The 57,671-nt window shown below is 47.7% G+C and carries 48 protein-coding genes and 1 pseudogene (1 of these 49 running past the window's edge); 19 read left to right on the top strand and 30 right to left on the bottom strand.

Going from position 1 to position 57,671, the window contains the following annotated elements:
• Positions 1-124 precede the first annotated feature (124 nt).
• From QGP82_RS14105 to QGP82_RS14170, 14 genes and pseudogenes are all read right to left on the bottom strand, one after another.
• The gene (locus QGP82_RS14105; protein ID WP_163666201.1) at positions 125-412 is read right to left on the bottom strand and encodes an immunity protein CdiI family protein; all 288 of its coding nucleotides are present in this window, start codon (positions 410-412) and stop codon (positions 125-127) included.
• 7 nt (positions 413-419) lie between these two features.
• Entirely contained in the window at positions 420-755 is a 336-nt protein-coding gene (locus tag QGP82_RS14110; RefSeq protein WP_163666203.1) for a hypothetical protein, read from the bottom strand.
• A 14-nt stretch (positions 756-769) separates the two neighbouring features.
• Entirely contained in the window at positions 770-949 is a 180-nt protein-coding gene (locus QGP82_RS14115) for a hypothetical protein (protein WP_163666205.1), read from the bottom strand.
• Between the two features lie 303 nt (positions 950-1,252).
• Positions 1,253-1,309 (bottom strand): annotated as a pseudogene (locus QGP82_RS14120) (hypothetical protein); the annotation flags it as partial.
• 79 nt (positions 1,310-1,388) lie between these two features.
• Positions 1,389-2,111 carry a hypothetical protein gene (locus QGP82_RS14125; RefSeq protein WP_499059751.1) on the bottom strand — a complete coding sequence of 241 codons (723 nt, stop codon included), beginning with the start codon at positions 2,109-2,111 and terminating at the stop codon, positions 1,389-1,391.
• Positions 2,072-2,893, bottom strand: coding sequence for an RHS repeat-associated core domain-containing protein (locus QGP82_RS14130; protein ID WP_499059881.1), 822 nt, complete (start codon positions 2,891-2,893; stop codon positions 2,072-2,074). Before QGP82_RS14130 ends, QGP82_RS14125 begins: the two co-directional genes overlap by 40 nt.
• Before the next feature lie 714 nt (positions 2,894-3,607).
• Positions 3,608-4,036, bottom strand: a complete 429-nt coding sequence (locus QGP82_RS14135; RefSeq protein ID WP_163697944.1) for a hypothetical protein — start codon at positions 4,034-4,036, stop codon at positions 3,608-3,610.
• The gene (locus QGP82_RS14140) at positions 4,036-5,610 is read right to left on the bottom strand and encodes an RHS repeat domain-containing protein (RefSeq protein WP_499059753.1); all 1,575 of its coding nucleotides are present in this window, start codon (positions 5,608-5,610) and stop codon (positions 4,036-4,038) included. The genes QGP82_RS14135 and QGP82_RS14140 overlap by 1 nt, the downstream gene beginning before the upstream one ends.
• 108 nt (positions 5,611-5,718) lie before the next feature.
• Positions 5,719-5,985, bottom strand: a complete 267-nt coding sequence (locus tag QGP82_RS14145; protein ID WP_499059755.1) for a hypothetical protein — start codon at positions 5,983-5,985, stop codon at positions 5,719-5,721.
• A gap of 106 nt (positions 5,986-6,091) precedes the next feature.
• A complete protein-coding gene (locus QGP82_RS14150; RefSeq protein WP_163696768.1) occupies positions 6,092-6,499 on the bottom strand; it encodes a hypothetical protein in 408 nt (135 codons plus the stop codon).
• A complete protein-coding gene (locus tag QGP82_RS14155) occupies positions 6,496-7,368 on the bottom strand; it encodes an RHS repeat-associated core domain-containing protein (protein WP_499059757.1) in 873 nt (290 codons plus the stop codon). The genes QGP82_RS14150 and QGP82_RS14155 overlap by 4 nt, the downstream gene beginning before the upstream one ends.
• Before the next feature lie 73 nt (positions 7,369-7,441).
• The gene (locus QGP82_RS14160) at positions 7,442-7,774 is read right to left on the bottom strand and encodes a DUF6572 domain-containing protein (RefSeq protein ID WP_499059759.1); all 333 of its coding nucleotides are present in this window, start codon (positions 7,772-7,774) and stop codon (positions 7,442-7,444) included.
• Between the two features lie 25 nt (positions 7,775-7,799).
• A complete protein-coding gene (locus QGP82_RS14165; RefSeq protein WP_499059760.1) occupies positions 7,800-8,426 on the bottom strand; it encodes a hypothetical protein in 627 nt (208 codons plus the stop codon).
• A 115-nt stretch (positions 8,427-8,541) separates the two neighbouring features.
• Positions 8,542-9,558, bottom strand: a complete 1,017-nt coding sequence (locus QGP82_RS14170) for an RHS repeat-associated core domain-containing protein (protein WP_499059762.1) — start codon at positions 9,556-9,558, stop codon at positions 8,542-8,544.
• A 383-nt stretch (positions 9,559-9,941) separates the two neighbouring features.
• Between QGP82_RS14170 and QGP82_RS14175 the strand changes: the two genes are divergently transcribed.
• Positions 9,942-10,262: a hypothetical protein gene (locus tag QGP82_RS14175; RefSeq protein WP_499059764.1), complete on the top strand. Its 321-nt coding sequence runs from the start codon at positions 9,942-9,944 to the stop codon at positions 10,260-10,262.
• A gap of 277 nt (positions 10,263-10,539) precedes the next feature.
• On the opposite strand, the gene QGP82_RS14180 is transcribed toward QGP82_RS14175, so the two are convergent.
• The 3 genes from QGP82_RS14180 to QGP82_RS14190 all read right to left on the bottom strand — a co-directional run bounded on the left by QGP82_RS14180 (position 10,540) and on the right by QGP82_RS14190 (position 18,310).
• Positions 10,540-11,004 carry a hypothetical protein gene (locus tag QGP82_RS14180; protein ID WP_499059766.1) on the bottom strand — a complete coding sequence of 155 codons (465 nt, stop codon included), beginning with the start codon at positions 11,002-11,004 and terminating at the stop codon, positions 10,540-10,542.
• A gap of 3 nt (positions 11,005-11,007) precedes the next feature.
• A complete protein-coding gene (locus QGP82_RS14185) occupies positions 11,008-16,848 on the bottom strand; it encodes an RHS repeat-associated core domain-containing protein (RefSeq protein WP_499059767.1) in 5,841 nt (1,946 codons plus the stop codon).
• Between the two features lie 694 nt (positions 16,849-17,542).
• Positions 17,543-18,310, bottom strand: coding sequence for a proteasome-type protease (locus tag QGP82_RS14190; RefSeq protein ID WP_163671718.1), 768 nt, complete (start codon positions 18,308-18,310; stop codon positions 17,543-17,545).
• Between the two features lie 469 nt (positions 18,311-18,779).
• Here QGP82_RS14190 and QGP82_RS14195 point away from each other — a divergent pair, with 469 nt between their 5' ends.
• Positions 18,780-19,871: a DICT sensory domain-containing protein gene (locus QGP82_RS14195; RefSeq protein WP_163666219.1), complete on the top strand. Its 1,092-nt coding sequence runs from the start codon at positions 18,780-18,782 to the stop codon at positions 19,869-19,871.
• Positions 19,872-19,950: 79 nt separating this feature from the next.
• Here QGP82_RS14195 and QGP82_RS14200 read toward each other — a convergent pair whose 3' ends face one another.
• Positions 19,951-21,045, bottom strand: coding sequence for an aromatic ring-hydroxylating dioxygenase subunit alpha (locus QGP82_RS14200; protein ID WP_250565704.1), 1,095 nt, complete (start codon positions 21,043-21,045; stop codon positions 19,951-19,953).
• An 18-nt stretch (positions 21,046-21,063) separates the two neighbouring features.
• A complete protein-coding gene (locus QGP82_RS14205) occupies positions 21,064-23,022 on the bottom strand; it encodes an FAD-dependent oxidoreductase (protein ID WP_499059769.1) in 1,959 nt (652 codons plus the stop codon).
• 395 nt (positions 23,023-23,417) lie between these two features.
• On the opposite strand from QGP82_RS14205, the gene QGP82_RS14210 reads away from it, so the two are divergent.
• Positions 23,418-24,203: an ABC transporter permease gene (locus tag QGP82_RS14210; protein ID WP_163666224.1), complete on the top strand. Its 786-nt coding sequence runs from the start codon at positions 23,418-23,420 to the stop codon at positions 24,201-24,203.
• Between the two features lie 124 nt (positions 24,204-24,327).
• Here QGP82_RS14210 and QGP82_RS14215 read toward each other — a convergent pair whose 3' ends face one another.
• From QGP82_RS14215 to QGP82_RS14235, 5 genes are all read right to left on the bottom strand, one after another.
• On the bottom strand, positions 24,328-25,050 hold the full coding sequence (locus QGP82_RS14215) for a DUF8692 domain-containing protein (RefSeq protein ID WP_499059771.1): 723 nt from the start codon (positions 25,048-25,050) through the stop codon (positions 24,328-24,330).
• A gap of 213 nt (positions 25,051-25,263) precedes the next feature.
• Positions 25,264-26,172, bottom strand: a complete 909-nt coding sequence (locus QGP82_RS14220) for an ABC transporter substrate-binding protein (protein ID WP_499059772.1) — start codon at positions 26,170-26,172, stop codon at positions 25,264-25,266.
• Between the two features lie 79 nt (positions 26,173-26,251).
• Positions 26,252-28,459 (bottom strand): TonB-dependent hemoglobin/transferrin/lactoferrin family receptor, encoded by a 2,208-nt coding sequence (locus tag QGP82_RS14225; protein WP_499059774.1) that lies wholly within the window; start codon positions 28,457-28,459, stop codon positions 26,252-26,254.
• A 256-nt stretch (positions 28,460-28,715) separates the two neighbouring features.
• Positions 28,716-29,543, bottom strand: coding sequence for an ABC transporter ATP-binding protein (locus QGP82_RS14230; protein ID WP_499059775.1), 828 nt, complete (start codon positions 29,541-29,543; stop codon positions 28,716-28,718).
• 2 nt (positions 29,544-29,545) lie between these two features.
• Positions 29,546-30,592 carry a FecCD family ABC transporter permease gene (locus QGP82_RS14235; protein ID WP_499059777.1) on the bottom strand — a complete coding sequence of 349 codons (1,047 nt, stop codon included), beginning with the start codon at positions 30,590-30,592 and terminating at the stop codon, positions 29,546-29,548.
• Positions 30,593-31,369: 777 nt separating this feature from the next.
• On the opposite strand from QGP82_RS14235, the gene QGP82_RS14240 reads away from it, so the two are divergent.
• The 7 genes from QGP82_RS14240 (at position 31,370) to QGP82_RS14270 (ending at position 40,127) form a co-directional block, all read left to right on the top strand.
• Positions 31,370-31,609, top strand: coding sequence for a hypothetical protein (locus QGP82_RS14240; RefSeq protein ID WP_006514548.1), 240 nt, complete (start codon positions 31,370-31,372; stop codon positions 31,607-31,609).
• A 412-nt stretch (positions 31,610-32,021) separates the two neighbouring features.
• Positions 32,022-32,261, top strand: a complete 240-nt coding sequence (locus tag QGP82_RS14245; protein WP_163696493.1) for a hypothetical protein — start codon at positions 32,022-32,024, stop codon at positions 32,259-32,261.
• A gap of 535 nt (positions 32,262-32,796) precedes the next feature.
• On the top strand, positions 32,797-33,468 hold the full coding sequence (locus QGP82_RS14250) for a FeoA family protein (RefSeq protein ID WP_163696495.1): 672 nt from the start codon (positions 32,797-32,799) through the stop codon (positions 33,466-33,468).
• Positions 33,461-35,779 (top strand): Fe(2+) transporter permease subunit FeoB, encoded by a 2,319-nt coding sequence (gene feoB / locus QGP82_RS14255; protein ID WP_499059780.1) that lies wholly within the window; start codon positions 33,461-33,463, stop codon positions 35,777-35,779. Before QGP82_RS14250 ends, feoB begins: the two co-directional genes overlap by 8 nt.
• Positions 35,780-35,865: 86 nt before the next feature.
• Positions 35,866-36,141, top strand: coding sequence for a FeoC-like transcriptional regulator (locus QGP82_RS14260; RefSeq protein ID WP_163667118.1), 276 nt, complete (start codon positions 35,866-35,868; stop codon positions 36,139-36,141).
• A 96-nt stretch (positions 36,142-36,237) separates the two neighbouring features.
• The gene (locus tag QGP82_RS14265; RefSeq protein ID WP_499059782.1) at positions 36,238-38,571 is read left to right on the top strand and encodes an alpha/beta fold hydrolase; all 2,334 of its coding nucleotides are present in this window, start codon (positions 36,238-36,240) and stop codon (positions 38,569-38,571) included.
• A 179-nt stretch (positions 38,572-38,750) separates the two neighbouring features.
• Positions 38,751-40,127: a fatty acid desaturase gene (locus QGP82_RS14270; RefSeq protein WP_499059784.1), complete on the top strand. Its 1,377-nt coding sequence runs from the start codon at positions 38,751-38,753 to the stop codon at positions 40,125-40,127.
• A gap of 159 nt (positions 40,128-40,286) precedes the next feature.
• Here the strand turns inward: QGP82_RS14270 and QGP82_RS14275 are convergent, their stop codons facing one another.
• Entirely contained in the window at positions 40,287-41,642 is a 1,356-nt protein-coding gene (locus QGP82_RS14275) for an ATP-binding cassette domain-containing protein (protein ID WP_499059786.1), read from the bottom strand.
• A 294-nt stretch (positions 41,643-41,936) separates the two neighbouring features.
• Here QGP82_RS14275 and QGP82_RS14280 point away from each other — a divergent pair, with 294 nt between their 5' ends.
• Both QGP82_RS14280 and devC read left to right on the top strand, forming a co-directional pair.
• Positions 41,937-43,280 (top strand): HlyD family secretion protein, encoded by a 1,344-nt coding sequence (locus QGP82_RS14280; protein WP_499059788.1) that lies wholly within the window; start codon positions 41,937-41,939, stop codon positions 43,278-43,280.
• A gap of 113 nt (positions 43,281-43,393) precedes the next feature.
• Positions 43,394-44,569, top strand: a complete 1,176-nt coding sequence (gene devC / locus QGP82_RS14285; RefSeq protein ID WP_499059790.1) for an ABC transporter permease DevC — start codon at positions 43,394-43,396, stop codon at positions 44,567-44,569.
• Between the two features lie 78 nt (positions 44,570-44,647).
• Here devC and QGP82_RS14290 read toward each other — a convergent pair whose 3' ends face one another.
• The 3 genes from QGP82_RS14290 to acsF all read right to left on the bottom strand — a co-directional run bounded on the left by QGP82_RS14290 (position 44,648) and on the right by acsF (position 47,322).
• Complete coding sequence (locus QGP82_RS14290) at positions 44,648-45,226, bottom strand: TetR/AcrR family transcriptional regulator (protein WP_163667136.1); 579 nt, start codon at positions 45,224-45,226, stop codon at positions 44,648-44,650.
• Between the two features lie 186 nt (positions 45,227-45,412).
• The gene (locus QGP82_RS14295; RefSeq protein ID WP_163696512.1) at positions 45,413-46,228 is read right to left on the bottom strand and encodes a radical SAM protein; all 816 of its coding nucleotides are present in this window, start codon (positions 46,226-46,228) and stop codon (positions 45,413-45,415) included.
• A gap of 23 nt (positions 46,229-46,251) precedes the next feature.
• The gene (gene acsF / locus QGP82_RS14300; RefSeq protein ID WP_163667141.1) at positions 46,252-47,322 is read right to left on the bottom strand and encodes a magnesium-protoporphyrin IX monomethyl ester (oxidative) cyclase; all 1,071 of its coding nucleotides are present in this window, start codon (positions 47,320-47,322) and stop codon (positions 46,252-46,254) included.
• A gap of 288 nt (positions 47,323-47,610) precedes the next feature.
• On the opposite strand from acsF, the gene hemF reads away from it, so the two are divergent.
• The 4 genes from hemF to psbA all read left to right on the top strand — a co-directional run bounded on the left by hemF (position 47,611) and on the right by psbA (position 52,465).
• On the top strand, positions 47,611-48,663 hold the full coding sequence (hemF, locus tag QGP82_RS14305) for an oxygen-dependent coproporphyrinogen oxidase (RefSeq protein ID WP_250565071.1): 1,053 nt from the start codon (positions 47,611-47,613) through the stop codon (positions 48,661-48,663).
• A 191-nt stretch (positions 48,664-48,854) separates the two neighbouring features.
• The gene (locus tag QGP82_RS14310; protein ID WP_163667144.1) at positions 48,855-49,598 is read left to right on the top strand and encodes a biliverdin-producing heme oxygenase; all 744 of its coding nucleotides are present in this window, start codon (positions 48,855-48,857) and stop codon (positions 49,596-49,598) included.
• Positions 49,599-49,696: 98 nt separating this feature from the next.
• Complete coding sequence (gene hemN / locus QGP82_RS14315) at positions 49,697-51,121, top strand: oxygen-independent coproporphyrinogen III oxidase (protein ID WP_163667148.1); 1,425 nt, start codon at positions 49,697-49,699, stop codon at positions 51,119-51,121.
• A gap of 264 nt (positions 51,122-51,385) precedes the next feature.
• On the top strand, positions 51,386-52,465 hold the full coding sequence (gene psbA / locus QGP82_RS14320) for a photosystem II q(b) protein (RefSeq protein WP_499059883.1): 1,080 nt from the start codon (positions 51,386-51,388) through the stop codon (positions 52,463-52,465).
• Between the two features lie 270 nt (positions 52,466-52,735).
• On the opposite strand, the gene QGP82_RS14325 is transcribed toward psbA, so the two are convergent.
• Positions 52,736-53,671 carry a phosphodiester glycosidase family protein gene (locus tag QGP82_RS14325; RefSeq protein ID WP_499059794.1) on the bottom strand — a complete coding sequence of 312 codons (936 nt, stop codon included), beginning with the start codon at positions 53,669-53,671 and terminating at the stop codon, positions 52,736-52,738.
• 576 nt (positions 53,672-54,247) lie between these two features.
• Here QGP82_RS14325 and QGP82_RS14330 point away from each other — a divergent pair.
• From QGP82_RS14330 to QGP82_RS14340, 3 genes are all read left to right on the top strand, one after another.
• The gene (locus QGP82_RS14330) at positions 54,248-54,841 is read left to right on the top strand and encodes a hypothetical protein (RefSeq protein WP_499059796.1); all 594 of its coding nucleotides are present in this window, start codon (positions 54,248-54,250) and stop codon (positions 54,839-54,841) included.
• Positions 54,842-55,245: 404 nt separating this feature from the next.
• Entirely contained in the window at positions 55,246-56,526 is a 1,281-nt protein-coding gene (locus tag QGP82_RS14335; RefSeq protein WP_499059798.1) for a S8 family peptidase, read from the top strand.
• Between the two features lie 84 nt (positions 56,527-56,610).
• Positions 56,611-56,973, top strand: coding sequence for a hypothetical protein (locus QGP82_RS14340; protein ID WP_250565072.1), 363 nt, complete (start codon positions 56,611-56,613; stop codon positions 56,971-56,973).
• Here QGP82_RS14340 and QGP82_RS14345 read toward each other — a convergent pair.
• On the bottom strand, positions 56,967-57,671 hold the 3' end of the coding sequence (locus tag QGP82_RS14345) for a dynamin family protein (RefSeq protein ID WP_499059800.1). Its footprint extends 942 nt past the window's final position; 705 of the gene's 1,647 nt are visible here — the last part of the coding sequence; the start codon falls outside the window, past its right edge; the stop codon is at positions 56,967-56,969. The genes QGP82_RS14340 and QGP82_RS14345 overlap by 7 nt on opposite strands.

Raw genomic sequence — 57,671 nt, forward strand, 5'->3', positions numbered from 1 at the left:
CAGGGGTACTTAATTGAAATTCTAATCAATGCAGCGGATTCTCTGGTCAGACCTTGGATACGGGGGCTGGAAACCCTTCTCTCCTCAGAGCAAGTCGCCATTAATTTGGGCAAAACTTAGGTAATTAAGATCTAATTATTCTAAATTCTCTTCCTAATTCTTTTTTCAGAAATTTGAACAAAGCTTCGCCTTCTTGTTCAAATTTCTGCTCATCTATTTCAGATTCAAAACCCGAATTTATTGGATCATCATAGTTCAAAGTCGCATTATATTTATCACTCCATATTTTCAAGGAATTTCTTAATTTGTTAGATAAAGGCAAGTCGGAGGGATCGATATTCTTTAGATCATTATCTAATATTTCCCATAATGGGAAGCAATCGTAGTCGGCCATTAACTTTAAAGTGCGCATTTTTCTCCTATTGAGCAGGATTCGCTCCAACAATAAATCCATTATTGCCAACCGTTACAGCTATTCTCTGTTTTACTCCATTGATAACCGTTTCGTATATCGGCCTACTCCCTTGATTACCAACAAGTTTACCCTCTGTTACTGCGGTAATTACTACATCTGGTATTTGTTCTTCAGATATCCCTTTTCTTGCAAAGTCTTCCCCATATTTTTTCACAATGTGCTCGAGGCCGGCCCTAGAGTTTCCTTTTTCCAAAAAGACCGTTTCCCCTGTTGGTGTTTGCCTTATTCTGACAATATCTTCAGGAGTATGTTTTATGCCTTGCTCAGCTAGACCTTTCACTAATTTACTATCTGCTAGCCTGTTTGGCCCTGGATTACCTTGAGATCGTAGCGGAGCCGCAGGATTAAGGTCATCGACTGCTCCGGTCGGCAGCCTGCCTCCACCTGGTAGTGCCGGAACAAGATCATCCCCGGAGCCCGCCAAGGCTCTGCCGATGTCATTACCGATACTGCCTGCCCCTCTGGCAACGTCATCAAGAAATTGTGGCAACTGTTGGGTAATTGATCGACCCAAGCCTTGTGCTAGACCTGGTGCAGCACCCACAGCTAGCCCGGCACCCAGTCGTTGCCAGAAATATTCATCGTCATAAAAATCATCACAGTCTGTGGGTGCCTGGACTGGCGGGGGCGGTACGAGCACATTGACGACGGCCCCAATGGCAATGACACCCACAACCACAGGCACAACTGCGAATTCACCGCTGGGGTCGGTGTAGTTGGGGGACTGTTGAAGACATAGCGATAGAGGTTGGCATCGCCTGCGTCAAAGCCCAGCGGGTCTTCCGAGATAAAGCGTCCCACCGCCGGGTCGTAGTAGCGCGCCCGATAGTACATCAACCCTGTCGCGTCATCCGCTCTCTACCGGTGTAGCCAAAGTGGAGAAATGTGGGTGGGCATTGCTGGGTGCCTGCTTCTATAGAAGACTTTTACAGAAACGAATAGCATCATCATCCTTTGAGGTTTTTGCTAACTGAACTATTTTTTGCGGTTCGAGTCTTTTCCGGATAGCTACTACAATAGTCACTTTTTTCTGAATTGGGCTTCCATCTTTCACGTACTCTTCAAGAAGTTGAAACGAAACAGATTCATGAAGACTATCTCTTAGAAGCTGAAGTTCAGAATACATCACAGTATGTTCTCTATCTACTGATTCCATCCAAGAAAGACCTGATGATATCTGTGTGGCATCTAACTTACACAAGATATCCATCGCTCGCCACCTAACAAAAGACGCTTCATCTTCTAAAAGAAACAGTACTTTCCCTATAGAGTCGCCATCACTTTCCGTAGCACACATCAAAATACAATCCAGATAATGGAAACGCACCTTTGGATCTGATGAGTCAATGAGTAGCTTCGTGCTTTGAAAAACCTCACATGCCTTGACACCCAATTCGGATAAAATCCAAGACCCTGCTCTTACGGATTCTTCATTCTGACTTTCAACTAGCTGAAGGACGTTCCTTACCGGAAACCCTTCTTGAAATGATTCTAAGAGGTTGTTAAGCAAGTTTCCGCCAGAATCATAATTCCAGGAATCTTGCTTAATTGTCTCAAGAATAGTCTGTGGTTCCTTTTTCATACTGCTTAATTCATTTACAACTCTTTCAATCGTTTTTCTAGTTGCCGCTGCCAATTCTCTTCCCGACGCAGACGTTCACGATGACCACTATCTTCGCCTAGCTGATCCATAAGCCTTTTCCTCTCCTTGATACTAGATTCTACTCCTTCAATAGCATCTTTAACTTCTCCTATTTTCCAATCTTTTGGAACAAAGTTAGGAATGGGATCATGAATTCTTCCAGTGCCATCAGGAAAGGGAATCTCAGAACCTGGATTGACTTGAAAATAAGGTACTCCGAGGTCATCGGAGATGTTTGGCATCGGGATGAAACCCTCAATCTCTGGTTGAGAATCTTCACCAAAGCCACCAGGGTACAGATCTTCGAGATTGACGGGGGGCGTCTGTAAGACTTCACCCCAATCGACTTGCGGCAGCGGAAGATTGTCCCAGATGGGTCGGTTGGGGTCGAAGTCGGGATTGTAGCCACTGGTGACAGTTTCCAGACACCACTGAGCGAAGTCTTCAAGGGCCTCACGGGTCTCTTCTGATTGCAGTTGGTTATTGAGATTGACTGCCCCTAGCGCGATTGCAGCGCCACCTACGGCTTTAATGGCTTTGACGCCGCCTACGGCTGCTAGAGTAACAAGGGTAGCTTCCCCGCTGGGGTCGGTGTAGTTGGTGGGACTATTGAAGACATAACGATAAAGGTTGGCATCGCCTGCGTCAAAGCCCAGCGGGTCTTCTGAGATAAAGCGTCCCACCGCCGGGTCGTAATAGCGCGCCCGGTAGTATATCAACCCAGTCGCGTCATCTCGCTCTCTGCCGGTGTAGCCGGAGCGGAAGAATATAGGCAGGTAAGGCCTATACTACCTGCTGCTTGAAATTTGCTACCTTCTCCTGAAAAGAGATAGTAAAACTCTCAGTAGAGAGGGAAAGAACTGGATTTCGTCCAATGCCTTCATAAAACCGCCTGCAGCGAATATTCCTGATGATACACTAAGAACATACCACCTGTGCTCGGGGGTTGTATCACCAAAGAAAAGAAGGATACATATTGCTCCAAGTCCAAACCCACCCAGGCCTGAGAGTATCACGTATACGACAAGTATATATAGATTTACCATAAGCACATCTGTTTAGCTAATTGAGTCGAGCATAGTTGACTATCGTCCGTTTGATCAGTCTTCGTTGAACAGTGGAAGATTCAGAACTGGACTGCTATTGGAGACTAAACTGCCTACAACTGGAGCAACTGGCAACAATGCAGGAGAGTATCTTGGAGTAATGTTGGCACTGGTTGGATAGAAAACAGACTCAGGAGAACGAGGAAAGCTTTCAGGTATGTCCAGCCCATGATATGGAAGGCGATAATCTGATCTGGGAGTCAGCTTTCTGCCTCTAGATTGTATGGCTCGTGCTCTAATGTTAGCACCAACCACAGATATACTGTTTGGGTTGTTGAGTTGAGCACACTCAACCCAACTTACTTGTTGTTGATGGACATGGTGATGGAGTCCCCTTGGAAAGGGTTCGTTAGCCACGCACCCTGCCTGCTTGCTGATGCTTCGCTAACATTGAATTTCATTTATGAAGGTCATTACTCCTCCATGGTGAAATATCCACATACAACTATCTTTGGTACTTGTAATTAACACATCACCATTAAAAAAACACTCACTGTAAGCATTAAGGTGTTCGGTTATAAAACACTCAAGATCAGCTGCATGCACTTTGAATGGTCCAAGTTCTTTCTTGTAAGATGCTTCAGTGACAACATATATATCACCACTAATTTTTTCGTGTTCTGGAAGCTCTTTGAATATATCAATATCCTCAAGCTCCTCCCAGTTCTTTAACTGCTTCCAACTAATACTATTCCCCCTGCTTGATAGTTGATTCAGAGTTTCTTCAAGTGTTAAATATTCAAATCCAAAACAGAATTTAAAGCTGGATTTAAAGCTTTTCCACGAAATGACTACCGATTTAAAGTCGATCATTAGAAAGTTTCCTGCCCTTCGATAAATATCTTTTCAGTTACACTGTGTCGTCTTCCATTAAAGTCACGTACGGTTACATGAGGACCTTCATTAGTATTGGCATGCCCATCGGGGTTCCACTCAATTCTTCGTTTACCATCAGGACTCTCCCACCAATTTGGCTTGTAATTAATATAGTTATCTAAGGATCCACCAGCAGCATTTTCGGCGGCTTCTAGTAATTTATCCTGATCTGGAACGAACGTTCTGATAACTGGTTGGCCAGCCGAGTTGGTTACTGTTTCATTTTCACCATTAGCATCAAAAAACGGTTTTTCAAGCTCTGGATTAGGAGATCTTGGATCAGCATCAAAGTCATCAACCTCCGACTGCGACTCTTCACCAAAGCCCCCAGGGTAAAGATCTTCGAGATTGACGGGTGGCGTCTGCAAGATTTCACCCCAATCGACTTGCGGCAGAGGCAGATTGTCCCAAATGGGTCGGTTGGGGTCGAAGTCAGGATTGTAGCCGCCGGTGACGGTTTCTAGACACCTCTGAGCAAAGTCTTCAAGGGCCTCGCGGGTCTCTTCTGATTGCAGTTGGTTATTGAGATAGACTGCCCCTAGCGCGAGTACAGCGCCTACGGCTTTAATAGCTTTGACGCCGCCTACGAATATTAGAGGAGCAAAGGCGGCTTCCCCGCTGGGGTCGGTGTAGTTGGTCGGACTATTGAAGACATAACGATAAAGGTTGGCATCGCCCGCGTCAAAGCCCAGCGGGTCTTCCGAGAGGAACTGTCCCACCGTCGGGTCGTAGTACCGCGCCCGATAGTACATCAACCCCGTTGCTTCATCCCGCTCTCTGCCGGTGTAGCCAAAGCGGAAGTCAAAATCGGGATTCGTCTCACTCGTCACCTGCCCAAAACTGTCATAGACAATGCGATTGAGAATGTTGCCGCTGTTGTCGATCACATCGCGAACACTGCCTTGATGGTCAGTTAACGCCCAATGAACCGCTCCATCCGCCGTCTCCTCTGCTAAGATCTGGTCCACATTAGGCCCATGCAAATACCGATGGGTTTGATTGCCCGCTTCATCAAAGACCAGGGCAATGTGGTCGCCATCATAGATAACGTGCTCCGTCGTCGCAGCGGCAGGGCCATCGCCATCCGAGTCAACCGACTGACTGATGCGACGGTCCCAGGCATCGTAGGTGTAGGTGACGCGCTGAGTCACCGTAGCACCATCCCCCTCGCTCACCGCCACTAGCCGCTGACGATGGTCCCACTCATAGGTGGTCACCGTGCCATCACTAATGCGAGTCCGCCGAATGCGATTACCCTCATTGTCATATTCGTAATTAAAGATGCCATCAGTGGTGAGCTGATTATTGGTCCCCGTCTGATAGCCCGCATTGGTGCGGTTGCCGTTGGCATCATAGGTATAAGCTTCATTGTCCTGGGCCGTATAGTCCGCCCCGGTTAACTGGTCGCGGTCATCATAGGTGTAGGTGGCCGTCCCGTCTGGCGAGATGAAGGTGGTAAGGCGATTGGCGGCGTCATAGCTGAGCAAGTAGGGGTAGGAACATTGATGCAAAAGTTTATCAGAGTCATTTATGGGGTCCTCAAATCTGGAAAACCCTTTGACCCTGATCAACTTTTGCCAACTACTTGACAATTAGGGGACAGAACAGTAGCTACCTGGCTAACTTACTAGATGGCAGCGCATAGCCTCTTGCTTATCTCCATCAAAGTCTTGCCGGAGGTGAATATGAAATCCATCCGAGTACTCACCAAGAGCCATCTTTACAAAGATCTTTGCTAGAGCCATGTAAGCCTGTTTATTAGCATATAAAACTGGCATGCCATTTTCAATTACGACCTTTAACTCTTCATCTACCTCTTCGTCATAATCAAATTGGATTCTGTTCTGCAAAGACAGATCTTCAAATTCAAACTCGATTTTTTTCATTAAACTTCTCTAAATCATGTCTACTTTCACAAAAAGGGGACGGCCCTCCTATTTTCAAGATTTTTCACTTCTCACCGAATAGCTCTATCAAGGCTTCTTGATAGTTTTACAGAATAGTCGCCCACCATATATCGCTAGCTGACAACTCATCAGAATTTAGCCCTCCTGTATCAGATCTTCCCTGAGACCACTGATTAAAAATAGCAGTCTCAAGAGCAAACTCCGAAGTATCATGATCTGAGAATAGAATAACAACTAAACCATCAAGAGAGTCCTGAATACTTTGATATTCATATTGAATAAAGAGCAAAGGGAAATCTCTATTGACATAAGCCAAAACGTTTCCTTCTATGAGGATAATTCCCCATTTCTCTCCCGCATATTCATCCCAATTTTTTCGTGATCCTGGAATCAGAGTTTCAAGAGTAGTCAGACACTTCATGAACTCCTTTCTATCCCAATAACTAGCTTTTGAGAATGCCCATTGAATTTGGCTCGTAATATCTCGAATCATTGTGGACTACCTGGCGAACCATGAACAAATCCATTTCTATTTCTGTATACATTTATTGTATCGGTAAGCTCTCCTGTTCTTCCATGTACACCTACAGGCCCATTGCTAACTGGTACAGTTGCTTTAGGACCATTCCACAGCCCATGCTGATCCGCATAAGCAGCAGCATCTAAAACTGCCCTATCTGCATCAACGCCTGATAGAAACTGGCTCTTCCCATCAGCAAAAGAACCAGTTGTGTGTGGCGTCATTCCAGATTGATCAAGTGTATAAGTACCATTAGTGAGTTGGCCATGCCTATTCCTTGTAATTTGTGGGGGTACAAAATTATCGCCAGTATTGCCAATATCAAAGAAAGGTACTCCGAGGTCGTCGTTCGTGTTAGGGAAGGGTGGAACAAAGTCATCAATCTCTGGCTGTGGCCCTTCCCCAAAGCCACCAGGGTACAGATCTTCCGGATTGACGGGTGGCGTCTGTAAGATTTCACCCCAATCGACTTGTGGCAGAGGCAGATTGTCCCAGATGGGGCGGTTGGGGTCGAAGTCGGGGTTGTAGCCGCCGGTGACAGTTTCCAGACACCGCTGAGCAAAGTCTTCAAGGGCCTCGCGGGTCTCTTCTGATTGCAGTTGGTTATTGAGAAAGACACCTCCTGCCCCTACCGCGAGTACAGCGCCTACGGCTTTAATAGCTTTGACGCCGCCTACGGCTGCTAGAGTAACAAGGGCGGCTTCCCCGCTGGGGTCGGTGTAGTTGGTGGGACTATTGAAGACATAACGATAAAAATTCGCATCACCCGCATCAAAGCCCAGCGGGTCTTCTGAGATAAAGCGTCCCACCGTCGGGTCGTAGTAGCGCGCCCGGTAGTACATCAATCCCGTCGCGTCATCACGCTCTCTGCCGCTTGGGCTACACTGTACCGGCTCTTATGGCTTTGCAGATACCTTATTCACGCACCAAAGCCATTTTGAACTCAAAGTCATAACCGACCTCATCCAAAAAAATCTTTAATTTTTCCATAAACTCTCGACCTTCTTTAGGCAGGCTGTATTGTGCAAGTACTTGTATTACAGGGCGAAAGCTACTTGCCTCAGGATAGGACTCATATATCTGGCCACTTTCAATAAATCCCAAATATGCATTAACTTTATCTTGCAAGATTAGGAGATGAGATTTTACATCGTTCCAATCTAAGTCATCAATGATTGCCAACTCGACCCTTCCTATCGCTTTATTGACACCTATTAAGTCTACCTCGTCCAAGTTTTGAATAGACACTATAAACTCCCAGAATACAGATTCATCAGCAACTCAGAAGATTGACGATACAATCAAACGAACTTAAGTAAAAACCTTTATCCTGATTTGACATTCTCTCACGATATATCTGAACCAACTTTTCGTAGTTATGTCGGTTACAAAGCTTTGCAGCAATTATACCTCGTGAGCATCGTGCAAAATCCATTATCTGATGAATACACTCTCCAGAAGGATCGTTATTGAGTTCTGAGTCTACCTGAGACAAGGTTGCATAACTCTCATAGTATTTCAGCGCATCTTCCCAAAAATCATGAACAATCTGAATAGCTATATCTTGAACATTATCTTCTGATTTTAATATGTATTGATAAGAGGTTTCAGTCTTTTTCCATCGCCAAATTTCAGAAACGAGTGTAAGTGTATATTTCTTGTATTTTTCATCAAAGCCAGCGCATTGATGAAAAATGTCTTCTATATTATTGAACCTGACTCCAGTTGTTGGAGTAATCCTGATATTCCCTTGATCCTTATAAGATACTATCCAAAAAACAAAAGAAACATTTTGGTTTTGCTTTCTTATGAACCAATTCCGTGTCTTAACAAGATTAAAGCCAGCTTGCCCTAGTTCCGGTTTCATCTTTTCAAAAAGTAGCGTTTTAATTTTGCTCATTTGAGTCGACCACTTGAAATAACTGGAATATTTATTTTATGAGATATTCCAGTTATTTCAAAGTTTGAAAGAGTTCCCTCTAACATCCTATCCCATTCATTTGTTTGAATTTTCTTTAAGGGCGTATAATTTGAACTGTCGTAGGAGGGATTTGGGTGCCACTAGGAAAACCAGGTTTACCTTGCCCAACTACTACCCCCCCAGACTTTGCTATTTCAGGAAAAGCTTTCTTCTGATTTCTGGTTAGAGGTGCTGTTTGGGAGCTTTTAGCCTCTCCGAGAGTAATATTCCCGGTCTTTGTATCGCGGCCAATGAGATCAACCCTTGTTCTAGTTCCACTCGGGGCTTTAATTGTAACTTGCGTTTGAACTCCTACATTTGTTTTCTGGAACTCTTGTTTTGCCAGCGTTTCGAAAGCATTTCCTTGAGCTTTATTCTTGTTTAGTTGATTTAACTTGCTTTGCTTGTTCGCACTACTTGCACCTCCACTACCTGGATTACCTTGAGATCGTAGCGGAGCCGCCGGATTAAGGTCATCGACTGCCCTGGTTGGAAGTCTGCCTCCACCTGGTAGTGCTGGGACTAGCTCATCCCCAGAACCTGCTAAAGCTCTGCCGATGTCATCACCGATACTGCCTGCCCCTCTGGCAACGTCATCAAGAAATTGTGGCAACTGTTGGGTAATTGATCGACCCAAGCCTTGTGCTAGACCTGGTGCAGCACCCACAGCTAGCCCCGCACCCAGTCGTTGCCAGAAATATTCATCGTCATAAAAATCATCACAGTCTGTGGGTGCCTGGACCGGCGGGGGCGGTACAAGCAAATTGACGACGGCCCCAATGGCAATGACACCCACAACCACAGGCACAACTGCGATTTCCCCGCTGGGGTCGGTGTAGTTGGTCGGACTATTGAAGACATAGCGATAAAGGTTGGCATCGCCTGCGTCAAAGCCCAGCGGGTCTTCCGAGATAAAGCGTCCCACCGCCGGGTCGTAGTACCGCGCCCGAAAGTACATCAACCCCGTTGCATCATCCCGCTCCCTGCCGGTGTAGCCAAAGCGGACGTCGAAATCGGGATTAGTCTCACTGGTGACCTGACTACAGCTGTCATAGGTGATGTGATCGAGCACTATGGAGTTATGCTCACCTGTGACAACTTAATCTGATTTTCTCTCTTATCTTAGGTCTATCGAAATGAATATGATGAGATCACATCCCAAATCCGAATTCAGCCGTAACCCTACTCAAAAATGGACACCCTGATAGAGATTTCCCTACCAGGGTGTCCTTCGATATCGGGAGTAGCTAGCCAAATTCTCTTGTAAAACAGCAGGAGAAGCTCGATGAATTACAACTTTAATAGTTGAGAATAAAACGGGGCTGAAGCTTATAAAAGTGTTGCTGGATAATGCCTGCTGAGGCTAGAAGAGAGTATTGTGGGTATGGGATGGAAAGGGTTGGTGCGATATCATCGCACCCTACCTGATTAACTACATCAACTCAGTTGCGGTGTTTGTGGTCAGGTTACCCGAGCGACTTTACCGCTAGGGGTATCCCCTTAAGCTATGGCGAACGCTTGAGTGCAATCGTGACTCTGTTGAGTGGCCCGTATCGTCACAGCTATCGTCAGGTGTGTGCGCTCATGGCAGATTTGTTTAGCGTTCGTCTCTCCCGTGGGAGTGTCGGTCGCTTGCGTAATGAAATGAGCGATGCCCTCTGGGGTGTGTTGATCTCATCTCAAGCGAGACTTAACAATAATGGTAGAGCGTATGGGTTTTTCTCACGAGATTGGGAAGCGGAAAACCAGTTTTGGTTCTCAATCTCAATGCGGTAGTCAGTTTGTTGCATGCTTGCTAACCGTTACCGCCTCGCTCAAGGCTCAGGGCAGAGATATTCTGAATTTCCTCGCTCATGCTTGCTTGGCTGTACGAACTGGAAAAGAACCTCCTTCGTTTATTCCACAAGATCAATACTAGGGATGGTTACCTCAAATCAGATTTAGAAATAGTCAACTTCTTTGAACATTGTAGAATGATTTATTGGTTGGAGTACTCTAACTTCGCATTGTCCAGTGAAGTAAAGTATCTGAAACAGTTGCTTCTTTGTAAGAATTATTTGTTTTTCTCTAATTGCAATAGGCTTTCAGCTTTCCCATCCACTATAGCTTGATTCAGCTGATTAAGTTGATTTCCAGTGTCGTAAGCCTGATCTATTTTCTTGAAAAGGTAATCAACAACTCCTTTACACAAAGGTAGAGTTTTAATTAATTCATCATAAATTTCGTGATTGTTCTGAATTGCCAATTGTTTAATTTGCTGTTCGGACAAGGGTGGATATTTTCTCCTGTTAATGCAAATCTCAAGATCTCTACTCAGATTTTTCACTTGCAACAAATTGGCTTCTTTGTCTGGAATTCCAGTTTGATATCTCCATAAGCCTTTTTCAGAATCATTCATTAATATCATTGGATCTTCACAACTTAGGATAAATAATCCTAAAAATGTTAAGGGCATGAGTTTAGCTGAATTTCTTATAGAAAAATAGATGCTTTTTCGGTGAGGCTCCATATCTTTCATTTGTTAGGGATGTAAGGTTGAAAGTTTGATAACTGAATCTGATGAGTTTGTAGCTTGATCTAATGCATTTGCGATATTAGCTGGAGAAAGTATGGCTGTTGGAGTTGGTATCGAAGGACTTGTCGTGTAGGGAACATTAAAGAGATAGTTTTGCAAAATGCCCCGAATTTCCCCATCGGGTAATGAATCTAATGTAATGGAAACACAATTATTATCTAACAAATGATATCTATCGATTTTAACCCCTGCATAATTAGTGTTGTTTAGTTCAACTGAAGTAACTGCTGTGCCTGCATGAAAAAGTTCTCTAAAAAATGACTTAATCTGCTCCTCTTCCTGCTCTGTATATTCCAAACTCCACCTTTCAATAGAAACATCTTCATTTCTGAATGTATTATTTGGTATCAAGTACTGCTCTCTTGGGATCATGTACAAAAGTCCGTCTCCAATGATTCCACGCGACTCAAGGCTAGGCTGCGGTCTATATCGCCCATATGTAAAAACGGTTCCATCAACATCAATGGCAAGATGCCCTGGAAAACTTTTATGGTGATAAATCAAAGTCTCAAGACCACTTGGATCAGTAAAGTTCGTCGGACTATTGAAGACATAACGATAAAAATTCGCATCGCCTGCATCAAAGCCCAGCGGGTCTTCCGAGATAAAGCGTCCCACCGTCGGGTCGTAGTAGCGCGCCCGATAGTACATCAACCCGGTTGCTTCATCCCGTTCCCTGCCGGTGTAGCCAAAGCGGAAGTCAAAATCGGGATTCGTCTCACTCGTCACCTGCCCAAAACTGTCATAGACAATGCGATTGAGACTGTTGCCACTGTTGTCGATCACATCGCGGACACTGCCCTGATGGTCAGTTAACGCCCAATGAACCGCTCCATCTGCCGTCTCTTCCGCCAGGATCTGGTCCACATTAGGCCCATGCAAATAACGATGGGTTTGATTGCCCGTCTCATCAAAGACCAGGGCAATGTGGTCGCCATCATAGATAAAGTGCTCTGTGGTCGCAGCAGCGGGGCCATCCCCATCCGAGTCAACGCTCTGGCTGAGGCGACGGTCCCAGGCATCGTAGGTATAAGTGACCCGCTGAGTCACCGTAGCACCATCACCCTCGCTTACCGCCACTAGCCGCTGACGATGATCCCACTCATAGGTGGTTACCGTGCCATCACTAATGCGAGTCCGCCGAATGCGATTACCCTCATTGTCATACTCGTAATTAAAGATGCCATCAGTGGTGAGCTGATTATTGGTCCCCGTCTGATACCCCGCATTGGTGCGGTTACCGTTGGCATCATAGGTATAAGCTTCATTGTCCTGGGCCGTATAGTCTGCCCCGGTCAACTGGTCCCGGTCATCATAGGTGTAGGTGGCCGTCCCGTCTGGCGAGATCAGGGTGGTCAGGCGATTGGCGGCGTCATAGCTGAGCTGATAGTCGGCAATGGTGGCAGCATCTGTGGCATGGGTGAGCTGACTCAGCCGTCCGCTACCGTCATAGCTGTAGTTAGTGCTGGCAACGGGGGTATTGCCATCGGCCCCTGCAAACCGCGCCAGGGAAGTCAACTCACTGGCAACGTTGTAGCCCATCTCGACCCGCTTAGACTGCACCGCTGTGCCCCCCTGCTGCACCTGGGTCATGCGGTCCAGGGCATCGTAGGTATAATCCGTTGTACCGCTGAGGGTACCGGCAATTGTATCGGTGGTCTGGGTCAGGTTATCGACCGCATCATAGGTGTAGCCAAATACCACCTGGGGCACTGTCGGTGCCGTGGTGATGCTTTCTGAGGTGAGCCGGTCGAGCGCGTCAAAGCTATAGGTGTTACTGCTCAACACCGTGTCGGTAAGCGCATCGGTATCTTGCACCTGGGTCAGTCGCCCTAGCTCGTCAAAGCCGTAGTCAAAGGTACGCTGCACGGCATCTGTCGCACTCAGCCATTGCTCACTGGTGCGACGGTCGAGGTTGTCGTAGGTAAACTGTCGCGTTTGCCCGTTGCGATCGCTCATCTGAGTCAGGTTATCCATCGCGTCATAGCCATAGCTGCGGCTAAAGCCTAGAGCGTTAGTATCCTGGATCAGCCGGTTCAGCCCGTCATAGGCATAGGTCGTCTGGTTGGTCAGCGGATCCGTCACCGACACCAGATTATCCACCGCATCGTAGCCATACTGTGTGGCCTGCCCCAACGGGTCAATGATGGCAATCTGGCGATTGAGCGCATCGTACTGATACTGCGTCGTTTGGCCCAGGGCATCGCTGGTGGCGGTCAAGTTGCTCACCGCGTCATAGCTGTAGCGGGTCAGCGGCGCGATTTGTGCCCCCGCGCCATCGGGGTCAGGGTTCGTGGTTTGAATCAGGCGATTACGCCCATCGTACTGAAACGTGGTAGTGCGCCCCAGGGGATCGATGAACGCCGTTTGGTTATTGGCCGCGTCGTAGGTATAGCCAGTAACCGGAGCAGCCAACGGCCCAGCCCCATCGGGATCAGGAGCGGTGATCTGGGTCAGCCGGTTGCGAGCGTCGTACCCAAAATTGGTCACCCGCCCCAGGGCATCAGTCATCTGGGTCTGGTTGCCCAGTAGGTCGTAGCCAAACTGGGTCACCGGTGCCGTCAGTGCCCCGGCCCCATCGGGATCTGGCTCCGTCACCTCCACCAGGCGGTTTAGTTCGTCATACTGGTAGGCCGTTGTCCGGCTGCCAGGGCGGGTCAGCTGGGTTAGCAAATCGACCGCATTGTATTGGTAGTCGGTCACCAGGGCGGGCAGCGCTCCAGCCCCGTCGGGGTCGGCGGAGGTGGTGCGAATCAGGCGATCGCGGGCGTCGTACTCAAACTGGGTCGTCACACCCCGTGCGTTGGTCAGTGCGGTCAGGTTGTTGTCCAGGTCATAGGCGTACTGCGTCACGGGTGCAGTCAGCGGCCCGGTGCCGTCGGGGTCGGCCTCGGTCACCTGTGTCTGGCGATTGCGGGCATCGTAGGCATAGGTGGTGACATTGCCCCGTGCGTCGGTGAGCGTTGTCAGATTGCCGTCGGCATCGTAACCAAAGTTGGTAATCGGTGATGTCAGCGGCCCGGCCCCATCGGGGTCGGCCTCGGTGATGCGCTCCAGGCGATTCATCGTGTCATAGGCATAGAGCGTTTCATGGCCCCGCCCATCTACCCGCCGCACCCGGTTGCCAGCGGCATCGTAGAAGTACTGGGTACTCGTGGTGGTCAACGGTCCATCGCCATCGGGGTCAGCCTCCACCATTTCAATCAGGCGATTGCGCCCGTCGTACTCAAAGGTGGTGCGATTGCCCCGCGCATCGATAAAGGCGCTCTGGTTGCCAGCACTGTCATACTCATAGCGCTCAACCGCCTCGTCTGCGGTGCCCTGGGCCGTGGTAATCGTGGTGACCAGACCGCGTGCGTCATAGTCAAAATTGGTAATCCGCCCCAGGGCGTCCGTCACCGTATCCACCAGCCCGTCACCCAGGTAGGTCAGACTGGTGACCCGGTCGTCCGCGCCGCCCACTTCGCCCACCACCTGACGAATTTCGATAATATTGCCCGTGGCATCCAGCTCATGCAGGGTCTGGCGGCCCAGTTCATCGGTGGCTTGAATCAGCTGATTAAACTGGGAATCAAAGACCTGCTGGCGGCCAGCGGCCCCAGAAAGACTATCGACAATCTGGTTAGGGTTGCCCTGGTCATCGTAGGTAATGGTGGTGCGATCGCCCGTGCCATCCACCATGGCAGATACCCGGCCACAGCTACAGTCACGCTCAAGGGTGAGCACGTTACCCACCGCGTCGGTCTGATTCAGCAGATTACCGGCCTTGTTTAGGGTAAAGACCTCCACATTTCCCCGACCATCCGTCTGGGTAGCGGTGGGCGTAATAATTTCTGTGGCCGTGGGGGTAAATGCCAGCGGCGCGGTGGTGGGATCGATCGTTTGACTGGGTAGATACAGCCCCTTCACCTGAATTGGGTCAATGTCGATGACGCTGCCGTCCCGGCGTATCGAGCGGTCAACACGACCAAAGCCATCGTACTCGGTTGTTTCTCGATGGCCCCGCTGATCGACCTCTGCGGTCATGCGGAAGTTGTTGTCATACTCCCAGGTACGAACGGCGGCATCGGGGTCGGTGATGCTTTGCAGGTTGCCAGCGGGGTCGTAGGCTAGCTGGGTTTGTCGACCGGCGGGGTCGGTAATGGTCGTGACCCGACCCTCGGTATAGGTAAATGTTGTTTCTAGCCCCACCGCATCGCGCATGGTGGTGAGCTTGCCCTCGGTGTCATAGAGGTAGGTGAGGGTATTGCCATTGCGATCTTGCACGGTCGCCAGCTGATTGCGCGCGTTAAAGGTTGTCACCGTTTGATCTTTTAGGGTGCGACGAAACGTACCATCAGCAAGCCGCTCCAGCCGTGAATAGTCGCCCGCAGGAGACCCGTAGACGCCCCCGACCTCAGTCGGGGCCTGAAAAATCTGGTGGGTACCGTCTCCATCAATTAGCAGCACTGAATTGTCGGCATTGACCACAATTTCCTGCCAATCCCCCAGGCTCCAGCCATTGCCGAAAGGACTGCCCGCTCGGTTCACCACCGTAAAGGTGCCTGTGGTGGTGTGCCGCAGAGGGTCAAAGGTGCCCGCCGGGTCAAAGGTTTGAATGTCTCGCTCAACCTGATAGGTGTAGACCCCCGAAGCCTGATTTCGCAAATCGGCCTGGAGAGCTCCCTGAACCACCGCATTGTCTTGATCTGGCACACTCCAAAAGTTCTCTCCACCGGTTAAGCCAAACTGATCGCCCGTGTACCCTGGCAGAGCGATGGTTGTATCTCCGGCCTGGATACTCATTTTTGCAATCATCAACTGTGTCCCCGGCGCATCTTGCACGTTCTCATAGGCAAAATGCACAATGGGGCGAACGTCAGCGGCGGTAGAGTCATAGTGCAGGGTAAGGGCTCGGGCTCGGCCCTGGGATTGATAGGCCGTCAGGGTGTGGGTCTCTGTCAATGCCCCAGAGTGCATCTCAACTCTGGAATTGACGTCGACATCAAATTCAGCAGCACAGTTATTGCTTTGGTTAAAGCTGGTATCACCCAGCGGTGTAGCCCCTATGGGTTGCTCCAACCCCTGTAAATCAAACACAAAAATATTGTTGTTATAGTCTGATTCCCCAATATTTTGCGGCTGATTGACAGACAGTATTAAATACTGTTGATCGCCACTCAGCACCAATGTTTCTTCACGGAAAGCAGAGGTTGCGCCTGCGGCAATTGCCTGCTGATTGGTGTAGTAAGTGTCGTCAATATTCGGACCGCCAACCACGGGGATTGCAGTGTCTGTTGTAACATCTAAAGTTGGATCAGAAGAGAGCCAAAACCGATTGAAAAAACTGTTGGCCGCCACATCGGCACATTGAGTTCTCGTGCGGTTGTTGGTTACGGCCCAGCTCACCGTGACTGTCCCATCCGGATTACTACGCAGCTCTGCTTCGGGGGCGATTGTTAAATCTGGCACTCGAAAGATGCAACCGATGCCGATAAATGCACTCACGAGTGGATCGCTGTCTTCTCTCAATCCCGTCAGACTGTCTTGCTGCACTGTACTGCCATGGGCTGTGTGAGTTTCAGCGTCTAAAGAGACTTCAGACAGAACAGCGCTCTCCTCACCAAGCAAGGGTGCTGGTGCAAGATCAATGGGTGGCGGTGCGTCTACTGCAATCGCGCCTGCTGACTGGGAAGATCTTGGCAACACCGGACCCAATGGGGATTCAGATGTTGCCAAGTTGAGGTGACTGCCTTCTAGATGACTAGTCTCCAATAGAGAAGACTGATCATAGCTATGATCCACCATGAGATAACTTCCTAATTATGAGGTATAAAAAATCGTAGTTGTTGACGTGTCCCCGCCATTTTCCATAACCGAATGGAATCGGTTATTTACATTGCGATCCTCTATTACCTGTTCAGTTGTTTTAGGGAACTTGCAAAAAATAGCCCACCCAGGCGTTTACCCTGTACGCGGCTCGTGTTCTCTCCAATTGGAGAGTTTGATGTATTCACATGCTAGTTCCACCTGTACCCGTTTTAATTAACTAACGGATAAGGTTCCAGGAAATAATGTGCTGACAACAACAGCTCCAGTGAGGAAATTGAGGAGTTGTCGTCAGGGTAACAAAGGAGCATCCATGGGGATATTTTGGGGATACTAGTATCCCCAAAATATCATTCCTTGTCTAATAGCGTTTTGGTAAACACCTATCCCTAATTACAGCAAGACGCCTGCAAAAACTAATCGAAGTTAGCCGATCTGCAAGACCAACGTTATTAAGCATTTTTCTCTTTAAAGTGCGTGCAAAAAAGTGCGTGTAAAAACGGTTCTTTATCCCCCCTGGTCAGAGCTGAGGAGATAAACAGGGAAACGGTGAACAATGTAGTAATTGCGTATGTTGAAATTATAGTACAACTACTCGACAATGTATCACTGTAGTTATCTATTGTTGTTACAATCTCCATTGATCGCGTTATGGCCGGGCTTAGTTTTTAGGTTATTCAATGGAAAAGTCGGGCTCGGCATCGATGGAAACGCGATTCCATTCGGGGGTGGGCATATTATTGGTGGCTTCCCGCAGGGTGCCTTCCCAATATTTGCGAATCTTCGCTAAATAGGGGTCGCTGGACTGGAGCTGGACCCGATGACGTATTTCAAAGCTGTCGGCTTCGTACAGAACCATGTTGATGGGCGGACCGACGGAAATATTGGAGCGCATGGTGGAATCAATGGAAAGAAGGGCGCATTTTGCGATCGCATCCAACGACGACCCATGGGTTAACGCTCGATCCAAAATCGGCTTACCATATTTTGTCTCCCCAATCTGCAAAAACGGCGTTTCCGGTGTGGTTTTAATACAGTTACCCTGGCTATAGACCAGATAGATCTCCGGTGCTTCCCCTGGCAACTGCCCGCCCACCAAAAAATTACACTGAAACTTGATGCCATCCTGATCTAGCCAGGTGCGATCCTCATCTTGAATTTTACGAATTTCATACCCAATGTAGCGGGCCACCTCATACATGGTGGGGATAGTATGTAGCGAGTCCTTGGCCCCGTTTTTAATATCCTGACCCAACTGATGAATCACCGCCTGGGTAACCGACAAATTGCCAGACACACAGGCCACAATCACCCGCTCTCGCGGAATCGAGAAGTCAAACAACTTTTGGTAAGACGAAATATAATCCACACCAGCATTGGTGCGAGAATCAGCTGCTAATACTAATCCTTCTTTGACGGATATGCCTAAACAATAGGTCACTGATATCGACTCCTCTTTCATTTAGCAGCTGCACTGAATACAGATATGCACACACCAGGTCGTTTGTAAAATCTGATGCCTTGTCAAGATATCATGATGGTATTAAACCCAACCTTCTGGCATTCTGTCTGGTGTTAAGAATACTGGGTTGTTGGCTGGGGCAGTTTCCCCATGGGACAGCAAGCATGGAGCAGAAGGGGTAAATTAATGGTGAAAATAGGCGTCTATATTGAGAGATCTGCCGGAATGCCGGACATTCTATTTCGATACGTAACGAGATAATGTGCACGCTCCAACATCGCTTGATTTCTATAGTTTAATTAGTAAAAGCAACCACATCAATAAGCATTGACTCTCATCAATGCTTATTGATGTGGTTGCTTAATTTAGCGTTATTTCGGGATCTGGCTTCCATGGGAATAGCAACGTTGTTGTTCTGTTATGGAATGCCAGTTAGGGCGTATTACACATGGGCATTTCTTTATTTCTCTCCATCGAAAATCAGTATGAATCGCTGCGACGAGTAAATAGCATTCCGGTTATGAATCTGATTAGTCATCAGATTGAAGATCAGGTAATTAACCATCAGATTACGGCTGATTTTTTTGCAGGGTTTCAGCGGTTTTCTCATTTTCCCGAGCAATTACGTCGCTATAGCCGCTTAGGGGCCGTTTGTCGTCGAGTTTATGTTTTTGGCATTCCAGACTGTGAGCCCCCTGCAATTTCAGGTCTAGAATTTCTTGAATTGGCCCCAGCTTCATCGTTAGCTCAGGAATGGTTTTTATTGGTAAATACGCCTACTTTTTGGGCCACCCTGGTGGCCCGTGAGGTGGATGGGCAAGATCCGGTGACCAAGAGCCGGCGCTTTGATGCGGTCTGGTCCTACGATGTGGAGGTGGTGGAGCGTGTGGCTTTGCTGACTTCCCAGATGATGGAGCAACCGTACCAGCCGATCCGTGATCGAGACTATGCCCGGCAAAATTTCCATATTTCTGAAATGAACAGCAGTATGGTAAATCAGATAGAGGGCATTAATGAGCTTAGCCAACGACGGTGGTCGCGGTTGCAAACGTTGCAGGCTCTTTCGGCGATCTCTGCGCAACGGTTGATGCCGTTTCTAGAAGAATCGGCCAAGGTGTTGCTGGAGGTTTTTGGAGCGACGGGGGTTGCGATCGCATTCCAGGTGGATAACGATAGCTATAAAGTTGTTGTTGCAGCTGGAGAGGCCATGGGTAAAGGCTGGGGAGTACATCTTACCGATGGCATCTGTGGCAAGTCCATTCGAGAAAGCCGTCCCGTTCGTTATCAAGATATTAGCCACAGCCAACGGTTTGACTCACAGCTACCCACGGCCAAGTGTTTAATTGCGGCTCCAATTCATCACCATAAACAAAGTGGTGTGGTTGCCCTGGGACATCCGACACCTAATATGTGGGATGAAGAAGATTTGGATATGCTAGAAACAGCAGGCCGATTTATGGCTATCGGCATCAGACAGTTTGTCCGGCATGTCCAGTCAAAACTAAAATCTCAGCAGCAACAGCAACAGGAAACCATGTAGCAGTCTTAAACAGAATCCTATGTAGGGGCGCACCGACATTCGTCCTTCAGGACATGGACACCTTATTCGAGCTTGGTTCCTACGATTGTTGGGCCTGATAATCAATCAGCTGTTGTACCTTAACAATCGTCTGGTTAAACTCTGGACCTTTGCGATGGGGCATGGCCTCAAAGGCGCGTTGCTCATCTTCCATCATGAGGACATCCTGCACCACCAGACCAGCCAGTAGGCCACGGGCTGCATTAAACAGACTATTTTTAACAAAGCGACGAAAGCCCATGGGTAGTTTATGTAACCGATGAAAGGCTCCTAGGGAAACAAAATGCACCAGATACGCCTTGGTTTGGGTTTCACTCACCGGGCAAAAGAGACAGTAAATCTTAAAATCGTTACCTAGAACCGATTGCCAGTGGGGATAGACATAGCTAACATCCAGATGGGTAGGGCGTAGCTTGCGCATGGCTGGGATAAACAGCTGGCCGACAGAATAAATCTTGTCGATCTTGTAATAACTCTCGGCGTCGTAATGGGCGTCTACCCGAGTTGGGCTGGTTTCAATGTCACGCAGTACTGGATTTGCCCAGGCCTGTAAATTATCATGCAGTCGTCCATGGTACATATCCATCAGATTCTCGATGAGAAATGAGAAATGGGACGGGGTGTCGATGGTGGTATAGGAGGCAATGTAATTAATGTGATCCCATTCAGGTAATCCCATGGGGGCTAAGGTGTCTGCCTGATCTGCGTCCCCTGGAAATAGCCAGATAAAGCCATCCTGTTCTTTGACTGGGTAGGTGCGTAGACGACAGCTGGGCAGCTTTTGTTTAGCGCTTAAGTAGGGCACCTCCACACAGGCCCCTGCGCCATTAAACTGCCAGCCATGGTAAACGCACTCCAGCTGATTGCCCTGGACCTGACCGTGGCTCAGACGTACCTGCCGATGGGGGCAGCGGTCTTCTAACGCGTGGATCACCTGGTTGCGATCTCGATACAGCACTATGGGCTGATGCCATAGCACCACTCCCAAGGGCTGATCAGTGAGTTCACTGCTTTGGGCCACCACATACCAATGGTTGAGGTTAATGGGGGCGCGGCGAATAGAGTCGATGGGCGGGGGAGATGGCGTAGAGACAGCCGGAGAGATCAAGGAAGCGGGGGAGGAGAGAGAGTCCATGGGTAATAGGAGCCTGATTTATACCTTAAATACACCTTCGGGATTGACCGACATGAGCGGACGGCGAGCACTGCCTTCCCTATGTAATACTTCATTGGCGGCGAGTAAGCCACTGCTGACGGCTCGTTCCATTAAACCGCAGGGAAATGGCATTTTAACCCAGTCGCCAGCAAACAGGAGGTTGGGAACAGCCGTGGCACTGCTGGGACGGTTGGGATAGCTGCCCGGTGGGAACCCGGCAAAGTTCTTTTGGTTGACCAGCTCCTGGTGCAAAATATTGGCTCCTTCTAAGTCTGGAACAATCTCCCAAAGTTCTCTCTTAAAGGTGTCTAATAAAGCTTGCTGTGTGGGAAACTCTTTCTCTTTGTAGCAATAGGCATGCAGTTCTACAACGCTGCCGCCGGTCTCTGCCGCCCATTGGATGTAGTCTCCTTGTACCTTATGGTAAAGGGTGATGCTATCGGTCAGATCATAGCCAGAAAGAGAGGTAAACCAGCTGTGCTCCCATTCAAAGTCACGATCTAGCCAGAAACGCCCTACCGCAAACGGATCGGCCACCTGTAGCTGACTAATCTGAGCCATCACCGTGGAATTGGGCTCTCCCTGGGAGAGGGCAAAGAGATTTTTGATGCCGGGAATATCGGCGGCAAAAATAAAGTAGTCGGCCTCCAAACTGTCGGCCAGACCCTCCGCATTTTTGACGGGGTTAGCGGCCATCAGTTGAATGCGATTGTTCTCTCGTTTGAGTACCTTAAACTGGGCTAAATTCTCTTGGGCCGGACCGCTCATTACCTGACCGTCACCAGCATAGGTGGCACCGTGGCAGGGACACACAAAGCCATCGCCGTTGGCCGCAACTTCTTTGTGGACACTACAGCCTTGGTGGGTACAGGTGAGCGATATGGCCTGATCGCTGTTGGCGTCGACAACAAAGAGTCGGTCGCCTGCGCCAAAATATTCGGTGGTATCGGTGCTGAGGAGAGGGTTGCGATCGCACCAAAAGGGTACCGGATTCACCGCGATGTTTCCTTTTTGGTAATCGACGCTAGCGATTTTGCCATCGGCCCAATTAATCTGGCTAACCGTTATCCCGGTGAGGATTTGACCACCATTGGTTTCAATGGCATGACTCAATGGATCCACTAGGCAACGACCCATGTCCTCACAGGTGCCATTAAAGGCCAAACCCTCGGGGTTGCCAAAAAAGTAGAAGTGGAAAAACTGCATCAGCTCCCCGGCACTGAGCACATCCGGTGAATTCAGGCTAGACTTAGCAAAAGGTAGGAAATAGAGGTCGTATAAACCTTTAGGAAACTGTCCCTGGCCCCACTCCTCCACCGACAGATGGTCCAGGCGCTCATAGGTTTGGGGCATCCGAAAGCTAGTAATCTCCCGAAAGACTTCCAAATGTTTGAGCTTGGTGAGGTTGATACCCCATTTCAGCCGGTTTTCTGAGGAAACCGCCAGGTCCACAATGTTCCAGGGAAAAGCGGCATTACTGGGGTAAAACGCCTCAGGCTTGTAGCCATTTTTATAGAGGACGGCGTAAAAGTTGAGCGACTGAAAGTTGTCCTGGGCCTTGAGCTCATCCACCAGGCTAAACAGATTGTAATACTGGGGAAAGAAGCCATGAAACCCGTGTTCCATACGGAGTTCATGATCGCCAACTTGGATCGGCCAGCTGGCAATTTTACCCCCGAGTTGGGGAGAACGCTCTAGCAGGGTGACGGCCATGCCGCGCTTACTCAGCTCATAGGCAGTGGCTAAACCCGCTAAGCCGCCACCGACAATAATAGCTTTTGTGGCGCGCCCCACCGTTTGAGGTAAATCGAGGCGGTCAACTTGATGTAGCGTCGGTTGAGGTTTGGCAAAACGGGTGTAGCCTAGGGTGCCGCCAACGGCTCCAACGCCTAATAATTTAAGTGCACTCCGTCGTGAAATATCAGGGGTTTGCCAGGTCTCAGGGAATGGATTCATTAAAAAGGGAAATACTCGGTAATTGGTTATGGAAGACTAGTATTAGAGGGAAAATTTGTTAAAAGAGCTGAATCACAAACTGGATTAGCCGATTTTTGGTGATAGAGTCCCTAAACAGCTACGGATACATCAGCTCCTATGGATTGCCGATGAGTGCATTTAGTCTGATGAGTGCATTTAGTCTGATGAGTGCATTTAGTCTATTGACAGGTGAGCATGGTAATCAGCCTTTAAATAAATACCTATAAAACTACTGTTGGCATTGCTGCGTTTCGGAATATCAACTACAGACTGTTGGCTAAGCTTACAGATCTAGCGAAACCCTACCCAAACCTGATATAAATCATTTTCGGTACAAATCTTAAACCATAAAGCACTACAGCGGTGAACCATTTATGGCCTATCTGATGGCTCAAATTACCCGATATTGGCAGGAAATTCTGGCGGTCGCGCAGCGAATTTTGTTAGAGCTGGTGCGACGGCGACGCAGCCTGATTTTCTGGGCTATTTTCCCCACATTGTTGTTATTGCTAAATGGGGTCATTACGACAGAACGGGCTCAGTTGGATTTGGCTGATGCGTTGGAGGTCGTTGCTCCACCTACCCTAGTGGGGGCTGCTCTGTTTTTTAGTTGCCTGGGGGGAAGTGTTGCGACCGTTGTTGCTGAGCGCGAGCAAAATACCCTCAAACGGCTGTTTTTATCGCCATTGCGGGGAGTGTCTTATTTCTTGGGAATTGTTTTGGCCCACAGTGCCATTGGTGTAGGCCAGGCGTTGTTGGTGTTTGCGATCGCACTTACCCTGGGGGCCACCTTTCCCGGTTCCTGGCCCCTGGCGATGCTGATTATCCTGCTGAGCATTCTGGCCTATGTGGGGGTGGGCTTTATCCTTGGCACCCAGTTTGCTCGCCGCACTGAAGATGTCAACGCCCTAGTGGCTGCATTTGGTGTACCGTTACTGATTATGGGTGGAGCCTTTATGCCCACCTCGATTTTTCCCGACTCCCTTTTACAGCTAGCACGGTTTAATCCAATTTTTCACATGACGGAAGCCCTCACGCTGGTCATGGCTGCAGAACCGGCAAACGAACACATTGCCTTCCTTAGCATTTTTGCCCTGGCGATGGTGGTGGCTGGCTGGCTGGCCTATCGGCGGATGTTAAACCTTGAGCGTCAGCTATAAGCACTGGTGCCAGTTTTGAGTTTTGAATGATGGCAGTCTTTGGTGTCAAAGCATGTGACGCTGGGAGTCCATGGCTGAATTTGCGGGAATTGTTATTAGACAGGTCTTTATGTATGACTGACACCTAGGCTGGATCAAGGGCTATGGATTTTGCAGTTCTAAACGCCTGATACAGGCTGCCTACAAATACGGTGCATGCGGTCAGTTTACAAAATTCTTCAAGGACCCCAAGCGCAGTTTGCATAATCAGGCCCATATCCATACCCAGTAGGAAAGCTAGAATATCGGGTCGATTGGTTAACAGATCTAAAAAGACCATCGCGAAAAGAAAGGCAAAACCAGTCAGCAACAGCGGCAGCACATTTCTGTAGCGTTTCATCTCAGCACGATAGCGATAGACTAAGCCAGCGGCAGCCATACCGTATAAACCGACAATGACATCATCAATGCGGTCGGTAATCGCATTTTCCTCGATACCTAAAATACCGTGGAGCCAGATATCGAACCGTTCGTGAATCTCCATATGCTCATCGGCGGCCAAAAAGACAAACCCCATAGCGATGATCAACCACACGAAGGCAGGGGAACGCCAACTCCAATTTTTTCTAGAGCGTCTGATATACACCCCCATGGATAGGAGGGCAATGGCTATCAGATACGCGGTTGATAGGGAGGTAATAAAACTCTCCTCATTAAAATAAGCGCGTACATTGCCTTTATTGATACCGGTCCATACCGCCAGCACGACCACCAGGGTGTTGATTGTTAAGAGAATTTTTAACAGCCACCCAGTATGGGATTTGTCCTTAGACAAGTCGGACGTGATCGAGGATACAGAAAGTTTCACGTTAAGCTTGCGCTCCTACATCTGTCAGCACTGACAAACGGCAGCAAACAGTGAAGCAAGATCACATAGCCGCTGCGTTTGTCTGCTTTGGTAAAGATTAGTTTAACGCAAGGTTAACCAGTTTAATGTGAGGTTAACAATCGGTGTGGTTAGATTTAGGTAACCCAAGCTGTCAGAGCTTAATACTTATAACTAGAGCGTTTAACTAGAGCGTTAACCCAAGCTGTCGCATACCTGTTCAATGCTTTGAACGCTGCCTGGATTAATCAAGCCGTGGTAATTAAAGGGGTATACCTGATCTGACTGCACCGCTGTTAGCTGACTCCAGAATGGATCGGTTTTCAGTTGGGCAATCTCTTTGTCAAGTCCGCCGCCAGCATCAATAAACAATAGCTGCTGTGGGTTCAGTTCTAAGATCTTCTCTGGGGATAGGGTAATGTAGCCCTGAAATTCGCTTTGACCAGGCAAGTCAGCGGTCAGATTCTGAACATTAAACTGTTGTAGAAAGTCCCCAGCCCAGCTTTCACTGTTGGGGGATAACAACGGTTCTCGACTGGCGAGCACAATGGCTGTGGGTCCGCTATCATCAGCCTTGGCCAGGCAAGCATCGTAGCGTTCCAGCAGCGCTGTAGGATCTGCATTCAGCTGGGTGGCTAAGCCCTGGGTCATTGCTTTAAGGCTATCCCACCCTTTAATGTCGACGGATAACACATTGATGTCTAGATCCGTAAGCCGCTCCAGGGTTCGGTCATGGAATCCGGTAGCGCCAATCACCAGGTCGGGTTTTAATGCCACAATTTTTTCCAGGTCGGGCTCGGTGCGACCGCTGCTCACGGTGGTTAATCCTTCAAAACGGGGATCGTTACTGAGCAACGGACTACCGGGAATGCCCACCAGGCTATCGGCGGCTAAGCTATGGACAATGTCGGCACTGATGGAGGTGAGGGCAACAATTGTTGGGATTGTTGGGGCGGTGGTTTCAGGAGAGGCGGTGGTCTCGGGGGCTGGGGTGTTGGATGGGGGGGAAGCGCTGGGGCCGCAGGAGGCAAGACCCATGGGGATGGGGGCGATCGCAAACACCCCCCATCGTCTCCACCGCTGTCCCATAGTTTTTTCGCTCATGTCTCTTCTCCTAATACACCAATGAATGATTGTTGCCTCAGGCAGCATGCCCAGATACCTGGTACATTGCTACCCTGGCTCAAAACTGCCAGGTCACACCAGCCTGAAGGTTTAACCCTGGCTGCTCAAAACGAGCCCGCCTTAAATTAAATAAACTGTCATTGCTATCTAAAAAGCGCACGTCAGAATAGCGCTCGTAGTCCGTGTCAAATAAATTGAACAATCCTAAATTAAAGGTCAGATTAGGATTGATTTGATAATAGCCAATCAGATCAAACACTGAGTAAGCATCGGGGACGAAGGGATCCTGGTCGGCCTCGGGTTCAAACCCTTCCCCCCTGGCTTCACCCACAAAGGTACTGACCAATTCTGCACCCCAGCGCTGATTGGGCGAGCTATAGCGCAATCCTAAGACGGCCTCAATCGGGTCTACAGTAGATAGCGGTTCATCAGAGGTAAGATTGTTGCCCTCAGTCCAGGATAGGGCTCCGAGTAAACTAAATCCTCCCTGACCTGGGGTAAATTGATACTCTGCTTTTGCTTCTACACCATAGGTCTCTACATCATCAATGTTGACGTTTTGAAAGACCAATAGGGGGCGACCGCCGCTAAATTCGGTATCCACCAACTGGTTGTCAATAAAGTCGTTGTACCGATTATAGAAACCGGCCAAGCTAACGTTAAATTTCGAAAAATTTCCCCGCATGCCCACTTCAAAACTGTTGCTGGTCTCTGCCTCCAGGTCAGGGTTGGGCTCCGTACGGTAGCCAAATATTTGATTGGTAAAACCGCTGTTGATCTCGTCATACTGCGGTGCCCGAAAACCGCGCGCATAGCGACCGTAAAAGCTAAGGGTATCCGTTGGCTGATAGACCAGGGCCAGGGTGGGAGAGAATGAACTATCGCTAAAGTCCGTTGCCGTTGCCCCATTGCGCTCAAAGTCTTCATCAATGGAAATGTTCAGGTCGTAATAGTCATAACGTAGGCCGGGAATAACGCTAAAGGTGCCATCGCCAAACTCAATTTCATCCTGGAGATAAACTCCCACCCTGAAGGTATCTGAGTTGGGATAGTCCCGGGTGGGAAAATCGTCAGGAATAGCATTTTGGGTGGTATCCCCCGTAATCAGGTTGGTTTGAACGCGCTCCCGGGGACGGGCATTAAAGGTGTTAGAAATATCCACACCGTAGGTTAGACGGTGGTCGGTCTTTCCCCAGTCAAAATCACTGCGCAGTTGCACATCACCGCCAAACACCTGATCCACAAAGCGGTTTTCACTCACGCGCAATGTTGGAAATCGCTGAAATGTTCTAAAGTCAAATCCCAACAGCTCCCGCTCGTTCTCTTCTTGGGTGCGAGAGTCTTGAAAGTAAAGGCGCGCCCGCGCAAAATCTAAGAACGCATCACTTTCGGCATTGTCATAGTTATAGGCCAAACTTAACCGGGTGCGATTCGTATCGACCTCTTCCTCAAATCGTGTGGTTGTACCTGTAATCAAAGGCAAATTTTCATCCGATGTGGTGGTGTCGACGTCGTTATCAAACACCTCCACCGTAAAGTCGACGGCGCTGCTTTCATCCAGGTTATAAACCAGTTTGCCCAGTAGGCTGTTGCGTTGGCTATCTTGGTCATCACCCAGGTTTTCAGCTTCAGAACCATCACGGCGAGAATAGGCTAACAGCGTGTCAATATTGTCAAAGCGATTGATCTGCACAAACGTGCTGGTAAATCCAGTGTTACGGCTATCAAAATTGGTTGAAGCCGTGGCAGCTGAGTCACGACCGACGGCTTCAATCAGCTCGGTGGGATCCAGGGTAAAATAGCTGACTGTTCCACCTAACGCATCACTGCCATATAGGGTGGAGGCTGGCCCCCGCAGAATTTCAGCCGTGCGGAGAATTTCTGTATCAAAATAATCTCGGCCTAAATTAAATCCCTGGCCAACGGTGACGGCATCCCCAAATTGGAAGGCCGATGGCAGTCGAATATCATCCACCTGAATGAGAATGCGATTGCCATCGATACCGCGAATATTAAAGTCCTGGAGGCCAAACTGGAGATTGTTGCCAACTGATACCCCAGGCTCATAACGAATCAGGTCAGAAATATCGCGAATCAGGCGACGATTGACATCATCGGCGTCAATCACTGTGACCGTGGCAGGCGCTGCCTGAATCGTGCGGGGGGTACGGGTGCCTGTGACGGTAATGCGCAGCAGACCATCATCATCATTATCGATAAGTTCTTCCGATTCTTCTGATTCCTCAGACGATTCTCCCTGAGCCATAAATATCGCCTCTGATGTGATTGCAAATGAGGACTTAACTGCTTGTCTACAAAAAGATTCAGCGTTTTCTGAGGTGGCTAAATAGTCACATCTATTACTAGCTTGAGCAGTGCTATTGAGAGCTATTAGAATGACAAAAAAAGGGATATTAAAAAGAAAAAATCTCAATAAGCGCATAGGGTTCATTTCAGAAGAAGGAATTGATTGAAAAGCTAAGCAATAAACCGAGAAGCAAAGACCGTGAGCCTGGTTGACCTTAATTAATGGCGTTTGAGGCTAGTTCGGTGGTTTTGCTGGGTGGGGTGTGAGAGGTTGCTGCCAGGGGACAAATCTGTGGGCCGACGGGGGTGTCTAAAATGGCCACATCCACATCAAATGCCTGGGTCACAATGTCGGGGGTGAGGGTGTCATGGACTGAGCCAATGGCCCATAGCTTGCCCTGGCGCATAAAGGCCAGCCGATCGCTGTAGCGAGCCGCCAGATTAATGTCGTGTAATACGGTGATGATGGCTAGCTGTTCTTGTTGATTGAGCTGCTTGAGTAACTCTAAAAGCTGTAGCTGATAGTGGATATCTAAATAGGTGGTGGGTTCATCCAGCAGCAATACCCTGGGTTGCTGGGCCAGGGCCAGGGCTAAAAAGGCTCGCTGTCGTTGACCGCCAGACAAATTGGCAACGGGCTCGTGGCGATACTGGTCCATGTCAGTCCAAATCAGGGCCTGGTCGATGTGTTGATGGTCACGGCTGGTGAGATCCCACTGCCACCAGGGTTGATGGGGAGAGCGGCCCAGACTCACCAGCTGATAGACGCTGAGACCCGCTGGCAAAATCTGCTGTTGGGGCAATAAGGCCAGCTTGCGAGCCACTGCCGTGGGCGACAGATTTTGAATATCGTGACCGCTGAGCAAAATAGAGCCCTGTTGAGGGGAGAGAATGCGACCAAACAATCGCAGCAGGGTGGATTTACCAGAACCGTTGGCCCCCAGGATACTAAGCCATTCGCCCTGATGCAGGGTTAAATTTACCTGTTCAACAATTGCTTTGTTGCCATAGCCGCCCTGTAGACCCTGTGCCTCTAAAACCATGGCTAACCCCTCGTAATCGATCCACTACGACGATACAGCAGCCACATAAATACAGGGGCTCCCATAATGGAGGTGACAATACCCACCGGCAGTTCAATGGGGCCTAGGCGGGCTAGCAAATCGGCGCTGCAAAGCACCAGGGCACCCCCAATGGCGGAAAAGGGCAACACCAGTCGGTAATCGTTACCCACCAACAGTCGGACACCGTGGGGCACGAGCAAACCAACAAAGCCCACTAACCCGGCAATGCTGACGGCTCCTGCGGTGAGTAGGGTGGCAACTGCGCCAATGAGCAGTCGCGATCGCACCAATGACGACCCCAGTCCAACAGCTAAATCATCCCCCAGGCTTAACAGGTTCACCTGGCGTGCCAACAAGCACCCCGCCAGTAAACCCACCACTAAACTAGGGCTGACAATGGTTAACTCCTGCCAGCCACGACCATTGAGGCTGCCGGTCAACCAGGTCAGTGCCGCCTGTACCCGACCGTCCGCAGATAGCAATAGCAGCATGGTTTGTAACGCGGCAAATAATGTACTGGTGGCAACACCCCCCAGAATCAGCCGCTCCACTGAGATTTCCCCCTTGGTTTTAGCCAGACCAAACACAATGGCCATGGCGATCACCGATCCCAGCCAGGCCCCCAGCGGCAACCAAATATCCCAGATATTAAGGCCCACGATCAGCACAGCGGCTAACCCAGCACCAGAGGAGATCCCCAGCAAAAAGGGGCTAGCCAGTCCATTGCGCAACATGCCCTGGAGTAATGCGCCAGCCATGCCCAGGGCTGAACCGACCACAATGGCCATCAACACCCTGGGCAGTCGCAGGTCCCAGACGATGGTTTGGTTAATGCTGCTACCTTCTCTGCTGAGGGCGGCCCACACCTCTGGTTGCGTCAGAGCAACCGAGCCGAAGGATAAGGATATTGCGATCGCTAACAACAGCCCTAAGACCAGCATTAAACTCACCAGCACTACCTTGTAGCGTCGCCGATGAGGCACTGGCCATGCCTTGGTTAGATGTGTTTTCGAACGAACTGAACCCATGTCCGCCATACTACTTGCAATTAAGCCCATTAAAAATGAGCAATAAATACGGGTAATTACTTAGAAGAATCATTCTATTAATGACAATAGATGTCAAGTATATTTAATTACATAAAGAAAAATATCCATTCAGAGCCCATACTAGTAACGCTTTATCAGGTGGCCGTTTACTATCTTCTTTAAATTAAAAAGAATCTTTCTCAATAACTTGATTTTGATATATACTCGATAAAACAGGAGCTTAATTGCAAATGAAAGTCAATTAAGTAGGGATTCGTCCGGGAGACTACATCTGCGTCATCTTGTGGTCTCCACTTTTTTTAGATGCGAACGTCTCAGGGGGAATGTCAAGTCTGCTCAACGTAAGCCAGAAATAATGCCTTTAAGCTGTCTTTGTTCTCCTCTCACTAGACAGCTTTTTCTTGTCAACCCTGGCCAGGGCTGCCCAACTCTCCATGGGCTACAGGTTGTTCCCTCTAAATACAGTGCGGAAACAGAATGCGGAGACAGGCTATATGTAAAGAAGTGCAAAAAGTTATCAGTTACTAGTTGCAAGAACGTTGAACCCTATTGGTTTTCTTTGTTGCCTAAATTTAGAACAACAAGAGCAGACTACGCAGTGGGACATCTCAGGTGTTCAGGCTAGTTGCCATTAATTACTAGCTATTGTTTAACGGTGCCTGCTGCGCCATGGTGCAGCAGGCGCTACTGTGTAGGAGATAGCTCAAACGCAACAAAACAGCTATCTAACGTTAGCTTCGCTAAGGAGATTGAATAATGGCTCATGCAACTGTTAAGAGAGTTTCACCCACACAAACTGCACCCCGGCAAGCCAACTGCACTGCCTGTTTAAGTCGCAATTGTCCTATGGCTGGTGCTGCAGAGTATCCAGTACAGTTTTGCAATAGCTATCGGCAGGCCAACTGTTATTTCTGTGACAAGTCGGATTGTGCCCTAAATGGCTCGCTAGATTCTCCTGTCATGGCGTGTGATCAGTTTGTGCCCATCGCTATTTAAGCTGTTGGCAAGCTCTTGATTAAGCTCAGTCACTAAAGACATTTATTGCTTTAGCTAACCATTAGCCCGCACTATGCGGGCTTTTCTTGTGTGAAGGATTATCTGTTGTTCCCCATAAATACAATGCGGAGACAGACCATGCATAAAGAATTGTAACAAGTTATCAGATGCTAGTTGCAAGAACGTTGAACAAGATATTTTTTACTTTTTTCCTAAAGTAAGAACGAAAAGAGGTTGACTAGTGTTTTGTCACCTTTTAATGGGTTAGAGATGAATTCTAGTTGCCATTAGTTACTAGCTATTGTTTAACGGTGCCTGCTGCGCCATGGTGCAGCAGGCGCTACTGTATAGGAGATAGCTCAAACGCAACAAAACAGCTATCTAACGTTAGCTTCGCTAAGGAGATTGAATAATGACTCATGCAACTGTTGAGAGAGTTTCCCCCACACAAACTGCACCCCGGCAAGCCAACTGCACTGCCTGTTTAAGTCGCAATTGTCCTATGGCTGGTGCTGCAGAGTATCCAGTACAGTTTTGCAATAGCTACCGGCAGGCCAACTGTTATTTCTGTGACAAGTCAGATTGTGCCCTAAATGGTTCGCTAGATTCTCCTGTCATGGCGTGTGATCAGTTTGTGCCCATCGCTATTTAAGCTGTTGACAAGCTCTTGATTAAGCTCAGTCACTAAAGACATTTATTGCTTTAGCTAACCATTGGCCCGCATGATGCGGGCTTTTTTTTGTAAAACCCCTGACCAAAATGACCCGTTAATTTTAGATACTATTCCAAATTTGCTGACATTAATTCACATTTACAAAAGAGATGACTGGCCGTCAGATCACCTGAGAAGTATTGAGGATACACCACAAGGGCACATGTCAATGCTCCCTATAAAACACTGGTATCTTAAGGAAAACAACATCCTGAGTAACATCTAGTCACATAAGTATAGTGTTTTGCAAGGGTTTGTTAAAGTATGCCATAGTAGTAAAAGTACCTAGGAAATCTCTGCTACTTATTAAGAATGCTTCTCGTTTTTGTTCGCTGCACCTGCCTGTTAACGCTAATGATCATCCCCAAAACAAGGTGGTCATTACTAGATTTCAAGGGCACGGACCTTTAGGACCTAATAAGACAATCTCGTGTTAGTTAAAACAGTTTAATTGTTACCCTCAGCCAGCAGAGTGATGTCTGACAGTATCCATAACACTAATAACGGCTGGAATGTTACCTATATCGGTGGCACAGCTGATTTGCAAGAGCCTCCTTCAGACACCGAGATGTCTGAGCCTGGTCATGGCTCCCGTTTGCCACTTGCCATGGCTACGGTGGGGGATCGGGTGTGGATTGCCCAACTTAACGGAGGGCAATCGATGGTTCGTCGCCTAACAGAGGTGGGGATTGTGCCAGGAAAGGAAATTACCGTCGCAAGTCGAACAGGCAGTGGATCAGTAGTTGTTGCCCTGCAAGGATGTCGGATTGGGTTGGGGGCTGGTATGGCCCACCGGGTCATGGTGACAACGGCAAACACAACTAACGGGGCTGTATCTCGGCAGCCCACACAGTCAATTAATGGAGAGAATGACATGACGTCAGAGATCGCTAGTTTAACGTTAAGTGATTTAAAGGTGGGGCAGTCAGGGCGTGTTCTAGGCTATCAGCCTGGCAGCCAAACCTATCGCGGCAAGCTCCTGTCTATGGGATTAACACCGGGTGCCCAGTTTGTGGTTGTTCGCCAGGCTCCGATGGGAGACCCCATGGAAATTAATGTGCGAGGGATGCATCTGAGCCTGCGTAAAGGAGAAGCAGCTGTTCTACAAGTCGAAGTCATTGAGGTGGAGGAGGAATGCCATGGATAACTTGACCATTGCCCTATTGGGAAACCCAAACTGTGGCAAAACAACTTTGTTTAACGCCCTAACTGGAGCCAACCAGCATGTGGGTAATTGGCCAGGGGTGACTGTAGATCGCAAAGAAGGGTGCTATCAATATGGTGGGAAGACCATCAATGTGGTTGACCTGCCAGGTATTTACGCCATCGACACCAGTGATGATGGTAACTCTATCGATGAAACAATTGCCTGTAACTATTTGCTCTCGGAGCAAGCCCAGGTTGTCGTCAATATTTTAGATAGCTCAAACCTGGAGCGTAACCTTTATCTGACAACACAAATTTTGGAAATGGGGCTACCGTTGATAGTCGCATTAAATATGACGGATGTGGCGTCAGACCAGGGTGCCCAGGTAAATGCTACCCTGCTGTCACAGCGGTTGGGCTGTCCAGTAATCCCCATGGTGGCCTCTAAAGAACAGGGCATAGATGACCTGCGCCGTTGTTTAGATACCTTTCTCACCTCCCCATACTTGCCTGAGTCCCAGGTGGTTTACCCGTCCTTGATCGAATCGGCGGTGACGGAGCTGCTGCCAATGGTAGAGTCCCATGGGCGTTGGTCGGTCCTAAAACTTTTGGAATATGATGACGCGGCTGTGCCGAATATCTCTTCAGCTGTTCTACAGCGGGTGTCAGAGCATCGTCACCGTATCCATCAGGTGTTAGGCGAAGATATTGATATTGTGGTGGCCGATGGGCGCTATAGCTATGTCCATCGGTTAGTGGGTGATGTGGTTAGCCAGCCGCAAAATCTTGGTGTTACCACATCCGATAAGATTGACCAAGTGGTGTTAAACCGCTGGCTAGGCATCCCTATTTTCCTGGGGGTGATGTATCTGTTGTTTATGGTGGCTATCAATGTTGGTAGCGCCTTTATCGACTTTTTTGACATTCTCTTTGGCACCGTGTTTGTTGACGGTCTGGGCCATTTATTAGCCGCTATTGGTATGCCGGAAGTGGTCCAGGTTGTATTGGCAGACGGCATGGGAGGGGGCATTCAAACGGTGGCCACCTTTATCCCAGTGATTGGCTGTTTGTTTTTATGCTTAGCATTTCTAGAAGACAGCGGCTACATGGCACGGGCTGCATTTGTGATGGATCGCTTTATGCGATTTGTTGGGCTACCGGGTAAATCGTTTGTGCCCATGTTAGTGGGATTTGGCTGTAATGTGCCTGCGATTATGGCCACGCGCACCTTGGAGAGTCGCCGCGATCGCATCCTCACTATTTTAATGAATCCGTTTATGTCCTGCGGTGCACGACTGCCGGTGTATGCCCTATTTGCCGCTGCCTTTTTCCCCAGGGCTGGGCAGAATATTGTGTTTTTGCTGTACCTGGTGGGGATGGCCATGGCGATCATCACTGGGCTGATCATGAAATACACCCTGCTGAAGGGAGAGGCCAATCCATTTGTGATGGAGCTGCCCACCTATCATGTGCCCACATTCAAAGGGGTGCTACTGCGAGCCTGGGAACGACTCAAAAGCTTTATCCTGCGGGCAGGAAAAGTAATCGTGATTATGGTGATGGTGCTGAGTCTGTTAAACACCGTTGGTGTTGATGGTTCCTTTGGCAATGAAGACAGCGAAAACTCGGTGCTCAGTTCCCTGAGTCAGGGCATCACACCAGTCTTTGCCCCCATGGGCATTAGCCAGGATAACTGGCCTGCCACCGTTGGTATTTTTACCGGAGTATTTGCCAAAGAGGCGGTTGTTGGCACCCTGGATTCTCTCTATGGCCAGCTAGGCAATGATGCGGCCATGGCCTCCGGGATAGAGGTTGAAACTGAATCGTTTGATTTCTGGGGGAATATCGGAGAGGCTTTTGCCACTATTCCCGCCAACCTGGCTGATCTTTCCGGTACCTTTTTAGACCCTCTAGGTCTGGCGGTCGGTGATGTTAGTAGCCTTGAGGCAGCAGCCGACGAACAAGAGGTGACCTACACCACCTTTGGTCAAATGGTGCTGCGGTTTGACGGTCGGGTGGCCGCTTTTGCTTACCTGTTGTTTGTGTTGATGTACTTCCCTTGTGTTGCAGCCATGGGAGCTGTGTATCGGGAAACCAATGCTGGATGGACCGCGTTTGTGGGTCTCTGGACCACGGGGTTAGCCTATTGGTCCGCCGTAGCCTATTACCAGGTCATGACCTTTAGCCAGCATCCCCGTAGTGCGTTGGCCTGGATTGTGGGATTGGGAGTTGTTGCGATCGCAACCATAGTCATCATGAGACTCTCTTCACGAACCAAACGGCGACGACGACTTACCCTTGAGGGTCAGTAAACTACAGAAGAGGGAGCGATGGAGTCATCTATCGCTCCCTCTAGTGGTCTTAAACAAGCTACGTCTCATATGAATCGAACCTCACAATGCTCAAGGATATCCAGACTTACATTGCTCAAAAACACACAGTCTCCATGGCGGATCTAGCGCTGCACTTTCATACGGATAGTTATGCGCTCCAGCCAATGCTCCAAAAACTGAGACGCAAGGGACGTATTCAAGAACTGCCGATGCCGATAAAATGTTGTGGTTGCACAGCCTGTTCCCAAGATAGCCTCAAGCTTTATGAATGGATAGGCAATACCGACAGACCTCAGTGCAAAGCCGATTCTGTTGCTTTGCACACCTGTACTAAAACATGACAATTGTCATTTATCCCCATGACCTGACGCCATAGTCGTGACATTAAACCCTGGATACGCTTGAACCATAGGAAGCTCCAGAGGAATTTATCAGTTATGCAAAAACGTTGGCTTGGTGCAGGTTTAATGGTGATATCCGTTGGTTTTATGGGGGGGGCTAGCCTACAGTTGTCAGCCACTGCCCAACCAGCCACTGAAGCTCAAGCTGGTTTACCTCCGTTAGTTCAGCGAGAGTTATTCTTTGCTAATCCAGAGATTACAGGGGCACAGCTATCTCCTGATGGTCAGTTTCTGGCGTTTCAAAAGCCCTTAAACGGGGTGATCAATGTTTGGGTAAAGGGCATCGATGAGCCAATGGAGGCCGCTCGCCCGGTGACAGCGGATACGGATAGCCCAATCATTGTTTACTTTTGGAGTGCCGATGGCCGCTACATTCTCTATGGTCAAGATAAAGAGGGCAATGAGAATTTCCACATTTATGCGGTTGAACCCGGTTCGTTGCATGAGACTGTTCCGACAGCCCGTAATTTAACCCCCATTGAGGGTATTGCGGCTCAAATTTATGCGGTCCCTAAGCAAACGCCTAATCAAATTATTGTGGGTCTTAACGATCGCAATCCGCAGTTCCATGATATCTATCGCTTGGACTTAACCACAGGCGAGCGCACGTTACTGCTCCAGAACGACGACAATATTGGCTCTTGGACAACGGATTTAGCTGGTAATGTGCGTTTGGGGTACCGTCAGACCCTGGATCGAGGAACTGAGATTTTAGCGGTGGACGACAATGGATTAACCCCTGTCTATACCTGTCGTATTGAAGAAACCTGTATTCCGTTGCGATTTCACCCAGATGGACAACAGGTGTATCTGATGAGCAACCGCGATCAAAACTTGATCCAGTTGGAACTGCTGAATCTTGAAAACCAACAAACCCAAGTTATAGAAATCGATCCTGAAAACCAGGTAGACCTGGGGGGGGCCCTGTTTTCAGAGGCCACGGATGAGCTGATTGCCACTTACTACATTGGCGATCGCACCCGTCTCTACCCGCAAACCGAGCAGGTGGCCACTGATTTGGCATTTCTGCAGCAACAGCTGCCCGATGTGGATGTTTCGTTGCAGTCTGCGACCGAGGATGATCGGTTGGTTCTGATCACAGCCCACAGCGATGTCAATCCAGGGTCAACCTACCTGTTTGATCGCAATGCTCAATCATTGGAAAAACTATACGATGTTCGGCCAGAGCTACCAAGGGAGCACATGGCCACCATGCAGTCGATCCGCTACACCGCCCGCGATGGCCTGGAGATTCCCGCCTATTTAACCCTGCCCCAGGGGGTAGAACCTATAAACTTGCCGGTGGTGGTGCTGCCCCACGGAGGGCCTTGGGACAGGGACACATGGGGATATAACACCTTTGTTCAGTTTCTGGCTAATCGTGGCTATGGGGTGCTACAGCCTAATTTTCGCGGTTCCACGGGGTATGGCAAAGAGTTTCTCAATGCGGGGAATAACGAGTGGGGAACAGGGGCGATGCAGCACGATATCACCGATGGTGTGCAGTACCTGATTGAGGCCGGGATTGCCGATCCAGAACGGGTGGGGATTGTGGGGGGCTCCTACGGTGGGTATGCCACCCTGGCTGGATTAGCCTTTACCCCTGATATTTATGCCGCCGGTGCATCTATTGTGGGGCCGTCTAACCTGATCACCCTGTTAAACTCAATTCCCCCCTATTGGGCGTCCCTAAAAGCTACTTTTGCGTTGCGTTTGGGTGACCCCAATAACCCGAGCGATCGCAACCGGCTAGAAGCACAGTCACCCTTATTTTCCGCTGATCAGATCCAGTCACCGCTGATGGTGATTCAAGGCGCGAACGATCCCCGCGTTAAACAGGCTGAGTCCGATCAAATTGTGGTAGCCCTGCGAGATCTAGACCGACCTGTCGAATACCTGGTAGCTCCCGATGAAGGCCATGGTTTTCGGAAAGAGATTAACAATCTAGCCATGACGGCAGCCCTAGAACGATTTTTCGCCGAGCACCTGAGTGGGCGCTATCAGCCGGAGATGTCTACAGAAGTAGAGGCTCAGCTGACAGCTTTAACCGTTGATGTGGCCACTGTTACGGCAGATGCTTCCACAGAGCCTGAGGAGGTTGCCGTTGATCCCGCTGTGTATGAGCGCTATGTCGGTACCTACCAACTGTTACCTAATATGCAGCTCGACATTCGCGTAGAAGAAGAACAGCTGATCGCTCAGGCCACAGGCCAAGAATCTTTTCCCCTTTACCCTGCGTCCGAGACCCAGTTCTTTGCCCGCATCGCCGATATTTTTATTCAGTTCGATGTTTCAACAGCAGAAACCGTTAGCGGTCTGACGCTTTATCAATCAGGGCAAGAACTCGTTGCCCCCAAGGTTGAAGAGTAAACGTCATTAAAAGTGAACAATCCTGTAGGGGCACTCCCTTGTGGATGCCCTTTGACACCATAATCTGATTAATCATTAAGATATGCTTACATGAATTTTGGACTGATCAATCAATTTGTGTTGTTTAGGGCATACTCCATCTAGGGCATACTCCTTTTACTGAAAGAACTATTGCCAAGATGATTAATCATAAACATGAATGCAAGTTTCTGCCGAAAGAAACTTGCATTAGTTATGAGGAATTAAAAAAACATTCCACTTATTCAGATGCGTGGATTGCTATTAATGGGCTTGTTTACGACATTACGGATTTCATCCCCAAACACCCTTTTGGTGACACCTTTAGAGGGAATTTAGGGACAGATTGTAGCGGTTTTTTTTCGTCTGCACATGTTCGCACGAATGTAGAAAACCTCATGGAGAATGAGCATTTTTTACAGAAAAATGACATAAAACTAGTAGGCAAACTTGACGTCACCCAAGATTACTTATACAAAGATAATGACAACAAATATTTAGATAGAATCGTTTATCAGAAACTATGCAATGATGAATTTTGGTTGGAGCTAAAAGCCAAGGTCCATGAATACTTGATAGAGAATGATGAATCGACTCATTACTCTGCACATGAGGGAATTTTCTATCTTCTATACTATTCCAGTATATTTGTACTTTTATCATATTTCACCTGGATAAATTCCTCAATCTTGTCAGCGACATTACTGGGATTCCATATGGTTTGTGTGTCAGCTGGTATGTCCCATATGGTTGCGCATTTTGGCTTCACGAGAAATAAGTTACTAAATTTCGTCGCTTTGTATCTGATGGATTTGGGCGGATACTCATGTTTAGAATGGCAAATTTCTCATCAAACCCACCATAATCAACCCCATTCATCCATAGATTATCAAACTAATCAATACGCCCCCATACGTATTCATAAGTATGTAAAGCATGGTAAGTACCACAAATATCAATATATTTATTTTTGGATAGGGATTTTATTTTATCATTTTCGTGTTTTTCCCATGGGCACTATTTGGCTCATTAAAAATAGAGAGTTTGTGCGTTATAAATATGAGGTGATCGCCCATATTTTTGCCAAATTAGTCTTTCTTTCACTTATTGCTTATTGTGGATACATCAGTAGTATTTGGAATGCGCTGATTCTATTAACCATATATTCGATATCTTACTCATTTTTTGCTTTTATCTTGCTCTACAATGATCACGAAGAAACCCATAATGTTTTAGCAGTAAATGAAAATATAAATCTTTATCATAAGAAGTTTTCATGGGCTGAAACTCAAGTCAGAACATCTGGTAATTGGCATCCAACTAACTGGATACTATCCTTTATCGAATTTCATTATGGCTACTTTAATTACCACATAGAACATCATTTATTTCCGAGTTTTAAGCCAAGCTTACTGAAAAAGATAAGCCCAATCGTTAAAGGTGTATGCGACAAATATGATATTCCATACATTTCAACAACATTTTTTGAGGTTCATCGCTCATTTCAAAGGCATATCACAAAAATGGGGCTTCCCTAAAAGAGTAAAATGTGGAGCTGCTCCAGCTTAGGGGACCATCACAACTCACGCACCTCAGCACAGGATAAAAATATCGAGCACGATAGAGTTTGCCTGATGGTAAGAATATTTTTTCCCTTGAGTCCCACCTCTGCGTGAAATAATATTTTTTCCCTCGTTTCATCTGGATGTATGGTTAGATGAAGTCATTGAATGATACATTTTTTGAGTATATAAAATACTAGATTTCACCGTAAACCCGAGGGACTGAGTTAACTCAAAGAAATGTTCTTCATCGTTATGATCAAACGATGAATCGCCTATCTTATTTAAGGCTTGAACTACTGCAAAAACCTCATTTTTGTCATTTACTATAGGTAAACAGAGGATATTTCGGGTGAGACAACCCGTATCACGATCAACTTGAGGATTAAATCTTGCATCATTGTAGGGATCCTCAATATTCAAAATTTCCCCCGTTGTGGCCACATATCCTGCAATGCCAGAATCTATAGGGATTTCAATACTGATTAACTGATCATCTTTGCCGCGCGCATTTTTTGACCACAAAATTTTGCGACTATGATCAACTACAAAAAAGGTGACTTGTTCAGCTTGAAGCAATTGAGCAATTTTTAATGAAATCGCCTGGAAAGTAATTTGAAGCTTAGAGTTAAAGGATTGATCTCTAAGCAGATTCATTGAACTCACGACTTGTTCTAATTCGTGATTGAGTTTATTTAGAAAATCAGAGAATTGAGATGCAGATAGAGGAGAGATTAGGTTATTAATCGCATTAACATCTGTTTCTAAAATAAATGACGTCAGGTTGCTTAAACCAAGCAAAAACTCACCTTTAGAAATAGACAAACGTCCATCTTCCAAACTAATAATACGATCAGCAATATCTAAAATACGGTTATCATGCGTCACTAAAATAATTGTGCAACCTTGCTGCTTTGCCAATTGTTGCATCAGTTCTACAACTTCACGCCCTGTGTGTCCATCGAGAGAGGCTGTGGGTTCATCGGCTAAAATGACTTGAGGTTTATTAACCAATGCACGAGCAATGGCAACCCGTTGCTTTTGTCCTCCTGATAGTTGCTCGGGGCGTGAGTATAGGTGTTTTCCTAAACCCACTGCCTCTAGCGCAGCTTTTGCTTGGGCTTTGGATCTCTTGGCTGAAATTGGATATAGTGCTGCCGCCATTTCGACATTTTTGATGGCGTTTAGAGAGCTTAATAGATTATGGTCCTGAAAAATGAAGCCAATTTGGCGACGAATTTTCTCTAAACGACCATGACTGACCCCTCTCATTTCCTGCCCTAAGACTTGCAAACTGCCTTCCTGAACAGTTCGTAATCCGCCCATTAAGGTGAGTAATGTCGTTTTACCAGACCCAGAAGGTCCTGTCATAATGACAATCTCCCCCGCCTGAATCTCAAGGTATATATCAAATAATATTTGTCGGCGAAGACGTCCTGCACCGTAATAATGGCTTAGCTGATTGGCGACAATGGTGGATTCTAATGCCATTGCTTTTAGTACTTCAGAATTGTGGTAAATGCCTACGCAAAATTAAATCTACTCATACAACTTGCCGAAGGTAGTGGAGATTACTGAAAGAGTCAATGGGGCGCTTTTATTTTGGGCTCTAATGGTTTACCTGCCAGCCTTAGGGAACTCTATTAAGGCTGACAAAATAACTCATTCTCAAGCCAATGGACATGACAACTCGCCCCATAAGTGCGTGATCAGCAGCGTTCGGACCTCGGCTTCAACGTGTAAGCAACTTTAGTTGCATCAATCTGCTCAAGCGGAGTTTTCACTATGCGGACTTTCATCGAACATATTTTCAACAATAATTTTACAAAACCTTACCGAAAGCAACTCACTCAACACCCTAAGCTTTGGATGATTGCGTTGTTAAGTATGACGATGGCATCGGCCCTTGGTGCTTTTTTGATTAGTGGCATTGGCCGGGAGGACAAGGTGGCTAGTCAGATTGCCTTGGGGGCTTTAAATGACTATGCTGAACCAGCGTCAGTCTCTGCCTTAGGTTTTTTGAAACCTGAAGATGAGGTGACCAATATATCAGGAGCTGTTTCACCTCAGGGAGCGCGGATTGATCAGTTACTAGTGTCTCAAGGAGAACACGTTAAAGCGGGTCAAATAGTTGCAGTTCTTGATAATGAACCTCGCTTGAAAGCCGCTTTGAAGAAGGCTAAAGCCCGAGTCAACATAGCCCGCTCCAGGCTTTTGCAAGTGGAAGCAGGAGCCAAAGAAGGAGAGATTAATGCATTGGCAGCTAAACTGGAAAATTTAGACGCTGAACTGCAAGGTCAAATTATTGTCCAACAAGCGACCATTAAACGATTAGAGGCAGACTTAGCCGGAAAAATGGCAGCTCAAAAAGCAGTTAACGATCGGATTTCAGCAGAGTTTATAAATGCTGAAGCCGAATGTACGCGGTTTGAGCATTTACATGCTCAAGGAGCAGTTTCAGAGTCTGAGCATGCCTTGAAGTGTTTAGAAAAAGAGATTGCTTACAAGCAAGAAGTTGAGTCTGAAGCTACACTAACCCGCATTATCAATAGTGGTCAAGAACAAATAGTAGAGGCAGAAGCACAACTTGAGAGAATAATTAACACCATGCGATACCAGAAAGCGGAAACTCAAGCTACCCTCGACCAGAGTTCTGAAGTTCGTGACGTGGATATCGCCCTTGCCCAGGCTGAATTAGCAGATGCAATGGTTGGTGTTGAGCAAGCTCAGGCAGAGCTTGAGCTTGCCTATGTCAGGGCACCCAGAGCAGGTCAGGTCTTGAAAATTAGCACCCGGCCAGGTGAAATTATTTCCAATCAAGGCATTTTAGAGCTAGGTCAAACTCAGCAAATGTATGCGATCGCTGAGGTCTATGAAACAGATATTAGTCGAGTCCATATAGGACAGAAAGCAGCTATTACGAGCGATGCTATCCCCTACACATTGCAGGGGACTGTCGATGAAATTGGCTTACAAATTGGTAAGCAAGAAGTATTTAGTACTAACCCCGCTTTTGATGTAGATGCTAGGGTGGTAGAAGTCAAAATCCGTCTTAATCCAGAAGATAGTCAAAAAGTTTCAGGTATGACCAATTTGAGAGTTGAAACGGTAATTAAAACCCCTGGATAAGACAATTCTTTCCTAATATATTGGGGCAGGAGTAAGTAGAGGCTACTGTTTGATGAGGGCATACTGTGCAGGTTAGATTTTCATCCTGTCCCTCATATTTCTGAGGTTTCAATATGTTTCGGACATTCTCGGTCGCTTGGGCTCAACTATTGCACCAAAAGGTCCAAACAATTGTTACGATTCTGGGCGTTGCTGTTACTGCAATTCTACTGTTCATGCAGGTTGGATTCCGTGTAGGTCTCTTAGAGAGTAGTACTCAACTTCCTGCTAGTTTCCAAAGTGATATTGTTCTAATCAGTAGCTCTTCTATAGCTTTTTCTGTTGCCGTACCGTTTTCGGAACGTCGCTTAAATCAAGTTCTGGCCTTTGAAGAGGTGGAATCGGTAACGCCTATCTATATCACAATGATTTTCGTAAAAAGGCTGGAAGAACAACCTAAGTTCATGTCTTCTATGCAAGTCATTGCCTTTCCCCTCAAACCCAATGTGATGGATGTGCCAGGGTTGGCAGAAAATTTAGACAAGATAAAAGATGATAATTTTTTCTTACTGGATGGAAGGTCGCGTCCAGAACTATCTTCATTAATTGCTGAAATAAAAAATAATGGTAGAGTCAGCACTGAAATAACAAGTATTGGCTTTGAAAGAAAAAAAGTTGATCTTGTAGGTTTATTTGAGATGGGTGCAAGCACCTTCTACAATGGTAACTTAATCACCAGTGAAGCTAATTTCTTGAAAGTCTTTGGCCTAGGTCAAGGAGAAATTATTGCTGGTTTAGTTCATGTCAAACCCGGAGTTGATGTTCCTCAATTAATATCTCGAATAAAAAGTTATCTGCCTGACGATGTGAAGATTATGTCTCGAAAAGAACTCATCAGGGAAGACAAGGCGTTTATAGAAACTAGCTCGCCCATGGGCATAGTTATTCTCTTCGCAATGCTTTTTTCGATTTTAATTGGAATTGTAGTACTATACCAAGTTCTTTATCAAAACATATCAAGGTTCGCTAAGGAGTATGCAACATTAAAAGCGATTGGCTATAGTCAACGATTTTTGGTGGAAATTGTGTTGGAGCAGGTATTCGTTTTCGCTATTTTGGGTTACATTCCTGGCTTTATTGCTTCTTGTTTTGTCTATGATGCGTTATCTGCAGCTACTAAGATGAAGTTTCTAATGAGCTTCAACATAGCAGCTTTTGTCCTGTTCGTAATTTTCTTTATTTGTACAGTTTCTGGAATTATTGCAACAAATAAATTGAAAGAAGCAAATCCTGTAGACGTTTTTAACTAGGGGTTGCTGATGATCACTCCACTCATCAATGTGGTAGCAGCGGTCGATCTTTTTTGACATCACGAATATCCTGACTCTTTAGGGATACCCAGTCTCTATTAGAAGAGTTGCGGCTTGTTTTGCCTGTTGGGCAGCGTCTGAAGATTGCTCCATCATCGCGACAATGGTTGCTCCATTGATCAAAATCACCAGCTGTTGTGTGATTATTTCTGGATTCGGATGCTGCGTTGCTTTGACCAGGCTGAGCAGATAATCTTTAATCACTTGCTGATGTCTGAGGGATACCTGGTAGCCAGGGTGATCTGGATCGGCCAGTTCGACAGCAGAATTGATAAAGGCACAGCCGCGAAAGTTGGGTGCTTCAAACCATTCTTGCAACACATCAAAGACAACAAGCAGACGTTCGCGAGGCTCGGTGGTAATTTCTTCTACCCGGCGTGTAAACCAGTTGCCCCAACTTTCATCCTGCTGCTGAAGATAGGCTGCAATCAAGGCATCCTTGGACTTGAAGTTATTGTAGAGGGACATTTTGGCAACACCCGACTCGGCAATGATGCGGTCAATGCCGACGTTTTGAACGCCTTCTTTGTAGAAGAGTTCAGAAGCAGCCGTCAGGATGCGATCGCGAGCAGATGGGCGTTTAGTACGAGGCGGCATAGGCGCTATAACCAGTTAGTTCCGATCGTGTAGACAGGTCTGTATATTGTAAACGATTTAGTCTGGGATAAATTGGCTCCTTGGATAACTGCACCGCTTAAAAGCGTGTGACTCAAATCTGCAAAAAGGCAAGCAATATGGGGTGATGGGGGGATGCAATAGCTGCCAAATTTCTGCCATTGGGTATTAGTTAGATCTAAGTTCTTCCACATCAATGGTTGGATAGTTTGTGGGGATGCCTAAACAGGCTTCAATTTTAGTTGCAAACTCCCTTAAGTACTCTGTACTGATACATTTGAGCGTTGGTTCTGCATTGAATGTGGTGATGGACAGTTGATTTTCCCTGGCATTTTGCTGCTGTCTCTTTAAACAAGGTCGAGCGGGCACGTTCAGTTGAATCGTATCGGGCAAAATATCTTGGATCATCTGAATATACTTAGCTTGACTTTGTGAGTCCCACAGATTCGAGAGTGTTGTTTGGAGGGTGAGTTTGCCTGAATAGCTGTTAGAGAACTGGCAAAGGCTTTGAAAAATAGATTTCAGACGAAGCCGTGCAACAGGCTGATTGATGCCCTGAAGTTGCTGCTGGGATATGGCGTCTAGCTTCACAACAACGTGATCGGCTAACTGTAGATCAGCACAAACAGTCTGATCGCTCAGCAAACTACCATTGGTTAGAACCGTAATCGGCACCATTGTCTGTTCTTTAATACAGGCGATAATTTCACCCAGGTTGAGCGCTAATGTGGGCTCTCCACTGCCGTTGAGGGTGACAACATCAATGGCCCCCAAGGGCAGCAAGTCTGTAAGGGCTCGATAAATTTGCGGGGTACTCACAAAGATTTGACGCTGGCTCGTTTTGTGTTGAATATTGCCCAGATGACAGTAGATGCAATTAAAGGAACACGTTGAAATGGGTCCAACAGGATCAATCCCTAAAGATTGACCAAACTGCCATGATGGTACTGGACCATAAATGGGATTAAACGATGTGGAAGCCATGATGCTTTGCCTTCATTGTTACCCTAGCGTATCGTCCCTTTCATCGCTTCAGTATCGATGGTACGGAGCATATATAGACGCAATAAATCTCCTACAGTACCTGCCACCAGGGAAACTTTTCGCAAGAACTTCCATACCTTAGGCGCTGAACTCTCGGCAATGGTCTTCATTTTTAGATTTCGGGCAGCACATCGATCGAGGCGCTTAAAGAATTCGGGATGATCCACATCGAGAATCACGGGAAAAGCACGGGCTGAGGTGTTGTTGGTTTCTCGGATGACGTCGACATCAAACTGGGTGGCATTGAGACCCAGGGATTCGTAAAACTTGGTGCGCTCGTGGACGGTGAGGCTGTGGGTAGCAAAAACCGATAGCAAAAAGAAGCGACTCCAGAGGCGAGATTTCCAGGTGTTCCACATGCTGGGCTGAGATCGCAACAATGCCTTAAAGATATCTCCATGGCGGTTCTCATCCTGACACCAGCTCTCAAAGTAGTTAAACAGCGGATAAAAGTTATTTTCAGGATGCTGCTCTAAATGGCGATGGATCAAAATATAGCGCCAGTAGCCAATTTTCTCCGATAGATACACAGCATAGATAATCCACTCCACTGGAAAAAACGTGTAGTTACGTTTCTTGGTGAGCTTACCGAGATCTAATGAGATATTAAAATCCGCCATGGCTTTATTCAGAAAACCAGCATGGCGAGCCTCATCTCGGGCCATCAGCGCAAAGATCTCTGCCAGCATCGGACTGCGTCCCTTCAGCTTACGCGACAGTTCTTTAAATAACAGAAACCCTGAAAACTCTGAAACACAGGAGCGCTCTAAATAATCAATGAAGGCCTCCCGCTCTTCCCCTTGAATATGATCCCAGACTTGCTTAAAGGCATCATCACGCACAAAGTGATGGCGATTATAGTCAGCCTTCATCTCTGACAGCATGGCTTTCAGATCCTCCTCCCCGCTAGAAAGATCTAAATTGGCAGCTTTTTCAAAGTCAGTGGTGTAAAAACGAGGGGTCAGTAAATTTTCCTCAACCTGGGATTTTCGGCTTGTGGCGATGTTCTCAGGGGATGATGCAGTGCTGACCATACAATTTTTTTCCTCAGATATCATTCATAGCTTTATAGCTATTAAAAGCATAGGCTGATTCAGTACAGATAACATAGACGTCATATTTTTTTATTTTCTCGAATTCTTTTAGCAACATCGTTAACCCTAGATGCATCATTTTTTTCCCCTCGGGTAACTATGGTTTGGTGATCGTCCCAGAGACCCAAACTATCCTTAGAAAGTAAAGTTTTGAAAACAAACATAAGGTTAAATTGCTTAATCGCTATACGGTGATTAAAGCTAAACCCGTTGAGAAAGATTTGATCCATGAGTCTTCAAGTCAACCTACCAAAAGCTAAGGCAACTGCGTCTGCCGCTGATGTTCCAGTTCTGCCACCCAGCGATGGGCGTCAGCGCTTCAAGCAATATGTGCAAACATTGCAGGATGATATTTGTTCTGCCCTAGAGCAATTAGACGGCAAAGCAAAATTTCAAGAAGATAACTGGCAGCGTGATGGCGGTGGCGGTGGTCGTACCCGGGTGATTCAGGATGGGCAAGTTTTTGAGCAGGGTGGCGTAAACTTTTCAGAAGTGTGGGGAGATACCTTACCCCCCGGTATCTTAAGTCAACGCCCAGAAGCTGCAGGGAATGGATTTTATGCGACAGGTACTTCCATGGTGTTGCACCCGCGTAATCCCTACGTGCCCACAGTGCACCTCAACTACCGTTATTTTGAAGCTGGCTCTGTATGGTGGTTTGGTGGCGGTGTGGATCTAACCCCCTACTATCCCACGATTGAGGATGTGATCCAATTTCACTCCACCTTAAAACGGGCCTGTGATGCTCATCATCCTAAGTTCTACCCTGCTTTTAAGCGTTGGTGCGATGAATACTTCTATCTTAAGCATCGTCAAGAATCGCGGGGTGTGGGCGGTGTCTTCTTTGACTATCTGGATTACCGTGGCAATCTCTACTCAGGTCCTAATTTAAGTGGAGATGCGGCCGCCTATAGCCAGCAGGTAGGTCCAGTGACCCTCAGCTGGGAAGATTGGTTTGCCTTTGTGCAAAGTTGTGGCAATGCATTTTTGCCAGCCTATCTACCCATTGCAGAGCGTAATCAGAATAAACCCTATGGTGAGCGCGAGCGCGAGTTTCAGCTCTATCGTCGGGGACGTTATGTCGAATTTAACCTGGTTTATGATCGGGGTACTATATTTGGCTTACAGACCAATGGTCGAACTGAGTCTATTTTGATGTCGCTACCGCCTCTGACTCGCTGGCAGTATGGCTATAAGGCCGAAGCCGATACACCAGAAGCTGAGCTGACTAATCTCTTTCTCAAGCCCCAGGATTGGGTGAACTGGGTGCCAACGCCTTGATTTAATTGTCAAAGCTGCTCAGCAAGGGATAACAATGGGGATCTCCAACTACACTAATCATCTAGAGAGACTTTTACTCAGGAAGGCTCCAAACTCCTGAGTACGTTGCCTATCCCTTGCCTTTTCTCTTCCAATCGTTCTGTTTAAGATTGTCTCCGCTTGATCAATATTAATCATTTGAGGTATTTACAATGGATCACAATTTAGCATCCTGTCTTCGAGAAGGAACCCAACAATCCCATACCCTGGCGGAAAATACAGCGTTTATGAAATGTTTTCTCAAAGGGATTCTTGAAAAAGAACCTTTTCGGAAATTGATGGCTAATCTGTACTTTGTTTATAGTGCCTTGGAAGAAGAAATGCGTGGCCATGCTCAACATTCTGTGGTGGGTCCCATGTATTTTCCCTTATTAGAGCGGGTCCCTCAATTAGAAAAAGACCTTGCCTTCTACTATGGTGATAATTGGCGTGATGAAATTGCTGCATCTCCCGAAGGGCTTCGTTATGTAGAGCGCATTCGTGAGGTGGCTAAACAGAATCCTGCGTTGCTCATAGCCCATTCCTATGTCCGCTATATGGGTGATCTCTCTGGTGGGCAAGGGTTAAAGGCCATTACTCGCTCCGCCCTGGATCTGCCAAATGGTGTGGGAACAGCCTTCTACGAATTTTTAGATATCCCCACAGTGGAATCTCGACGAGCCTTCAAGGAAAAGTATAGAAACAACCTCAATTCTCTACCAATCGAAACCAGTCTGGCACAGCAAATTGTGGATGAAGCGAATTTAGCCTTTCAGATTAATCGAGATGTTATGCATGAACTGGAACCGTTGGTGAAGGAGGCTATTGGTGATCATGTTTTTGATCTAGTCACTCGCCAAGATAAGTCTGGCAGTACAGAACATCGCCACCATCACCAGTCTCCTGAAATGGTATAAGCAGACTAGCTGCTGAGCTTCAGAAATCTCCTCTTGTATGAACCTCCATGTCCCCCCTTTTGCGGGGGGTTTTTTTCGCTCTTCAATCTGAGATAGACATGAAATCTTTGCTTCAAACCGTTGAATTTGATGCCGATTTAATTCAAAAGTATAATCAGCCCTTACCCCGTTATACCAGCTATCCTCCAGCGACTGAGTTAACGGATCAATTCAATGCCCATGTGGTGGATGCAGCGTTTGCCACAGGGAACTACAAACAAACACCGCTTTCCCTTTACTGTCATATTCCCTTTTGCCAGAGCGCCTGTTATTTCTGTGGATGTAATACAATTGTCACCCAAAATACAGCGGTGACAAATCCTTATCTGGACGCTCTCATTCGTAATATTGAGCAGGTTGCAAGCTTAACCGATTCACAACGAGTGGTCAACCAGCTTCACTGGGGTGGTGGGACTCCCAATTATCTAACCCTTGAGCAGGTGGATCGACTTTGGCAAGTTTTGCACCAACAGTTTTCCTTTTCTCAAGATGCTGAGATTTCCATTGAGGTGAATCCTGCCACCCTTAGCCGTGACTATATACTAGGCTTGCGAGAGATTGGTTTTAACCGCATTAGCTTTGGCATTCAAGATTTTGACCCCCGGGTGCAGGTGGCGATTAATCGTCTACAGCCAGAAGACATGCTTTTCCAGGTGATGGATTGGATGCGAGAAGCGGCCTTTGATAGTGTGAATGTTGACTTGATCTATGGCCTTCCATACCAGTCCCTAACCACATTTAGCGATACCATTACTAAAACCCTGGCGCTAGACCCAGATCGGATTGCAGTGTTTAACTTTGCCTATCTGCCGCATTTATTACCAATGCAGCAAAAACACATTGATCCGGCTACATTACCATCCCCATCGGAAAAGCTCGATATCTTACATATGTCCATTGATCAGCTGACTCACCATGGGTATCAGTTTATTGGCATGGATCATTTTGCTAAACCTGATGATGAATTGACCCTGGCGCAACAAACTGGTCAGCTACATCGCAACTTTCAGGGATATACCACTCAGCCTGAATCCGATCTTCTATCCTTTGGCATAACTGCCATTAGTATGTTTCAAAATGTCTATACCCAGAATTATAAACGGCTGAAGGGGTTTTATGATGCGATCGCACCATCGCCGACGGATCAGCTCACAGCCAAACACCTTCCCATTGAACGCAGCGTTGTTCTTAGCAAGGACGACATTTTGCGGCGGGCTATCATCATGGAATTAATGTGTCAGTTTGAGCTATCGAAAGCCGCGATTGAAGATAAATACCACCTCAATTTTGAGCAGGATTTTGATACATATTTTGCCCGCGAACGTCGGGATTTAGAAACCTTGGCCGCAGATGGTCTGGTACGACTCACCCCTAACCACATTGAAGTGGCACCAGCGGGGCGTTTACTGATCAGAAACATTGCCGCTGTATTTGATACCTATTTGAGAAATCGCAAAATTCGTCAATTCTCTCAATCAGTTTAGGCGTTTGCCATTAAATCACCGCTAGATTACCGTCCGTTACTCATCACTCATCGCCCCATCCACACGCTTCATCGGGCTTTGTGCTTATGTTATCCCTTAGAGGCTAGTCAGGCCCTTGACTTAGCCTCTAAGGGATAACGCCAACAAAAAAAACTCGTAAAATGTCAGAAAAAAATTGACAATTAGATAACCATTCAGTTATATATTTATATAGCTCAATGAGCGCTTTTAATTTTGTTTCGCTACATACCAAATGGATTCATGATGCATACACTTCGACCGTATCAATCCGTTAGTCCATGGGAACGCTTTTGCGCATGGATCACCAGCACTGAAAATCGATTATATGTTGGCTGGTTCGGGACCCTTTTGATTCCCACAGCCCTGGTCGCTACGGTTGTTTTTGTCCTGGCCATGGTGGCGGCACCCCCCGTGGATATGGATGGGATTCGAGAGCCCATTAGCGGCTCCTTGCTCTACGGCAACAATATGATTACCGCCACCGTGGTGCCCTCCTCCAATGCCATTGGCCTCCACTTTTATCCCATCTGGGAAGCCGCCAGTCTAGATGAGTGGCTTTACAACGGTGGCCCATACCAGATGATTATCTTTCACTTTCTCATTGCTGCCTATGCCTATATGGGCCGTCAGTGGGAACTGAGCTATCGCTTAGGCATGAGACCCTGGATTGCCGTGGCCTATTCGGCTCCGGTGGCAGCGGCTACTTCTGTGCTACTGATTTACCCCATCGGCCAAGGCAGTTTTTCAGATGGCTTGATGCTCGGCATCTCGGGCACCTTCAACTTTATGATTGTGTTTACAGCCGAGCACAACATTCTCATGCATCCCTTCCATATGCTGGGGGTCATCGGTGTCTTCGGGGGGGCCTTGTTCTCAGCCATGCATGGCTCCTTGGTCACCTCGTCGTTAGTGCGGGAAACCACCGAACTTGAATCCCAAAATGCTGGCTATCGCTTTGGTCAAGAGGAAGAAACCTATAACCTGGTTGCCGCCCATGGCTACTTTGGACGCTTGATCTTTCAATATGCTTCGTTTAATAACAGTCGCTCGTTGCACTTTCTACTGGCCGCCTGGCCGGTGGTCGGGATTTGGTTCGCCTCCCTGGGCATCTGCTCCATGGCCTTTAATCTCAATGGGTTCAACTTTAACCAGTCCATTCTAGACAGTGAAGGGCGCGTGGTGAATACCTGGGCCGATGTGCTGAATCGCGCCAATTTAGGCATTGAAGTTATCCATGAGCGTAATGCCCACAACTTTCCCCTGGATTTGGCATCTGGAGAAGCGTCTCCCGTTGCGCTGACAGCACCCGCTATCGCCGCATAAATCCGGGTTGGGCATTGCTGATCTTCGGGCTGACGTTAGGTGTAAAACACCGTCAAATAGCAAGAGCTCTAGACTAGTGCAGCCCCTAAATTAGCAATTGCCAGAGTTTCAATTGGTTGAGATTTGATTCGTTACCTATAGGGGAGGGGGGAAACTCCCTCCCTTTTTTTTGTAGGGAATATCAAGCCTGGGCTTACAGTTTTGGCATTGGACACGGTGCGTACCGTAAGCTGGCTTTCTCCTGATTAATGGGTTCAGAACTCATACCCTCTACGGTTCTATGGGGTCAGCAAAAAAGCCTAAATGATTACCAACCGGTCGTTCTTGACCAGGGATTTTGCCATGAATAGGCGTATTAAGTAGGGTGGGACCCCTGGGTGACGACACGGCCAACGTTGTTGAACCACCACCATCTAAGCGCAAAGCTGTATCAGCGCCCAACTCTTGTACCAGGGCGGTCACTTCGCCCACGGTCAACCCTTCGCTGTAAAAAGGCTGCTTGCCATCAACCAGGACCAGCCATAGACGTGCACCCGTGGCATCTAAGGCTGCCACGGTAAATGAGTAGGGCTTTTTCCCTTCATACTGGAGTCGGTCTTGCAGCTGAGTGGTAATCTGACCATTTTCCAACAACATCAGATTGCCTGCCACCGCCTGTTGAGTGTTGTCTTCACAGGTGCCATCGGCGTTGATAACGGCTTGCTGATTCATAAAACACAGCGTCGGTACCGGTGGCTGATCAGGATTTGCTGGGGCAACCACGTTGCCGTTAGACATTGATAACCCCATTAAATTGACCGGTTCTCCAGGACGAGGGTAATAGTTCCAGAGAGTAACCTCTTTAAATGGAGAAAAGAAGTTAGCATTCACGGCTAGCTGTAGTCCGTGGGTTTGTAAAAATGCTGACGTTTTTTGCCCCACTGCTCTATGGCTTTTCGTACCATATTTTTTCAGATCTGCCTGCGGATTCACGGGGGTGACCAACGGTCGCAATCCAGCAGTCGTCAGATCAATATCGATAATGTGAATGATATTGGGTCGAGGCTGTTTACGGGTGCGCCGACTGTAAATAATGCCCTGAAATAGCGGCTGGCGATTAATTTCAGTGAGGTGAGGGCGACGCCATACCGTGGAGCCATGGAGCGCAATTGGCAGCAAGAACGCGAACCAAAGTAATCCTGTTTTTAGGTGACGCCAACGAGACATAGATGTTTATTGCACAAACGCTGCTATCTGCTTATTTTCACCTCAACCAAGACGTTGTTCCCCTAGACCAGGCTACTGTGTACATGCATCTCGGCAGATGGCTCAAAATCCTGCCTTACCCCCCCCTTAATCCCCTCTTGTTAAGACTACTGTGTATACACATCTAGAAGACTAATGTCCCAAAAGGTAGGCCTGTCCTTGAATTGGCCCTCATCCTAAATCCTTCTCCCTGGGGGCGAAGGACTTTGAGGCCAGGCCCCCCTTCTCCCCCAGGGAGTAAGGGGTTGGGGGATGAGGGCTCGAAATCTAGAGCTAGCTCTCCTACTTATGTATACACGGTAGGGAGTTAGAGGGGGTGATGCAATGTAATCGCCATTTTCGATCACTTGTGTGTACACCGTAGCTAGACCAGGGGGAGGGGGAATCTGTTCCATTAGTCTCAGTGAGAAACGTATCTCCGTATAAGTTTGTTGTTGTAGATGTATTGATTAGATCATTTAGATCATTTTGGGGTTGCATGGGTTTGGGTTAGTCTGTAGCTACTCTAAACACGTTCCTTAGGAAAAGTCACTGTTTATGGCCCATCGTCACAATTGGCAAATGACGCTACGTGTAGCTGGGTTAGTTGCGATCGCACTCTTCACGTTCCATGCCCTCAGCAGCTTACTATTCGGCGTCTTGGGTCTGGCTCCCAGCAGTCCCCAATGGAGTTTGGCCCTTATCCTCGGTAGCTTTTTAGCCATTGCTGGAGCCACTGTGGGGATGCAGTCTCTTAACTTTATTCCCCAAAGATTAACTAGCTTAGTCAGCGGCGCATCATCCATCGCCATTTTGGCGGCCTTCAGCCTTGGAGAGTTGAGCGGACACCAGGCTGAAGGGGTGCTGATCGGCGCTATTGCGGGTTTGATCGTAGGTGGGTGTGGAGGATTTTGCACAGGGCATCGTCAAGGGTTTTGGCAAGTTGCGATCGCGCTGATCAGCAGCCTCTGTGCCTATGGAACAGCGTTTGGCCTCAGCAGCTGGGCCTGGGCCGCCGCCACCACTCAACGGTGGTCGATCGCCATCGGTCTGGGGTTATGCACAGCCCTCTATCTCTGGTTTACACAACAAGGACTAACGTGGGTCTATCACCAATGGCAGCGTGACATAAAAAGAGAACCCAAAAAATAGAAGAGCAATAGAGACGCTTATTTTTAAGAGTAAATCAGTTTTTAGTTATATTTTTTAAGCTTTAGATCAATTTAATGGGTCAAAACAGCCTTTTTAGCCATAGAACGTCAGAAAATAAAAGTTTGAGCCCTAATAATATTTGAATTTTCAAAAAGATTGTTTATTCTCAAATCATTTCTAGGACAAATTAAAAAATATCCTAAAAAGCTTTCTCTGCAAGGGTTATACGAATGTTAGCCAGCTAATTTCTCCACACTCAAACTCTTCTTTAATTTACATTTCGGTTTTCCCATTCCGTAATAACTTCTTGGCAACTTGTATGGAGTTAAGTGTGACATTTGATGCGACAAAATCGTATCGCAGACTGAATCTAAGACCACTTATACATAATCAAAGGGTGAATTATGTCTATAGAAACTACCGGGCGCTATCTTGTACTTCTGCCCGACGAAGATGTGAACGCGGGTATTCAAGCATTATCTAGCGCAACGGGTATTCAAGGTGTGGCCAGAGCCGCAGATTTTGAAGGTCACGCCTTTACGTCTGCAGAACTCGATAGCCCCAATGCGTCAGTTTTTGACAATCTAGGAGTCGCTGTCGTTCCCCTTGATCCTGATCAGGCACAATCCGTACGAGCCAGTGCCGCTGCCCATGGTAATGTGCTGGCAATTCAGCCAGAACGAGTCGTCTACGCTATTGGTCAGGGTCTATCCGCAGATTATTTGCGGGGCTACAGCGACGCCGCCACCCATCTATATGAGCAAGCAGGCCCAGACCAGGGGGCATTGGCTGCCCGTGCCCATAAGGGTTCGGCCCCAGAGTTTCAAGACTGCAAGAGCACCTGGGGCCTTCAGGCAACTCGGGTGATCGACTCAGGCCACAGTGGCCTGGGAATCAAAGTCGCTGTGCTAGATACAGGCATGGACCTCAATCATCCTGACTTTGCTGGTCGCATCATCCAAAGCCGGTCATTTATTGCTGGCGAGGCTGTTCAGGATGCCAATGGCCACGGCACCCATTGCATCGGTACAGCCTGTGGTCCTAAGGATCCACCGGAACTACCCCGTTACGGCGTAGCTTATAACGCTGAAATTTATGCCGGTAAGGTTTTAAGTAATCGTGGCTCAGGCTCAGATAGTGGCATTCTGGCTGGTATTGAATGGGCAGTCAATAACGGTTGCGCCATTATTTCCATGTCCCTAGGGGCACCCACCCGCCCAGGAGATACCTACTCCCCCATCTATGAGCGAGTGGGACAACGGGCCTTGAATCGTGGCTCTCTAATTATTGCGGCAGCCGGTAATGAAAGTGATCGACGCGACGGACGCATCAATCCAGTCGGTTATCCTGCTAACGCTCCCTCCTTAATGGCGGTGGGTGCTCTAGATAATAAGCTACAAATGGGATTCTTCTCCAATGGCAGCATTAATCTGGACGGTGGCCAAGTGGATATTGCTGGACCGGGAGTTGCGGTTCATTCCACATGGCCCATGCCCGATCGCTATAGAAAGATTAGCGGGACCAGCATGGCCACCCCCCACGTATCCGGCATTGCCGCTCTCTATGCCGAGGCCACTGGGGCACGGGGCATGGAACTCTGGGCCTGGCTAATGCGTGATGCCCAACGCTTGGGCCTAGCTGGCACCGATGTTGGCATCGGATTAGTACAGGCACCGTTGCAGTAACGTTATTGTTATTAGCGCTGTTACATTTGTAGAATTGCTGCTGATCTTTATTCTTTATTGAGATCAGCAGCGACAATGGGAGATATGAGAAACACTAGGTGGGCTAGACAACTGATTCATTGGCTAATTGTTGCCATCGTGACAGTCAGCCTAGTGGGCTGTTGGCCCCAAGGGTCAGACGCTATAAATGCAAACCCAGGAGCAGACATGGATAAGGTCAAGGTAACGGTATCAATCGATGACGCTCACATCGAACAGATTGATGAGGTCACTGAACAGCTAAAGGCAGCAGGCCTTGACGTGGAGCAAACCTTGACAACCCTCGGCATTGTTACCGGCTCAGTGGCCTCAGACAGCATGTCTTCATTGTCTGAGGTTACCGGTGTTGACTCCGTTGAGGTAGACAGAACAATTACGTTGCCGCCACCCGGTTCTGACGTTCAATAATTCAATTCTTCCTGTAGCTGTTGCAGTTCCATCAAAATATTTTCCAGTAGTGTCCGTTGGCCAGCCTGTTGGTCTACGGACACTGGTTTTGTAATGGCCATCTGCATAACTGGCTGAGCTCGCTGTTGATAGGAGGCAAGGGCATCCAGGGCGGTTTTAGAAAAATGGGCCAGGTACTCACGGGCAGCTTCACGGCTAGCCTGGGGTGACACGGATGGCTCTGGTTCCGACGCTTTCTTTGTACGCCCGGCGCGATTGAGCAAGTGGCTGGTGCCACCGAGCACAGCTGCCCCCATGGGACCTGCTAACACCCAGCCCAGGCCGGTGGCGATCGCAACCGACGCCATCCCATCCCCCTGATTTGTCTCCGGTTCACTGGGGTCGGCTGTCGGCTGCACAGTCTCATCGGGTCGCTGCCAACCAACCCACAGATCCACCGGACGTGGCTGCTCAAAAAAATCACAGGCTTTATAAACCCAGTCGGCAACCGCTCGCTTTTTTTGTTTCCAGACAGGTTGTAATCTCTCTTCTAACCATAGGGGGGCCGTGCCCGCTTGAAGAGAGGCCGCAAAATCATATTCATATTGATGCAACAGATTCTCTAAGCTAAGCCAATCTTGCAAATCTATCACACTTTGCTGAAACCCCTTTTGTATCAGCTGCTGAGCCCGTTGTTGAATAGCGACGCGACGGGCATC

Source organism: Leptothoe sp. LEGE 181152, assembly GCF_032906605.1.
Taxonomy (GTDB): domain Bacteria; phylum Cyanobacteriota; class Cyanobacteriia; order Phormidesmidales; family Phormidesmidaceae; genus Leptothoe; species Leptothoe turfae.

What these genes read in the sequence shown, in the direction of transcription:
- QGP82_RS14105 (WP_163666201.1), bottom strand. Translation starts at nt 412, where the DNA reads ATGCGCACTTTAAAGTTAATGGCCGACTACGATTGCTTCCCATTATGG.
- QGP82_RS14115 (WP_163666205.1), bottom strand. Translation starts at nt 949, where the DNA reads ATGACGTTGCCAGAGGGGCAGGCAGTATCGGTAATGACATCGGCAGAG.
- QGP82_RS14135 (WP_163697944.1), bottom strand. Translation starts at nt 4,036, where the DNA reads ATGATCGACTTTAAATCGGTAGTCATTTCGTGGAAAAGCTTTAAATCC.
- QGP82_RS14145 (WP_499059755.1), bottom strand. Translation starts at nt 5,985, where the DNA reads ATGAAAAAAATCGAGTTTGAATTTGAAGATCTGTCTTTGCAGAACAGA.
- QGP82_RS14150 (WP_163696768.1), bottom strand. Translation starts at nt 6,499, where the DNA reads ATGATTCGAGATATTACGAGCCAAATTCAATGGGCATTCTCAAAAGCT.
- QGP82_RS14155 (WP_499059757.1), bottom strand. Translation starts at nt 7,368, where the DNA reads ATGTACTACCGGGCGCGCTACTACGACCCGACGGTGGGACGCTTTATC.
- QGP82_RS14165 (WP_499059760.1), bottom strand. Translation starts at nt 8,426, where the DNA reads ATGAGCAAAATTAAAACGCTACTTTTTGAAAAGATGAAACCGGAACTA.
- QGP82_RS14180 (WP_499059766.1), bottom strand. Translation starts at nt 11,004, where the DNA reads ATGAAAGATATGGAGCCTCACCGAAAAAGCATCTATTTTTCTATAAGA.
- QGP82_RS14185 (WP_499059767.1), bottom strand. Translation starts at nt 16,848, where the DNA reads ATGGTGGATCATAGCTATGATCAGTCTTCTCTATTGGAGACTAGTCAT.
- QGP82_RS14195 (WP_163666219.1), top strand. Translation starts at nt 18,780, where the DNA reads ATGGGCATTTCTTTATTTCTCTCCATCGAAAATCAGTATGAATCGCTG.
- QGP82_RS14200 (WP_250565704.1), bottom strand. Translation starts at nt 21,045, where the DNA reads ATGGACTCTCTCTCCTCCCCCGCTTCCTTGATCTCTCCGGCTGTCTCT.
- QGP82_RS14205 (WP_499059769.1), bottom strand. Translation starts at nt 23,022, where the DNA reads ATGAATCCATTCCCTGAGACCTGGCAAACCCCTGATATTTCACGACGG.
- QGP82_RS14210 (WP_163666224.1), top strand. Translation starts at nt 23,418, where the DNA reads ATGGCCTATCTGATGGCTCAAATTACCCGATATTGGCAGGAAATTCTG.
- QGP82_RS14220 (WP_499059772.1), bottom strand. Translation starts at nt 26,172, where the DNA reads ATGAGCGAAAAAACTATGGGACAGCGGTGGAGACGATGGGGGGTGTTT.
- QGP82_RS14225 (WP_499059774.1), bottom strand. Translation starts at nt 28,459, where the DNA reads ATGGCTCAGGGAGAATCGTCTGAGGAATCAGAAGAATCGGAAGAACTT.
- QGP82_RS14230 (WP_499059775.1), bottom strand. Translation starts at nt 29,543, where the DNA reads ATGGTTTTAGAGGCACAGGGTCTACAGGGCGGCTATGGCAACAAAGCA.
- QGP82_RS14235 (WP_499059777.1), bottom strand. Translation starts at nt 30,592, where the DNA reads ATGGGTTCAGTTCGTTCGAAAACACATCTAACCAAGGCATGGCCAGTG.
- QGP82_RS14240 (WP_006514548.1), top strand. Translation starts at nt 31,370, where the DNA reads ATGGCTCATGCAACTGTTAAGAGAGTTTCACCCACACAAACTGCACCC.
- QGP82_RS14245 (WP_163696493.1), top strand. Translation starts at nt 32,022, where the DNA reads ATGACTCATGCAACTGTTGAGAGAGTTTCCCCCACACAAACTGCACCC.
- QGP82_RS14250 (WP_163696495.1), top strand. Translation starts at nt 32,797, where the DNA reads ATGTCTGACAGTATCCATAACACTAATAACGGCTGGAATGTTACCTAT.
- feoB (WP_499059780.1), top strand. Translation starts at nt 33,461, where the DNA reads ATGGATAACTTGACCATTGCCCTATTGGGAAACCCAAACTGTGGCAAA.
- QGP82_RS14260 (WP_163667118.1), top strand. Translation starts at nt 35,866, where the DNA reads ATGCTCAAGGATATCCAGACTTACATTGCTCAAAAACACACAGTCTCC.
- QGP82_RS14265 (WP_499059782.1), top strand. Translation starts at nt 36,238, where the DNA reads ATGCAAAAACGTTGGCTTGGTGCAGGTTTAATGGTGATATCCGTTGGT.
- QGP82_RS14270 (WP_499059784.1), top strand. Translation starts at nt 38,751, where the DNA reads ATGATTAATCATAAACATGAATGCAAGTTTCTGCCGAAAGAAACTTGC.
- QGP82_RS14275 (WP_499059786.1), bottom strand. Translation starts at nt 41,642, where the DNA reads ATGGCATTAGAATCCACCATTGTCGCCAATCAGCTAAGCCATTATTAC.
- QGP82_RS14280 (WP_499059788.1), top strand. Translation starts at nt 41,937, where the DNA reads ATGCGGACTTTCATCGAACATATTTTCAACAATAATTTTACAAAACCT.
- devC (WP_499059790.1), top strand. Translation starts at nt 43,394, where the DNA reads ATGTTTCGGACATTCTCGGTCGCTTGGGCTCAACTATTGCACCAAAAG.
- QGP82_RS14290 (WP_163667136.1), bottom strand. Translation starts at nt 45,226, where the DNA reads ATGCCGCCTCGTACTAAACGCCCATCTGCTCGCGATCGCATCCTGACG.
- QGP82_RS14295 (WP_163696512.1), bottom strand. Translation starts at nt 46,228, where the DNA reads ATGGCTTCCACATCGTTTAATCCCATTTATGGTCCAGTACCATCATGG.
- acsF (WP_163667141.1), bottom strand. Translation starts at nt 47,322, where the DNA reads ATGGTCAGCACTGCATCATCCCCTGAGAACATCGCCACAAGCCGAAAA.
- hemF (WP_250565071.1), top strand. Translation starts at nt 47,611, where the DNA reads ATGAGTCTTCAAGTCAACCTACCAAAAGCTAAGGCAACTGCGTCTGCC.
- QGP82_RS14310 (WP_163667144.1), top strand. Translation starts at nt 48,855, where the DNA reads ATGGATCACAATTTAGCATCCTGTCTTCGAGAAGGAACCCAACAATCC.
- hemN (WP_163667148.1), top strand. Translation starts at nt 49,697, where the DNA reads ATGAAATCTTTGCTTCAAACCGTTGAATTTGATGCCGATTTAATTCAA.
- psbA (WP_499059883.1), top strand. Translation starts at nt 51,386, where the DNA reads ATGCATACACTTCGACCGTATCAATCCGTTAGTCCATGGGAACGCTTT.
- QGP82_RS14325 (WP_499059794.1), bottom strand. Translation starts at nt 53,671, where the DNA reads ATGTCTCGTTGGCGTCACCTAAAAACAGGATTACTTTGGTTCGCGTTC.
- QGP82_RS14330 (WP_499059796.1), top strand. Translation starts at nt 54,248, where the DNA reads ATGGCCCATCGTCACAATTGGCAAATGACGCTACGTGTAGCTGGGTTA.
- QGP82_RS14335 (WP_499059798.1), top strand. Translation starts at nt 55,246, where the DNA reads ATGTCTATAGAAACTACCGGGCGCTATCTTGTACTTCTGCCCGACGAA.
- QGP82_RS14340 (WP_250565072.1), top strand. Translation starts at nt 56,611, where the DNA reads ATGAGAAACACTAGGTGGGCTAGACAACTGATTCATTGGCTAATTGTT.